The sequence below is a fragment of the Thermaurantimonas aggregans genome, assembly GCF_003851885.1.
Taxonomy (GTDB): Bacteria; Bacteroidota; Bacteroidia; order Flavobacteriales; family Schleiferiaceae; genus Thermaurantimonas; species Thermaurantimonas aggregans.
Genome location: NZ_BHZE01000014.1, coordinates 1 through 57,671, shown reverse-complemented (window position 1 = coordinate 57,671; position 57,671 = coordinate 1). Strand labels below are relative to the sequence as shown.

Annotated in this window: 53 protein-coding genes and 1 pseudogene (1 of these 54 running past the window's edge); 40 read left to right on the top strand and 14 right to left on the bottom strand. The window is 40.8% G+C overall.

Going from position 1 to position 57,671, the window contains the following annotated elements:
• Positions 1-637 carry the 5' end (the start) of a sodium:proton antiporter NhaD gene (nhaD, locus tag EIP89_RS07660; protein WP_245966122.1) on the bottom strand. The gene continues 749 nt to the left of window position 1, outside the view, so 637 of the gene's 1,386 nt are visible here — the first part of the coding sequence; its start codon is at positions 635-637; its stop codon lies beyond the left edge, outside the window.
• Positions 634-1,872, bottom strand: a complete 1,239-nt coding sequence (locus EIP89_RS07655; RefSeq protein WP_124398086.1) for a Glu/Leu/Phe/Val dehydrogenase dimerization domain-containing protein — start codon at positions 1,870-1,872, stop codon at positions 634-636. The genes nhaD and EIP89_RS07655 overlap by 4 nt, the downstream gene beginning before the upstream one ends.
• Before the next feature lie 176 nt (positions 1,873-2,048).
• Here EIP89_RS07655 and EIP89_RS07650 point away from each other — a divergent pair, with 176 nt between their 5' ends.
• From EIP89_RS07650 to EIP89_RS07595, 12 genes are all read left to right on the top strand, one after another.
• Entirely contained in the window at positions 2,049-3,215 is a 1,167-nt protein-coding gene (locus EIP89_RS07650) for a PSP1 domain-containing protein (RefSeq protein ID WP_124398085.1), read from the top strand.
• Positions 3,212-3,766 carry a gliding motility lipoprotein GldH gene (locus EIP89_RS07645; protein WP_124398084.1) on the top strand — a complete coding sequence of 185 codons (555 nt, stop codon included), beginning with the start codon at positions 3,212-3,214 and terminating at the stop codon, positions 3,764-3,766. The genes EIP89_RS07650 and EIP89_RS07645 overlap by 4 nt, the downstream gene beginning before the upstream one ends.
• Positions 3,767-3,777: 11 nt before the next feature.
• Positions 3,778-6,048 carry a penicillin-binding protein 1A gene (locus tag EIP89_RS07640; protein WP_124398083.1) on the top strand — a complete coding sequence of 757 codons (2,271 nt, stop codon included), beginning with the start codon at positions 3,778-3,780 and terminating at the stop codon, positions 6,046-6,048.
• Between the two features lie 7 nt (positions 6,049-6,055).
• Complete coding sequence (locus tag EIP89_RS07635; RefSeq protein ID WP_124398082.1) at positions 6,056-6,925, top strand: cell division protein FtsX; 870 nt, start codon at positions 6,056-6,058, stop codon at positions 6,923-6,925.
• On the top strand, positions 6,922-7,170 hold the full coding sequence (locus EIP89_RS07630) for a DUF3098 domain-containing protein (RefSeq protein ID WP_124398081.1): 249 nt from the start codon (positions 6,922-6,924) through the stop codon (positions 7,168-7,170). Before EIP89_RS07635 ends, EIP89_RS07630 begins: the two co-directional genes overlap by 4 nt.
• Positions 7,167-7,979, top strand: coding sequence for an undecaprenyl-diphosphate phosphatase (locus EIP89_RS07625; RefSeq protein ID WP_124398080.1), 813 nt, complete (start codon positions 7,167-7,169; stop codon positions 7,977-7,979). Before EIP89_RS07630 ends, EIP89_RS07625 begins: the two co-directional genes overlap by 4 nt.
• 10 nt (positions 7,980-7,989) lie before the next feature.
• Positions 7,990-8,676: a tRNA pseudouridine(55) synthase TruB gene (gene truB / locus EIP89_RS07620; protein ID WP_124398079.1), complete on the top strand. Its 687-nt coding sequence runs from the start codon at positions 7,990-7,992 to the stop codon at positions 8,674-8,676.
• Positions 8,677-8,743: 67 nt separating this feature from the next.
• Positions 8,744-10,048, top strand: a complete 1,305-nt coding sequence (locus tag EIP89_RS07615) for a cryptochrome/photolyase family protein (RefSeq protein ID WP_124398078.1) — start codon at positions 8,744-8,746, stop codon at positions 10,046-10,048.
• A gap of 750 nt (positions 10,049-10,798) precedes the next feature.
• Positions 10,799-11,833 carry a Card1-like endonuclease domain-containing protein gene (locus EIP89_RS07610; RefSeq protein ID WP_124398077.1) on the top strand — a complete coding sequence of 345 codons (1,035 nt, stop codon included), beginning with the start codon at positions 10,799-10,801 and terminating at the stop codon, positions 11,831-11,833.
• A 3-nt stretch (positions 11,834-11,836) separates the two neighbouring features.
• Positions 11,837-13,204, top strand: a complete 1,368-nt coding sequence (locus EIP89_RS07605) for a CRISPR-associated DxTHG motif protein (protein WP_124398076.1) — start codon at positions 11,837-11,839, stop codon at positions 13,202-13,204.
• The gene (locus EIP89_RS07600; protein ID WP_124398075.1) at positions 13,191-13,571 is read left to right on the top strand and encodes a hypothetical protein; all 381 of its coding nucleotides are present in this window, start codon (positions 13,191-13,193) and stop codon (positions 13,569-13,571) included. The genes EIP89_RS07605 and EIP89_RS07600 overlap by 14 nt, the downstream gene beginning before the upstream one ends.
• Positions 13,572-13,587: 16 nt before the next feature.
• Positions 13,588-16,059 (top strand): ATP-dependent DNA helicase, encoded by a 2,472-nt coding sequence (locus EIP89_RS07595; RefSeq protein ID WP_124398074.1) that lies wholly within the window; start codon positions 13,588-13,590, stop codon positions 16,057-16,059.
• Positions 16,060-16,102: 43 nt separating this feature from the next.
• Here EIP89_RS07595 and EIP89_RS07590 read toward each other — a convergent pair whose 3' ends face one another.
• From EIP89_RS07590 to EIP89_RS07580, 3 genes are read right to left on the bottom strand one after another with little or no spacing between them, the layout of a single operon-like run.
• Positions 16,103-17,110 carry a DUF4407 domain-containing protein gene (locus tag EIP89_RS07590; protein ID WP_124398073.1) on the bottom strand — a complete coding sequence of 336 codons (1,008 nt, stop codon included), beginning with the start codon at positions 17,108-17,110 and terminating at the stop codon, positions 16,103-16,105.
• Between the two features lie 32 nt (positions 17,111-17,142).
• A complete protein-coding gene (locus tag EIP89_RS07585) occupies positions 17,143-17,775 on the bottom strand; it encodes a hypothetical protein (protein WP_124398072.1) in 633 nt (210 codons plus the stop codon).
• 30 nt (positions 17,776-17,805) lie between these two features.
• Complete coding sequence (locus EIP89_RS07580; protein ID WP_218019349.1) at positions 17,806-18,180, bottom strand: HNH endonuclease; 375 nt, start codon at positions 18,178-18,180, stop codon at positions 17,806-17,808.
• A 213-nt stretch (positions 18,181-18,393) separates the two neighbouring features.
• Here EIP89_RS07580 and EIP89_RS07575 point away from each other — a divergent pair, with 213 nt between their 5' ends.
• The 16 genes and pseudogenes from EIP89_RS07575 (at position 18,394) to EIP89_RS07495 (ending at position 35,715) form a co-directional block, all read left to right on the top strand.
• A complete protein-coding gene (locus tag EIP89_RS07575) occupies positions 18,394-19,434 on the top strand; it encodes a helix-turn-helix transcriptional regulator (RefSeq protein WP_124398071.1) in 1,041 nt (346 codons plus the stop codon).
• Between the two features lie 93 nt (positions 19,435-19,527).
• Entirely contained in the window at positions 19,528-19,740 is a 213-nt protein-coding gene (cmr1, locus tag EIP89_RS07570) for a type III-B CRISPR module RAMP protein Cmr1 (protein WP_124398070.1), read from the top strand.
• Positions 19,737-20,552, top strand: a complete 816-nt coding sequence (locus tag EIP89_RS07565) for a hypothetical protein (protein WP_124398069.1) — start codon at positions 19,737-19,739, stop codon at positions 20,550-20,552. Before cmr1 ends, EIP89_RS07565 begins: the two co-directional genes overlap by 4 nt.
• A complete protein-coding gene (gene cas10, locus EIP89_RS07560) occupies positions 20,549-22,336 on the top strand; it encodes a type III-B CRISPR-associated protein Cas10/Cmr2 (protein WP_124398068.1) in 1,788 nt (595 codons plus the stop codon). Before EIP89_RS07565 ends, cas10 (EIP89_RS07560) begins: the two co-directional genes overlap by 4 nt.
• A complete protein-coding gene (cmr3, locus tag EIP89_RS07555; protein WP_124398067.1) occupies positions 22,329-23,405 on the top strand; it encodes a type III-B CRISPR module-associated protein Cmr3 in 1,077 nt (358 codons plus the stop codon). The genes cas10 (EIP89_RS07560) and cmr3 overlap by 8 nt, the downstream gene beginning before the upstream one ends.
• A gap of 5 nt (positions 23,406-23,410) precedes the next feature.
• Positions 23,411-24,775, top strand: coding sequence for a hypothetical protein (locus EIP89_RS07550; RefSeq protein ID WP_124398066.1), 1,365 nt, complete (start codon positions 23,411-23,413; stop codon positions 24,773-24,775).
• Between the two features lie 49 nt (positions 24,776-24,824).
• The gene (gene cmr4, locus EIP89_RS07545) at positions 24,825-25,853 is read left to right on the top strand and encodes a type III-B CRISPR module RAMP protein Cmr4 (RefSeq protein WP_124398065.1); all 1,029 of its coding nucleotides are present in this window, start codon (positions 24,825-24,827) and stop codon (positions 25,851-25,853) included.
• Positions 25,846-26,274, top strand: a pseudogene (gene cmr5 / locus EIP89_RS11665) (type III-B CRISPR module-associated protein Cmr5). The gene cmr4 and the pseudogene cmr5 overlap by 8 nt, the downstream one beginning before the upstream one ends.
• A 2-nt stretch (positions 26,275-26,276) precedes the next feature.
• Complete coding sequence (gene cmr6, locus EIP89_RS07530; protein WP_124398062.1) at positions 26,277-27,416, top strand: type III-B CRISPR module RAMP protein Cmr6; 1,140 nt, start codon at positions 26,277-26,279, stop codon at positions 27,414-27,416.
• Between the two features lie 91 nt (positions 27,417-27,507).
• The gene (locus EIP89_RS07525) at positions 27,508-28,212 is read left to right on the top strand and encodes a CRISPR-associated endonuclease Cas6 (protein ID WP_124398061.1); all 705 of its coding nucleotides are present in this window, start codon (positions 27,508-27,510) and stop codon (positions 28,210-28,212) included.
• On the top strand, positions 28,209-30,794 hold the full coding sequence (cas10, locus tag EIP89_RS07520) for a type III-A CRISPR-associated protein Cas10/Csm1 (protein ID WP_124398060.1): 2,586 nt from the start codon (positions 28,209-28,211) through the stop codon (positions 30,792-30,794). Before EIP89_RS07525 ends, cas10 (EIP89_RS07520) begins: the two co-directional genes overlap by 4 nt.
• 14 nt (positions 30,795-30,808) lie before the next feature.
• Positions 30,809-31,273, top strand: coding sequence for a type III-A CRISPR-associated protein Csm2 (gene csm2 / locus EIP89_RS07515; protein WP_124398059.1), 465 nt, complete (start codon positions 30,809-30,811; stop codon positions 31,271-31,273).
• Between the two features lie 14 nt (positions 31,274-31,287).
• Positions 31,288-32,031: a type III-A CRISPR-associated RAMP protein Csm3 gene (gene csm3 / locus EIP89_RS07510; protein ID WP_124398058.1), complete on the top strand. Its 744-nt coding sequence runs from the start codon at positions 31,288-31,290 to the stop codon at positions 32,029-32,031.
• A 39-nt stretch (positions 32,032-32,070) separates the two neighbouring features.
• The gene (csm4, locus tag EIP89_RS07505) at positions 32,071-33,153 is read left to right on the top strand and encodes a type III-A CRISPR-associated RAMP protein Csm4 (RefSeq protein ID WP_124398057.1); all 1,083 of its coding nucleotides are present in this window, start codon (positions 32,071-32,073) and stop codon (positions 33,151-33,153) included.
• Positions 33,150-34,640, top strand: coding sequence for a type III-A CRISPR-associated RAMP protein Csm5 (csm5, locus tag EIP89_RS07500; RefSeq protein WP_124398056.1), 1,491 nt, complete (start codon positions 33,150-33,152; stop codon positions 34,638-34,640). Before csm4 ends, csm5 begins: the two co-directional genes overlap by 4 nt.
• Before the next feature lie 76 nt (positions 34,641-34,716).
• A complete protein-coding gene (locus EIP89_RS07495) occupies positions 34,717-35,715 on the top strand; it encodes an SRPBCC family protein (protein ID WP_160160559.1) in 999 nt (332 codons plus the stop codon).
• 10 nt (positions 35,716-35,725) lie between these two features.
• Here EIP89_RS07495 and EIP89_RS07490 read toward each other — a convergent pair whose 3' ends face one another.
• The 3 genes from EIP89_RS07490 to fsa form a co-directional block, all read right to left on the bottom strand.
• Entirely contained in the window at positions 35,726-36,268 is a 543-nt protein-coding gene (locus EIP89_RS07490) for a 3'-5' exonuclease (protein WP_218019347.1), read from the bottom strand.
• Between the two features lie 89 nt (positions 36,269-36,357).
• Positions 36,358-38,262 carry a DUF294 nucleotidyltransferase-like domain-containing protein gene (locus EIP89_RS07485; protein ID WP_124398053.1) on the bottom strand — a complete coding sequence of 635 codons (1,905 nt, stop codon included), beginning with the start codon at positions 38,260-38,262 and terminating at the stop codon, positions 36,358-36,360.
• Between the two features lie 394 nt (positions 38,263-38,656).
• Positions 38,657-39,313, bottom strand: coding sequence for a fructose-6-phosphate aldolase (gene fsa, locus EIP89_RS07480; protein WP_124398052.1), 657 nt, complete (start codon positions 39,311-39,313; stop codon positions 38,657-38,659).
• A 126-nt stretch (positions 39,314-39,439) separates the two neighbouring features.
• On the opposite strand from fsa, the gene EIP89_RS07475 reads away from it, so the two are divergent.
• Complete coding sequence (locus tag EIP89_RS07475) at positions 39,440-39,742, top strand: rhodanese-like domain-containing protein (RefSeq protein WP_124398051.1); 303 nt, start codon at positions 39,440-39,442, stop codon at positions 39,740-39,742.
• A 109-nt stretch (positions 39,743-39,851) separates the two neighbouring features.
• Here the strand turns inward: EIP89_RS07475 and EIP89_RS07470 are convergent, their stop codons facing one another.
• On the bottom strand, positions 39,852-40,292 hold the full coding sequence (locus EIP89_RS07470) for a GNAT family N-acetyltransferase (protein ID WP_160160557.1): 441 nt from the start codon (positions 40,290-40,292) through the stop codon (positions 39,852-39,854).
• Between the two features lie 4 nt (positions 40,293-40,296).
• Here EIP89_RS07470 and dtd point away from each other — a divergent pair, with 4 nt between their 5' ends.
• Complete coding sequence (gene dtd / locus EIP89_RS07465) at positions 40,297-40,749, top strand: D-aminoacyl-tRNA deacylase (RefSeq protein ID WP_124398049.1); 453 nt, start codon at positions 40,297-40,299, stop codon at positions 40,747-40,749.
• Here the strand turns inward: dtd and cdaA are convergent, their stop codons facing one another.
• The 4 genes from cdaA to dgt all read right to left on the bottom strand — a co-directional run bounded on the left by cdaA (position 40,750) and on the right by dgt (position 44,113).
• Complete coding sequence (gene cdaA, locus EIP89_RS07460; protein WP_124398048.1) at positions 40,750-41,523, bottom strand: diadenylate cyclase CdaA; 774 nt, start codon at positions 41,521-41,523, stop codon at positions 40,750-40,752.
• A gap of 2 nt (positions 41,524-41,525) precedes the next feature.
• Positions 41,526-42,392 (bottom strand): dihydropteroate synthase, encoded by an 867-nt coding sequence (folP, locus tag EIP89_RS07455; protein WP_124398047.1) that lies wholly within the window; start codon positions 42,390-42,392, stop codon positions 41,526-41,528.
• 94 nt (positions 42,393-42,486) lie between these two features.
• The gene (locus EIP89_RS07450; protein ID WP_124398046.1) at positions 42,487-42,687 is read right to left on the bottom strand and encodes a zinc ribbon domain-containing protein; all 201 of its coding nucleotides are present in this window, start codon (positions 42,685-42,687) and stop codon (positions 42,487-42,489) included.
• Between the two features lie 49 nt (positions 42,688-42,736).
• Positions 42,737-44,113 (bottom strand): dGTP triphosphohydrolase, encoded by a 1,377-nt coding sequence (gene dgt, locus EIP89_RS07445; protein ID WP_124398045.1) that lies wholly within the window; start codon positions 44,111-44,113, stop codon positions 42,737-42,739.
• A gap of 106 nt (positions 44,114-44,219) precedes the next feature.
• On the opposite strand from dgt, the gene EIP89_RS07440 reads away from it, so the two are divergent.
• Together EIP89_RS07440 and radC are read left to right on the top strand one after the other, a co-directional pair.
• Positions 44,220-45,278 (top strand): NADH:flavin oxidoreductase, encoded by a 1,059-nt coding sequence (locus EIP89_RS07440; protein ID WP_124398044.1) that lies wholly within the window; start codon positions 44,220-44,222, stop codon positions 45,276-45,278.
• Positions 45,268-45,960 (top strand): RadC family protein, encoded by a 693-nt coding sequence (radC, locus tag EIP89_RS07435; protein ID WP_124398043.1) that lies wholly within the window; start codon positions 45,268-45,270, stop codon positions 45,958-45,960. The genes EIP89_RS07440 and radC overlap by 11 nt, the downstream gene beginning before the upstream one ends.
• Positions 45,961-46,262: 302 nt before the next feature.
• On the opposite strand, the gene EIP89_RS07430 is transcribed toward radC, so the two are convergent.
• Positions 46,263-48,044, bottom strand: a complete 1,782-nt coding sequence (locus EIP89_RS07430; protein WP_124398042.1) for an ABC transporter ATP-binding protein — start codon at positions 48,042-48,044, stop codon at positions 46,263-46,265.
• 122 nt (positions 48,045-48,166) lie between these two features.
• On the opposite strand from EIP89_RS07430, the gene EIP89_RS07425 reads away from it, so the two are divergent.
• The 8 genes from EIP89_RS07425 (at position 48,167) to EIP89_RS11555 (ending at position 57,525) form a co-directional block, all read left to right on the top strand.
• A complete protein-coding gene (locus EIP89_RS07425; RefSeq protein WP_124398041.1) occupies positions 48,167-49,246 on the top strand; it encodes a Glu/Leu/Phe/Val dehydrogenase dimerization domain-containing protein in 1,080 nt (359 codons plus the stop codon).
• 2 nt (positions 49,247-49,248) lie between these two features.
• A complete protein-coding gene (locus EIP89_RS07420) occupies positions 49,249-50,181 on the top strand; it encodes a transcription antitermination protein NusB (RefSeq protein ID WP_124398040.1) in 933 nt (310 codons plus the stop codon).
• A 30-nt stretch (positions 50,182-50,211) separates the two neighbouring features.
• On the top strand, positions 50,212-50,667 hold the full coding sequence (locus EIP89_RS07415) for a DUF1573 domain-containing protein (protein WP_124398039.1): 456 nt from the start codon (positions 50,212-50,214) through the stop codon (positions 50,665-50,667).
• A 12-nt stretch (positions 50,668-50,679) separates the two neighbouring features.
• Positions 50,680-51,048 carry a preprotein translocase subunit YajC gene (gene yajC / locus EIP89_RS07410; RefSeq protein ID WP_124398038.1) on the top strand — a complete coding sequence of 123 codons (369 nt, stop codon included), beginning with the start codon at positions 50,680-50,682 and terminating at the stop codon, positions 51,046-51,048.
• Positions 51,049-51,263: 215 nt separating this feature from the next.
• Positions 51,264-53,060 (top strand): translation elongation factor 4, encoded by a 1,797-nt coding sequence (lepA, locus tag EIP89_RS07405; RefSeq protein ID WP_124398092.1) that lies wholly within the window; start codon positions 51,264-51,266, stop codon positions 53,058-53,060.
• Between the two features lie 484 nt (positions 53,061-53,544).
• The gene (locus EIP89_RS07400) at positions 53,545-53,955 is read left to right on the top strand and encodes a CBS domain-containing protein (RefSeq protein ID WP_124398037.1); all 411 of its coding nucleotides are present in this window, start codon (positions 53,545-53,547) and stop codon (positions 53,953-53,955) included.
• Positions 53,956-54,073: 118 nt separating this feature from the next.
• Entirely contained in the window at positions 54,074-57,364 is a 3,291-nt protein-coding gene (locus EIP89_RS07395; RefSeq protein WP_124398036.1) for a T9SS type A sorting domain-containing protein, read from the top strand.
• Positions 57,365-57,366: 2 nt separating this feature from the next.
• Entirely contained in the window at positions 57,367-57,525 is a 159-nt protein-coding gene (locus EIP89_RS11555; RefSeq protein WP_170157622.1) for a PID-CTERM protein-sorting domain-containing protein, read from the top strand.
• Positions 57,526-57,671: the final 146 nt, after the last annotated feature.

Below are 57,671 nucleotides of genomic sequence, written 5' to 3'. Positions count from 1 at the left end.
AAAAAAGACTAGGTAAAAATACCATAGTAATAATGCGTACTGTAGTAATCTGCTTTCCAATCCACAGCATAGTAGTAGTCACATCGCCGATAGGCGACCATGCCCCGCCCGCATTAGCTGCTATAACTATCATTCCAGCAAAAAGCCAACGATCTTTGTAATTAGCCACAATTTTTCGCACGAGCGAGGCCATTACAATAGTCGTTGTTAGGTTGTCAAGTACCGCACTCATAAAGAAAGTAAGTGCACTTACTAGCCACATAAGCGATAGTCGGCTGGTGGTGTGAATGCGATTTGTAATGATCGAGAAACCTCCGTGAGCATCTATGGTCTCCACAATGGTCATTGCCCCGATCAGGAAAAAAAGTATGCTTGCAATCTCAGAAAGGTGCTCAAGCAGCTGATGATCCGAAATGTATTCCAGAATTTTTTCCTTGTCGGGTTTTGATAGGGGAATCCCCAGATGGTGAGCTACATCGTTCCAATCTACTAATTGGGATGACGATAGTGCATACAATGCCCAGCAGATCACACCAGTAACTAAAGCAGAAGCAGCCTTATTTACATGAATTTTATGCTCAAGTGCGATTGCTACATAGCCAATTACAAAAACAATCACAATGATATACTCCATCATGATAAGAAAGATTTTTGAGAGGCTAATGCCAATTGATAGGCAGATCTCGTTATACCATAAACTGAATGATTTATTTCAAAGCACTTTTGAATTGCCCATAAAATTCTGTTGGAGACATCGGAAAATATGGCTCGATCACTAACCACGGCCGAATCGCTCATCAGATAGGCAAAGGTGCGCGCCATACCACAATTAGCTATAAAATCAGGAATCACACTTACAAGCGAATCTGCTTTGGTAGCTATGGGCCCCATAAAAATTTCATTATCCGCAAAGGGCACATTGGCACCGGAAGAAATAACCTCCAATCCAGCTTTTAACATATGATCTAAGTGATGCTCAGCGACCAATCTGGAGGCTGCTGCCGGCACAAATATTTCAGCACCGATGCTCCAAATTTTTTCATTTACCTGTACGTAATCCATCATATCGTCAGCTACTAACGAATTTTGAGATTTATTTTCAAAAAATTCTTTTATGGTGAGAAAATCGAATCCATCAGGGTTAATTACACCGCCCTTTCGGTCGATGATTCCCACAATTTTCACACCGTAAGAGGCAAGGTAATACGCAGCCGATGCCCCTACATTTCCCCATCCTTGTATGATAGCCCTTTTGCCCTCTAAATCTGAGCCTCTAAAAACCGAATAATAGTGCTTAACAGCCTCAGCAACGCCATAACCTGTGATTAAATCCGATACAGTAAGCACACTCTTAATTTTAGGTGCAATGCCCTCAGAAGTGACTGGCAGTACAACGCCCTTCTGAAGGTTGCTTATTTTCTGAGCTTTAGTTGCCTCATCAGGCGCATAGTGACCAACTAAGACTCCTTCTTGTGGATGCTCAATACCAAGGCCATATGTAATTGGGATTACCTCTTCTTTCTCATCCACGTTTAAGTCGCCCCCAGTACCATAATAATTTTTCAACAAAGGCTTGATAGCCTTATACCAACGGGTTAAAACCTCGTGTTTACGTGGATCGGTAGGGTCAAAATCAATACCCGACTTTGCTCCGCCAATAGGAGGACCAGCTATGGCGAATTTTATTTCCATCGTCTTAGCCAGTGACAGAACCTCTTCTTTGGTAAGTCCTTTACGCATGCGAGTACCACCACCTGCAGCACCACCTTTAAGCGAATTGATCACTACCCAACCGCGGGCTTCGGTCTCTTGATCGTTCCATTCGAAAACTATTTCCGGTGCCTGTGCTTCAAATTTTTTAATCAGTTCCATTCAGTGCTGTAAAAGTTCGACCGGCAAAATTATTTAGAGACTTAAGCCATTTTCTCATATTTGTTTTGTTTTCAGATTTTTAGATATCCTTAACGCTGACTTAAACAACACTCAGCGCTTCACTCGGCCTTTGGATATTGAAATGTTTACCTTTGCAGTCATAATTTTCTTCAAAAATGGGATGTGCATCATGCAGTAAGTCGGACAAAGGATTGCCCAAAGGGTGCAGAAACAATGGAAGTTGCTCCACCGGTGGATGCGATAAACTGCCCATTTTTGATTGGCTGGCAAATATGACAGAGCTAAATGCTCTGAATCCATGTCCATACGTAGAAGTTCGCTTTAAAGGCACGCGGAAAGAGTTTTATCACAATCCTGATAAACTGAGCTTACACATTGGCGATATTGTGGTAGTCGAGGCCGCCCAAGGCTGGGATGTGGGAGTTGTATCCCTCGCCGGTGAACTCGTGAGGCTTCAAATGCGCAAAAAGCAAAAAGGCGATGTTGCAGAAATAAAACAACGCATCCTGCGCAAGGCAACCCAAAAAGACATATCCATCTGGACAAAAAACCAGCAGCGAGAAGAAGAATTGAAATTAAAAACCCGTGAACTGGCGAAAAAACACAATCTTCGCATGAAGGTCTCTGATGTGGAATTTCAGGCAGACGGCACAAAAGCCACCTTTTATTACACAGCCGACGAGCGGGTTGATTTCAGAAACCTCATAAAAGACATGGCTGCCTCTTTTGGTATCCGCATCGAAATGCGTCAGATTGGCTTTCGCCAGGAGGCCGCTCGTCTGGGAGGCATCGGTTCGTGCGGCAGAGAGTTGTGCTGCTCTACCTGGCTTACCGATTTTAGAGCTGTGAATACTGCTGCAGCCCGCTATCAACAGCTCTCGCTCAATCCCCAAAAACTTGCTGGCCAATGTGGCAAACTCAAGTGTTGCCTCAATTACGAACTAGACTCTTATATGGAGGCCATTAAAGAATTCCCTGACTTCAATCAGGTACTGAAAACAAAAGCAGGAGAAGGTGTTCTGCAAAAAGTTGATATCTTCAGACGCATATTGTGGTATGCCTACGCTGATAATACAACGAATTGGCATGGAATACCACTTAATAATGTTCTTAAAACCCTCGAAGACAACAAGAAAAACATCCTGCCCGAAAGCCTCGAATCGCTGGTAGAACAACCTCCTCAAAACGCTGAAATGCCAGTAACTCCTTTGCTCACTTCTACTATCGACACAATTGAAAACTCAGAAAAGGAAGCACAAAAGAAGAAAAGAAACAAAAAGAAAAAGGCAAAAAACAGCCAAAATAAAACCAACAAAAAATGATGTTTTTTAAAAAATACTGGTCATTGATCTATATAGAAAATTTTCGCAAAAATTCCACATCATTTAATTCAAAAAACGGTAAATTTTTACTCCTAATATCTCTTTCCTTTTTTGCACTTTTGTCATTTCAATCATGTAAAGATGACACCATTTACCACATTGAAATTACAGAAATAGAAAATCCATGGCACAAGGATACAACTCTTTCCTTCCAATTTTTTATTGAAGACACGACTAAAGTATATCTAATCAAATCCATTTTGCACTACACGAGCGAATATCCCTTTGCCAACTTATACGTAAAAAGAGAAATTTTTTACGAAGACAATCGTGAGTACGGCGATACTGCTAACTACGTGCTCTTCGACGATATGGGAAAGATGACAGGTAAGGGATTTTCACATACAAAAGTATTAGAAAACACCATTGGTAAAGGACCTCTCCGATTTGGAAATATTGGATATTATTACATCGATTTCAATCATTTAATGCGCATAGATTCCTTACCCGGAATAGAGAAAGTAGGTATCGTAATTCAGGAAGTCAAGTAAAATCTTTTCAGATGGTAAAAAGCACAAAAAATCTACTAAATTATGTAAAACTTTTTTGGTATTCAGTAGGTGCTGCAGCAGCATTGTTTTTGCTATTTATCACAAGTATCGCTCTTGGAGCTTTTGGCCCATTGCCAGGATTTGAAGAAATTGAAAACCCCAAGAGCAATCTGGCTACTCAAATCATATCGCAAGATGGGGTAGTACTTGGTAAATTTTACAAAGAAAACAGAACACATGCCGAGTTTGAAGATCTCAGTCCGCATCTGGTAAATGCCCTAGTAGCTACAGAAGATGAGCGATTTTACAGTCATTCGGGCATCGATGTCAAAGCCCTAATGCGCGCTGTGTTCTTGCTTGGTCAGGCAGGTGGCGGTAGCACCATCACTCAGCAGCTCGCCAAAATGCTCTTTCACGAGCCACCGAGCAACATTTTTACTCGAATTATTCAAAAAGTTAAAGAATGGATAATCGCCCTTCGCCTCGAACGCCAGTACTCGAAACAAGAGATCCTGGCGATGTATTTGAATCAGTTTGACTTTCTATATCAAGCCGTAGGCATCGAGTCAGCAGCACAGATTTATTTTAACAAAAGTCCCAAAGACTTAGACATTCACGAAGCAGCTCTACTAGTGGGAATGGCCAAAAACCCTTCATTATTCAACCCAATTCGCTTTCCTGAAAGAGCCTTGCAGAGAAGAAATGTGGTTCTGAATCAGATGCTTCGAAACAAATTCATAACAGCCGAACAGTACGAAGAACTCAAAAACAAGCCATTAAGCCTAAATTTCAGAAAGCAAAGCCACAACGAAGGCCCTGCCTCATATCTTAGAGAACACATCAGGCTGTTTCTAAGCGAATGGGTAAAAGAACATCGCAAACCCGACGGCTCGATGTACAACATTTACACCGATGGATTAAAAGTCTATACTACCATCGATTCGCGAATGCAGCAATATGCCGAAGAAGCTGTGGCAGAACATTTATCAAATTACCAAAGAGTATTTTTTGCTAAAGAAAAGGGTCGAAAAGACTTTCCTTTTGTAAAACTAACTGAAGCTGAAATCGAAGACCTCTTAATGCGTGCTGTAAAGCGTAGCGAACGCTATAAAGAACTGAAATCCAGTGGTGTGAGTGAAGATTCTATCCTGAAAAATTTCAAAACACCTACGCCCATGCAAATCTTCTCGTGGAGCGGGGAGATCGACACACTCATGACACCTCTCGATTCTATAAGGTACTACAAATCGTTTTACCAAACCGGATTTATGGCCGTAGAGCCACAAACCGGCTTTGTGAAAGCATGGGTAGGTGGCATCAACTTCAAGCATTTTAAGTATGACAACGTGTTTCAGTCCAAGCGGCAAGTGGGCTCTACTTTTAAACCGTTTTTGTATGCTACGGCAATTAAAGAAAAAAAGTACAGCCCATGCTTTGAGGTACCTGACGCTCGAATATGCATCGAAGCCGGTATGTACGGCCTTCTTAAAGATTGGTGCCCCTCTAATTCCGACGATAAATACGAAGGAATGATGACCCTGAAGAGAGCACTAGCCGAAAGTAAAAATACGGTGAGCACCTTTTTAATGAAACAAATCGGACCAGCCAGTGTCGTTCAGCTTTGCAGAGATTTAGGCATCAGAAGCGAAGTGCCTGAAGCACCCTCTATAGCCCTTGGCACTATGGACTTAAGCGTATACGAATTGGTTGGCGCTTACACGACATTTGCTAATAAAGGTACCTATACCGAGCCTATTGTGATACTGCGCATTGAAGACAAAAATGGATTGGTATTAGCTGAATTTGAACCCGAAACACGGGAAGTGATGAGCGAAGAGGTGGCCTACGTAATGCTCGATATTCTGAAGGCCGTAACTCAGTATGGTACAGGCGCCCGCCTACGCAGCAAAGGCGGCTCTTATCTCGAAAATGTAGTTACAGGATTTCCCTGGGGATTTGATAACCCCATCGCCGGTAAAACAGGTACTACTCAAAACAACAGCGACGGTTGGTTTGTGGGCATGGTTCCTAATCTGGTTGCCGGAGCTTGGGTTGGTTGCGAAGACCGATCGGCACACTTCCGCTCTACGTACTTCGGACAAGGTGCCACTGCCGCTATGCCTGTTTGGGCTCTTTTTATGAAAAAGTGTTACGCTGATCCCAATTTGAAGGTCAGTCGCTCCGACTTTGAGCCGCCTCAAGAGCCTATTTCCATCATTACTGACTGCAATCTGTACCGACAAAAGCAAAGTGCCGACGATTTACCCGATTGGATAAGATAACAAGGCTATGGCCCGCACCTATTTGAAAAACAGGCTTAGAGCAAATTTTGTAAGTGTAATCATCTCTCAAACACTCGTCCTTTTTGTACTGGGTGTTTTTGGATTGATCGTTTTTAACGCTCGTATAATAGCCAAAAACCTAAAAGAAAACCTCACCGTATTAGTCGTTCTAAAACCTGAAGTTAATCCTGCTGATGCCCGAAGACTTCAAAAGGTATTAGAAACCGACGAACGCATTCGACGCACCGAGCTCATCACGCGGGAAGAGGCTGCTGAAATGCTCAAAAAAGACCTCAATGAAGACTTCATTGATTTTTTAGGTTATAATCCTCTTTCGGATGTAATCGAACTCAATGTGTATGAACAGTTTGCTGACGAGCAGGTAATCGCTTCCATTGAAAAGCTTTTGAAGTCAGAGCCAAGTGTTGATGAGGTTGTTATCGATAAAGATTTGATTTACTTGATGAATTCTAATCTCAAAAAGCTCACTTATGTGGCTTTGGGCATGGTAGTTATCTTGTTATTGGTCTCCATCGCGTTGATCAACTCATCCATTCGGCTGTCGATCTACTCTTCACGATTTATCATCCGCACCATGCAACTGGTAGGCGCTACTCATTGGTTTATCATCCGCCCATTTATGTTAAATGCTGCCCTTCAAGGATTTGTCTCAGGTTTATTCGCTTCAGGCCTCCTTTTGGCATTATACAAATATTCACTGCGCTGGACGTCTGAAATGTTTCTTCAGCTCGATGAAACCATTCTCTACATAAATATTCCCCTGTTGAGCACTTTGGGCGTGGTTGTTTCAACTGTCTGCACTTTATTTGCCCTCAATAAATATCTTCGGTTAGACATTGAACAATTATACGCATGAAACATAATTCGTCTCAAAAACCCTTTATTTTCGGAAAAACCAACTATCTGATTATGATAAGTGGCATCTTGCTTATGGCTATCGGGTATCTTCTGATGAAAGGAGGGGGTAGCGATGATCCTAATGTATTTAATGAAGAGATATTCAGTCCAAGAAGAATTCGAGTGGCCCCAGCCCTGATCATTCTCGGCTTCATTACGCAGATCTTCGCCATCATGTACCAGCCTAAAGAGCAAGGAAAATGAACTTATTAGATGCCATAATTCTGGGTATACTTCAGGGGCTTACAGAGTTTTTACCGGTAAGCTCCAGCGGCCACCTAGAAATTGGCAAAGCTCTCTTAGGGCTGCACATGGGTGGCGAAGAAAGCCTTCTCTTTACAGTAGTAGTACACTTTGCCACAGCTGCCGCCACCCTGGTGGTATATCGCCGAGAAGTTGGCAAGATTATCAGTGGTTTATTTCAGTTCAAAAACAACGAAGAAACTCAATTTGTCGGTCTTATTGTATTATCTATGATTCCTGCTGGAGTCGTAGGCCTTCTATTTGAAAAACAAATCGAAGCGCTTTTCGAAGGTAAAATTGCCTTTGTGGGAGCTATGCTCATCGTCACCGGTTTGCTTCTTTTTGTAGCAGATAAGTCTAAAGCATCCAAAAAATCAATTACTTCGCTCAACGCTTTTCTCATCGGTATAGCTCAGGCCATTGCGATTTTACCTGGTATTTCACGTTCAGGAGCTACCATAAGTACATCAGTGATACTTGGAGTAGATCGCGAGCAGGCAGCGCGCTTTTCTTTTCTTATGGTTATCCCCGTGATTTTTGGCAAAATCCTTCTTGATGCAGGCGATATGATTCAGGAAGTCTCAGCCGTTGAAAATCCAACCCAAGTATCCTTCCCCGTACTTCTAGCAGGTTTTGCAAGTGCGTTTTTGGTGGGCATTTTCGCTTGCAATCTGATGATTGCAATGGTTAAGCGCGCTCAGCTTAAATATTTCTCCTTTTATTGCTTTGTAGTCGGATTCGTATCCATCGTATCTTACTATTACTATTAAACCATCGTGCGTGAAATCCGCCGATTTTTATCTAAATGGCGCCATTTTGCTCATTGATAAGCCCATTGGTGTTACATCATTTGATGTAGTCAGACGAATAAGGGGCATTATCAAAAAAAAATATCAGCTAAAAGGAATCAAAGTAGGTCATACCGGTACACTCGACCCATTGGCCAGCGGTCTGCTTGTTATCTGCACTGGAAAAGCCACCAAAAATATTGATGCCCTAATCAACGATTCTAAAGTATACACCGGACAAGGTAAACTGGGCTATACCACACCCAGCTACGACCGCGAAACCCTCGAAATAGCCACCAACCGCCCTTTACCGACTGACATCACAGAGCTTCAAACGGCTGCAAGTACGTTTGAAGGTGAAATACTTCAAACTCCCCCACTCTACTCCGCCATCAAAATTGACGGTCTGCGGGCATATGAATTGGCTCGCTCAGGTCAGCAAAAGGAACTCAAAGCCCGTCCGGTTCAGATTTTCAAATTCGAAATTTCCAACTTCTCTCCCCCGTTTTTTGACTTTATGGTGCACTGCTCTAAGGGTACCTATATACGCAGCCTCATTCACGACTTCGGTCAAAGGCTCGATTGCGGGGCTTACCTTACCGAACTGAGAAGGATACAATCCGGAGAATTTCGCATTGAAGATTCCATAAAATTAGAATCCTTAGAAGAGGTACTTTAATTCTCCATGTATCCGAACAGCAGCTTTTCTTAGCTGTTTTAAAAATGTTTTTAACGCAAAAAAAATTATGGAAAAAATTGCTATACACTGGTTCAGAAGAGACTTAAGACTCGAAGATAACGCAGCCCTCTATCACGCTTTGAAATCCGGCTTGCCTGTACTGGGACTCTTTATTTTCGACAGACATATACTCGATAAACTTCAGGACAAAACCGATCGCAGAGTAAATTTCATCTATCAAGAGGTTAAAAGACTCAAGGCTGAGTTAGAAAAGTTGGGTTCAACCCTTTTGGTAAAATATGGATTTCCTGAGGAAGTGTGGCCTCAACTCACCGAAGAGCTCCCAATCAGTCAGGTATTTGCCAACCGCGATTACGAACCCTATGCTCAAAAGCGCGATAAACAGATTTACGACATCCTTCAATCAAAAGGCATCAAATTCACTGGGGCAAAGGACCATGTAATTTTTGAAAAAAACGAGGTTTTAAAAGACAATGGTCAGCCCTATACCGTGTACACGCCTTACAGCCGAAAATGGAAAGAAAAACTCAACGATTTTTACCTAAAATCCTATCCTACTCAAGCCTATTTTTCAAATTTTTACAAATCAAATCCAAAGCCCATACCCACCCTCGAGGAAATGGGATTTGTGACAACCTCATACGAATATCCATCGCGAGAGATTCCGATGGGCATCCTCCAAAATTATCATCTCAAAAGAGACTTTCCGGCCACACAGGGCACTTCGCGTTTAAGCGTTCACCTGCGATTTGGCACTATCAGCATCCGTACCCTAGCCCGCTTAGCTGCCTCCACCAATGAAAAATATCTTAACGAACTGATTTGGAGAGACTTTTATCAAATGATTTTGTACCACTTTCCATACATTCCCGACAAAGCTTTTAAACCCGAATACGACCGCATTCAGTGGGAAAACAACGAAGATCACTTCAAAGCCTGGTGCGAAGGGCGAACCGGTTACCCTATAGTGGATGCCGGCATGAGCGAATTAAACGCCACCGGCTTCATGCACAACCGCGTACGTATGATTGTCTCAAGCTTTTTAACCAAACACTTGCTGATCGACTGGCGCTGGGGTGAGCAGTATTTCGCAGCCAAATTGCTCGACTACGAAATGGCCTCTAATGTAGGAGGCTGGCAATGGGCAGCTGGAAGCGGCAACGATGCAGCCCCTTACTTCCGAATTTTTAACCCCGCCCTCCAAACCGAAAAATTCGACAAACACCTAGATTACGTAAAAAAATGGGTGCCCGAGCTTAACACATCTGCCTATCCCAAGCCTATAGTCGATCACACATTTGCACGTAATCGAGCCATCGAGCGCTATAAAAAGGCTTTGGAACAAAAATGAGCTTTTGAAATCTGTTTGACAATACGAAATTTTTTAAATAAACTGTCTTACAAATTCACGCATAGCAAAGGTGACCATAATGTTCTGATCTCTCGAAGGAATGGGAATCACTTCATTGTAGTGAATGGCGGTATTTCTGCTTCTTGAAAAAATGTTTGCTACATTACTTAAAGCAGGGTCTAAATGAATTTTTGGTAAATTTAGTTTGATAGTACATAAAAGATTTCTTATTTGTCCATTTTGTAGCAAAGAAAAAGTATGAAAATATAAAAATTTCAGTGAGACATATTTCTGAGATTTTTACGCATAATGTAATGGAAGCTATGCAACAATTGCTTTCAAAAACATATTGCAATTTCCTCTGACGTTTAGAAGAATTCCTTTTGGTAAATTTCGAATAGTTTTTTTTTTTTTTTTTTTTGCAGAGTATTATAGAACAACTTCTTGAAAAATCTCACAATTGTTGTTTGAAGTATTGTAAAAAGAAAAATTTTGAAGGAAGTCCGAAATATTCATGATTTCTTAAAATAATTTCATCGTTCACATTTGGGGAATCTTTTTACCGAGATTCATTTTTTTATTATGCTATGAAAAATCATTTAATATGATAGCAAATTGATTTAGATGTTTCTGTAGCACTTAATTTTGCACTTACTTAATACAGCATTTGGATTTTCTTGTTAAGAAATAAATTACATGTTGTTGCATACTCGGTAATTAATGGTTTGCTAAAGGTTTAAAATACAATAAATGCGTATCCTCATATCGACCATCTCCGACCAACCCATGCCTAACTATTTGCTTATTAAGGAACTGAAAGACATAGACCACTATGTTTTTATCACGACTCAAAAAATGGAAGCCAAAGGCAAGTGTGAAACCTTAGCTACCACTGCTGGAATTACATCTGAGCGATACACAAAAGTGATCGTTTCAGAAAATGATTTGCACCAGAATCTTTCAAAATATACCGAAGTTGATGTTTTAAATAGAGAAGAAGCTACCTATTTAGTAAACGTAACTGGTGGAACTAAGCTCATGTCGATAGGCATGTGGTATTATTTCTCCAACCGAAAAAATACTGAATTTTACTATGTCCCTTTCAGCGCAAAAGGCTATGAAAAAGTGTATTCAAATAAATCCGCTGAGTTTATAGAATTCACTTACTTTATGGGTGCTGAAGAGTATCTGAATTTACATGGAATGAATTGCGAATGTAAAACTGAAATTAAAAGCGACAAATGGTGCAACAATGTATGGCAATATCTTTTGAAAAGCGAGTTTAATACTCAAAAATTGCCATTAGAATTTAAAAATCAAGACGGAAGTATTAACGGAAATTTGTACGGTGATTGGTTTGAACAATATATTTATCTAAGCATAAAAAGAAAATTAAATTTAGAAGATAAATACATAAAACTGGGTATTAAACTCAAAGAAATAAATCCTACTCACACCGTTGAAAGTGCCATGAACGACAATGAGATCGACGTGTTAGTTCTCTACAAAAATCAACCATTTGTAATTGAATGTAAAACAGTACATGATCCTATTAAAATTAAATCTACAACGCTTTTAAACCAAATGTATAAAGTAGCAAGTCTAAACAAAAGATTTGGTCTATCAGCGCGCTCTATTTTAATCACGCTAGCCAAACTCGAAACACTGAGCGAAGAAACGAGAAATAATTTGCGTTTAAAAGCCAGCCTAATGGGCAATATTGAGCTTTTTGGAAACACAGATTTACAAAGAAATAAAATAATTCAATTGATCAAAAATACATAAAATATGTCAAGGAAATTTTTCTCATTTCTCGGTACGAGCGACTATGTACCCTGCAAATACGGAAATGAAACTTACACAGACAGCGAACCTGAAAAATACGTGCAAATTTCCACCTTGCGAATGCTTAATGCCCAAGAGTGGAATGAAGCCGATTCCATCGTCATCTTTATGACGGAAGATTCTAAAATTCGAAACTGGCTTGACAATGGACACAAGGATAGAAATACAGGACAAATCATCCTTAATAACGGCCTTGAAAAGAGATTAAACAACTTCGGAACCAGAGCCCGAATCGAACCTGTTATCTTCCCCATCGATGGCCGCAACGAACAGGAAATATGGCAATTATTTGCCATTATGATCCATCAGCTACACGAAAACGACGAAGTGTACATCGACGTAACACATGCCTTTCGATCGATTCCAATCCTGTTCACTGTCTTAAGTCAGTATGCGCGCCATCGATTGAACATTAACATAAAATCCATTACATACGGAAATTTTGAAGGTCGCGACCAGAATACACAGATTGCTCCTCTCATCGATTTAACCATATACAGCTTCTTCATGGAGTTGAGCGACTTCGCATATCAACTCCGAAAATTTGGATATGCCGTCGATGCAAAAGATTTCACACAAGAAATTACCCGCGAACTTGGAAAACTTTTTAAAGGCAATAATGAAGCACTGAACAATCTTAACCAGTTAATAATAAATCTTCAAAATTTTTCTGAAAACATTTTTATCTGCAACGGACCAGATATAAATAAAGGTAAACATTTAAACAAAATACTTCAATTTTCTTTTAACGAAACAGCATCAGACAATAGCATCATTCAAGTAATAACCGATCTTTTTAAACCTATTGTTACGGAAATTCAAAACGTTTTTCCCTCAGGCACATACAATGCTCAAGATAATACCTTGAATTGCCTTTATACTGCCCGCTTTTGCCTTCAAAAAAACCTTATCCAACAAGCCGCTACTCTACTAAACGAAGGTCTTATTGCCCATATGGAGCATACCAAAATAACAGATAAAAACCAGTTTAATTATTCAATAAATGCAACTTCTGAATATAAAAAATACATAGAGCGATATAGTTTTATTTCATCACTGCTAAATGTTGGGGAGTATCCAGCTGAAAATTGGCAAAAGGAAGAACTTAAAAACAACAAAGAACTGGGAGTAACTATTAAAAATAATACACCTAATTTTACACAACTTCATTCCATAGTTTTAGAGTTGAGTGAAATCAGAAATACTCTGAATCATGGTCATTTTGGCAGAAACCAACCGGGTGAGTATAATAAAAGACTTAAAAATATTTACATGCAACTTTTAGAAATTCTGAAAGATGACATTAATTAACATATCAAACCACCCCTCTGCTCAGTGGTCAGCCCGACAGAGACAAACAGCCAAAAATTCCTTTGGAGAAATTGTCGATGAGCCCTTTCCGGTTGTGGATCCATCATGGACATCGGAACAAATAATCGATGAAGTCGAACGTTTCATCGACATGTTAAAGACTAAATACGATCCGCTGTATGCCCTAGCTTTTCATGTAATGGGTGAATTTACCTTTTGCCTAGCCCTTGTGGCACGTCTGATTGACCTTGGAGCTGAAGTGTATGCCTCTACAACCCAAAGGCGCGTGGTAGAAGAAGCTTTTGGCGATGTAACGCGTAAAGTAACTCTGTTCGAATTTGTTCAATTTAGAAAATATTCCTTATAGAAAAAAACTAAAAAAAATGAAGAAACTTTTTATCTACGAAGTAGTCGAAAAAGAAAAGCAATCACTTAATGCTGCATTTTACGAAGGTGTGCAAAATGCAGGATTATTTCTGAGTGATCAATTAGGTGAGAATATGGTCGCCACTTTGCTCACTAGCCTTATACCAAAAGCAGAGGTAATTTATTATGCATGTGACGGCTCAGAAAATCCAGAGACCGAACAACTCTTGAGTGGTCGCTTTGTCATACGTTTAAAAGACAGAAGAATCTTTTCTTACTTCAAAATAGCTTACCAACCCGAAACTACACCCACAAGCAGACTATTAAAAATATTATATCAAAAGCTCAATAAAAGCTCAGAGGAACCAACAATAAATAACGACAGTGATTTACTTGCCTTGATGGCTCAAATAGCTACCGTATTTAACTTCAAAGTACTTTTAGAAACAGAAAAAAAACAAATAAACGACGAAGAATTTAAAAAATTTTTTTCTTCAATAGAAGATCAGCTTAGTGAAGAGCAAAAAGAAGCTTTGGAGATGCTTTTTACGTTCATGAAATCTCCAGAATATCGGATATTTATCTTAAGAGGAGCTGCTGGCACTGGTAAAACATCACTTGTAAAGTATGTCATAAAAATGCTTAATGAACTTTTCAAGGAAGAATCAGCAGCATTAATGGCTCCTACCGGCAAAGCCAGTAGAAATATAGAGGAAAGAACCGGGTATAAATCTACCACATTGCACAAAAAGATTTATAAAATGAATTTAGGAATTTCTATAAACAAAGAATTACAGAGTTCCAATTCATCAATCATTGATTCGGACGAAGCAGAATTTTCATTAATCACTATGACAAAACTGAAAAGTGATTTTGGAAATCATTTAGGTATCGTTGATGAGTCAAGTATGCTTAGTGATTTATTAGATGATGATGAAATTAAAAAGAAAGTAGATGAATATAAGAAAAAGGGAAGAGTATATGTAAATTGTACAGGATTTACATTAAATGACCTATTGAAAATATGCAAGGAAAAAGCCTTAAAATTAATTTTTATAGGAGATATTTACCAATTGCCTCCCATCGAATCAACTCAACCCTATGCGCTAATTCCAAATTTTATAGAAGATAAATATAAACTAAATACGATGATGTATGAATTATATACACCACATCGTTTTAAAGGAGAAAACAGCATTTTAGAATTTTCACTTTTCTTACGTAATAAAATTCAAGAAATTAATGAAGGCACTTCTCAAAAAATAACATTACCATCATTGATTTCGGAATATAGAAAATACAACTCCGTTCGGTTTGAAAAAAATATAACTTTGGATTACAGTGATTTGGACACTTTAATTAACATATTTAAAAGTATTTACTCCAAAAATAACAGTGTAGCTGTTGTAACATTAAGCAATAATGCTGCTGATTTTTGTAATCATAATATAAGGGTTTCCTTTAATTACAAAGATATTTTCAATAGTAATGAACGGTTGATTTCTGTACAAAACAATTACAAATATGAAATTTACAATGGTGATATACTTTATGTAAATAATTTTAAAAAGAGCGAATTAGTGTATGTGTACTATTTTCGTTTTCAAATTGGTGTAATTCTGCCCTTTTTCGACTTAGATGTTCATCTATCAAATTCAAAAGAAATTATTAACGTAAAATGTATACTTGACAATACAGAGGATTTTGACCTGATTAGTCTTTTTGACAAAGGACATCAATCTAGAAGTAATCGATTTATCATAAATCAACGCCTGATCAATTATAAATATTTTATAGACAGAGCAAAATTTAAATTTTGTGCAGAAATAAAAGGAGAAAAAGTTCTAAACTTGAAAGAGCAAAGAGAAATCATCCATAATCATTATGAGGAATTTATTGACTATGTTAACAATTTAATAAATACTGATCAATACATAAATTCTTTATATGTAAAATATGCCTATGCTTTTACATGCCATAAAGCACAAGGCAGTGAATGGGAGAATGTATTACTTACAAATCTGAGAGTTGATGATCTTAGATGGTTGTACACAGCCATTACGCGAGCTAAAGAACATGTGTTTCTATTTCCAAATGCACTGAAAAGAAGCACGGGAATAAAACATCCTCTATTTTTTACATTGGGAAAGATTTTTAGTGGCACTATTTACAATATTAGTTATTACTATGAAGAAACTTTAGAAAATTTACTACGAAACTTTATAAAATTACCTGATGAAATAAATATTGAATTTTTGTTTCCAGAAAATATAAAATCAAAATTGGGTGAAAAATATTTTGCATTTAAAATCAGCGATCAGATGGTCTTAGTAGAGGTGAATCGTTTCAGTCAAGATTCAATCCTGCGATTTAAAAATATAGTGGATAGAGGTCAGGTAGCCGCTATTCAGTTCGGACAGTCAAATAAAGATGGATATACAGTAGCTTACAATGTTTTTCGTCAAAATATAGATAGTATTTGGGAGTAATAAATGGGCCGGGATCGCTATCGATCACCGGCCATTAGCTTTTTTAATTCAACACTTTATTTAAAGTATCTCTCGTTCGGTTCATTCGATTGATATTCAATATTTCACGCACAATTTCGTGATATTCATCCTCAACACCATTTCTATTATTTTCGGACTTCATTAATACAATTAAAAGTTCAACTATTACAAAGAAAAAAGCAAAAACAAAATATACTATGACTGATGACCAAGAACTAAAAACCATATTCCATAAAAGTTTTAAATCATCTATCAATCCAAAAGATTTTTCTACTTCTTTCGTCACATTTTCTCTTAATTGTTGCATATTCATTTGTCTTTCTTGAATTTGTGAATTGATCAAGGCGGTTTTTTCTTTTATTTCCTTGAGAATTTCAATACCAGGATTAGGTACCAAAATAATTTGTACTTTCTTCGTATTTCCAGTTTGTTTTTGATCCTTTATTTCACTGCCATTATTTTCAGTTGATTCTTCCTTAAATATAACTTCTCGTGTGTAGGGTTTTTTCATCACCTCCTTCTGAATTGAATCTGACTTTAACAGCAATGCATTTTTTTCCTCTTCTAACTTGATCAATTGATCCTTTAAATCTTTTGAGCGAGATGCTACTAAATGATCTATTCTTTCTCCTTTTACTTTATTCCTTTCGATTTCAATATCACCTCTAAATAGAAATTGATCTATAACTAAGGAACCTATAAAAGCTATTAAAATTCCAAGTATGAATCTAATAATAATTATCCATTTATTAATCTTATCTATTGATAAAATTATCCGCTCAATGACAAACACCATAAATGCCGCAAAAGCTCCTACATAGTAAGAAATATTTTCCTGCTCAGGAGTCTCATGTGGATTTACATACATCGTGTAAAAAAATTTGCCCAGGAAAAACCAGATTCCAACTATTAATATAAGGCCAATTGTATATGTATTAACAATCCTGGACAATGCAGGTGAACACACTTTTACAACATCGTAGTTGTAGCCTGTAAGGAAGGAAGAAATTCTTAATAAAATGTTTCTCATGGCTGTTGAAATTTAGAAGTAAAACAATTTTTTTATTTGAAAATATAACTATTGTTGGTGTTATTTTTATGTAAATGAACAATTCCCTTCATAAAACCTCTTTCATAGGAAAGTAGGCATTTACGCGTCCAATTCCCTTCTTCTTGAAGGTCATTTTGATACTCTTTAATGTGCTCCAATTCTTTTTTTACATTGTTCAATTTACCCAGTAATATGTTCGCATGATCATATAAATTAAAATCATTAAATTGTTGAATTTGACTTTCCAATGAAATTATTTCTTTAGTCACATCTAGTAGAGACTGTTCAATTACTGAATGTAGCTTAAGCTTGAGGAGTTCAATGCCTTTGTTCATGTAATTTCTATCTTGAATCACTAAACCATCGTCGAATCCTTTTTGATCAAAGTCTTCTCTAAATTGAGCGATAACTGCTCTTATGCCTTTTAGCATGGTGTAACTTTGGCTCATTTCGCTTTGTTTTTGCTGTTCATTACCATTGAAATTCTGGGCACCTTTTGGCGGATTTTCATCGATAAACAAATCGCGGGGCACATCGTAGGAATTAGACCCATAATTATTGGAGTCAGCAGCTCCATTAGATCTTAAATTTTGATCGGTGGATGCATTTGTTTTTTTACCAAATAATCTTGAAAAAAATGACATACTTGTTAGATTTTAAGGTTAAACAATTAATTATTCTACGTAAAAAGTTGGTACCTGAAACAGCTGATGCCCACGAGCATGGCAGCGCTTGCAGAGCGTAATCATCAGATGATCAGGATAGTTCCAAGGTTCGGCATACTTATTTTGGCTGAGGTAGAAGTGATACTGACGGTGATGAACTTCTAATTCATCGGGCGAACCACAGTTTCTACACTTGCGAAAGTCGCGAGCCAGTATGCGTTCACGGCACTTTTTCCACTCTGGGTGCAGCAGCAGTGCTCCATAACTACCGTGAGTAGCCTCTTCTGCGTACATCGGCCTACCTTGTTCAGCAAAAGCATTGTTAGCTCCGTACGCTCCATTTTTGAATGTTTCACTTGTGTTATTCATATTCTTAGTATTCATATTCTTAGCTTTTTTTGGTGGATAAACAACTATTTGCCGTAGGTCTTAAAAACCCTTCGCAAAAGTATAGGTTATGTATGAAATTACATTTCGTATATGTGAAGAATTTAATTCATTTTATCTCTTTATCAGTGAATTATATTCTTTACGTCATGAATATCTCAAAAGTACTTTTGTTTCATTAATGAAAACAAAAACATAAAATCAACCAGTATGGCAGAAACTTATCCAGCGTTTAAGCGTCAGCAGAAGATTGTCGAAATACTTCAGCACCCTTTTCACGAATACTGCGTAGAGGATGTGGTCGAACAAATCAATACCTGGCTCATGCGAAATGGCTATCAACCCATCACCCGCCGGACTTTCTACAACGACATCGAAGAAATCGAGAAAGGCGGTGAAATCGTGGTCGATAAAGTGCGAAAAGGCCGAAGAATCATCTACAAAATTGCTAGTCCAGACATTCAAGAAAATGCTTCTTGGACCCGACAGCTCAGCGAACGCGACAAAGAGCTCTATCGACTCTACTTCAGTACTTTGGGCGACTTCAAAGCCATAATAGATGCTGACATCTTTGAAAAACTTACTGCCCTAACCGAATTGCGCGAAGAACGCGTCGCTAAACAGTACAATAAAATCACCTACGACTTAAATGTAGATTACCACAATGTAAAACTCGTTCCTAAAATCGTGTACTCGGTGCTGAAAGGTCTAAAAGCAGATGTACTCTATGCACCCTTCACCGACGAAAAGCAGCAATTTGAATTTCATCCCTGGCATATGCGCCATTATAACGGCCGCTGGTTCGTATTTGGCAAAGCCATGCACCGGCCGGAGCTCAGAATTATGAATCTGGCTGTGGATCGAATAGAATCATATGAACTGAGCACAAAGGAAGCCATGCCAAATACGGAAATCGATTTCACGGAGTATTTTGAAGACATAGTAGGCGTGACGCGCCCTGAAGGTGCAACTCCGGAGAAAATACGAATATGGGTTGATAAAAATGTATTGCCTTACATTCGAACCAAGCCCATCCATCAAAGCCAAAAAATTATTCAGAAATCAGAAAGTGAAAACGGTGCCGAGATACAACTACAAGTCATCATCAATCAAGAGTTGAAAAATCAATTATTGTCTTTTGGCGGCCAGATTGAGATCTTAAGCCCTGATCATTTTCGAAAACAAATCATGCTCGAAAGCATGAAAATGCTACACCGCTACACGCGAATCATAGAAAATACCGAAAAATAAATATTGCAAAATTTGATTTTTAAAATAATTTTTGTGATGAGTTATGTAAATATTAAATCAAAATAAAGAATATACGCTCAATCATTGCAGAGAATGAAAACAATCACCTTCACTTGCGAAACCATCACACCAATGTTCCTTTCGGGAGCAGACCAAAGGGTACCTGAATTGAGACCACCATCCATCAAGGGAGCATTGAGATTTTGGTGGCGAGCGATGAACGGGCATTTGAGCCTTGAAGAATTGAAGCAAAAGAAAGCGAGATTTTTGGGGGGACTGAACCTGCTCAGAGGAGTAAGGTGGTGATTACTTGCCCAAAAGATAAAAATTTTTTAAAGCCAAGCACTAAAGACAAATTCCCTGAACATAGGGGAAACTATCCACTTTCAAGAAATACGCCTGTTAATATCTTGAATTATCTTGCTTACGGTGTTTATGATTATCGTGACAGATTTACACATGCTTTTTTTGATGAAAGACAAAGGTTTGACATCTGTCTAAGATTTACAAATGAAACAAAAGTGGATGAAGTAATTAAAGCTTTTGTAGTAATGTGTTATGTAGGCGGATTGGGGGCTAAGAGTAGAAATGGTTTTGGAAAAATAAAAATTATTAAAGCGGTAGAAAACAAAGAAAATAATGAGATAGATATAACTCAAAGTTTACCAAAATGGAAAAATTTGCTAAAAACGAATAATTCAAAATCTAATTATACAAGCCTTTCAGATTCAGTAAAGCTTTTTAGTGCAAAAGAAGTTAGCAGTCGTTCTTACGATAATGCGCTAAAAATCATTGGCGATGCTTATATTCATGCAAGGAAAAATATGGGTGACGGGCATACTTATAATACAAGGAGATACATAGCCGCACCTATCGTACAAGATAGTAATTCTTTCTTAGAAAGACACTCAAAATCATATTTTTTATTTTTAGATGAAGAAAATGGAGGATACAGGGGGTACATCTTATTTGTTCCCTATAAGTATGTGTCAGGTATAGGCAATGAAAATTTGAAAAAAGGCAAGTCTATTCCTACAGATGTATTAGAAAAATTTGATGCCGCAACTCAAAAGTTCAATGAAAAACTTCAAGAAAAATTAAATCTTGAGCGACTATGACCCACCTGTTCCTTTTCACTCTTACGCCCGTGCAGAGTTTTATCTCGCAGGCACGCAAAACACAAGATTTGTGGGCGGGGAGTCGTATGCTTTCGGCTTTTGTAGGCAAAGTATATGAGGCTATTACGCGAGAAGGCGGAACTATTATCTTCCCTTCCAAAATATCCAAGTCAATGCCTAACCGCCTATTGGCTTTTTTCAGTTTTAGCAAAACAGACCAAGAACTAAAAGACTTGGGTAAAAAAATAGCCAAATCCGTTGCGGATGAGTTAGAAGTTTTGAGGCTAAAAGCCGAAACCAAAATCGGCACAACCGAATACGCCAAAATCAAAACAGCCTTTGAAGCCCAACTCAAAGACTATTTTTCTACTTTTTGGGTGTTCGTACCGGTTGAAAACAACAACTATGCAGCCGCCTACGACAATGCAGACCGATTGCTCGGGGCGGTCAAAAACGCACGTACCTTCACCCAATACCCCGAACAAGGACGTAAATGCTCTCTGAGTGGTGAGCAAAATGCGTTGGTGTTTAACGGAGCCCCCTTACCTTCTTTTGCTACCAATGTCGCACAAATCAAAAGCGATATGATAGATGATAAGGAGGGCTTGTCCGCCATTTCTTTTATCAAAAGATTTTATCCGTTTGACAGTAAAAAAAAGTCGTTTGATTCTACCACAGATATTGCCTTACTCAAAAGCATTCAAGAAGCCCCGAAAGCATTTCAAGATTTTGAAGACATCTTTGATATTTTGAAAGCAGCAGAACAAGAAAAATGCTTGAAGTTAGAAGGAAAAGATTGGACACAATTCAATGAACAGTTCTTTTATGATGAAAATCTCACTTCAAAAAATATTCCCTGCAAGCAACAATTAGAAATTGCCCAAAAAGCCCATAAAAAACTGCGTGATGCACTCAGAAAAAAAGGCTTAAAATTCACCAAATACTACGCTATCCTGCTTTTTGATGCCGACAGTATGGGGGCTTGGCTTTCGGGCGAATACCTCTCTGACCGGGAAAATAAATTACGCGATTTTCACAAACACCTCTCTGGCTTGCTTTCGAGCTTTGCCGACTACGCTAAAAATTATGTAGATGGCTTAGGTGCTGATACAACTAAAAAAGGTCGCACTGTGTATGCAGGTGGCGATGATTATCTGGGCTTTGTGAATTTGCACTACCTCTTTGAAGTAATGAAGCATCTGCGAGAACAGTTTAAAGCACAAGTCAGTGATAAAATTTCTGATGGCAGGTTTCAAATTACAGACAACAAAGAAATGACCTTTTCGGCAGGCATTGCCATTGCTCACTACAAAACACCCCTCACGGAAGTTCTAAACTGGGCAAGAAGAATGGAAAAAGAAGCTAAAGATACCGATACTAAAGACAGTTTCGGTATCGCTGTACTCAAAAAATCGGGCGAGATACATAAAGCGGTTTTACCGTTTAGAGCAATGAAAGACGGCAAAGACATTTGGTACTCAGAACTGATGAGAGAAGTAAGAGAGGGTTTGGAAACACATTTCAGCAGCAATTACATTACGGTTTTGCAAAGTGAAATGGAACTATTGGCAGAGAACGAAGATACCAGAATTATTCAAATTATGAATTTTGAAATTGAGCGACTTGTGTTGCGAGCCAAAAACAAAGCCACCAAAGAGGAAGCAAAAGAAATGGCTAAAAAAGTAATGCAAGTCTATGAACCGAACAAACGCAATATCAAAAACTTCAATGCTTCACTAAGTATTTGCGATTTTATCAACCGGAAACTGCAAGGCAATGACTAAAAAAACGATACATATTGAGGCAATAGATACACTGTTTTTCAGAGACGGCAAGCCTTTTTCTATGGGGGAAGATGTATGGGCTGACGGTATTTTTCCGCCATTGCCTTCGGTAATTTATGGGGCTTTGCGTAGTGCGTATATGTTTCAACAAGGCATTACAGACCCAACACAGGTTATAGAAAATACAAAAAATTTTATACTTCACAACATTTACCTGTTAATTGATAATACACCCTATTTTACAATGCCTTTGGATTTAGTAAAATTCAAAGACAAAGACGAAAACGAGGCAAAAAAAATCTATTTCTTAAAACGTGAACCTTTCAATACAGGCTCTAATGAATGTCCAGAAATTTTATACACACCGCTACGCAAAAAGGTAGACGAACTGAACAAGGGAATTTTATCGAAAAATCGTTTTGTGCATTACTTAAACTATAACGAAAGTGAAATTTTTGCCGATTCGCTTTCAAAATACATCACTTCTGAGCCTAAAATCGGCATAGGACGGGATAATAACAGCCGTACAACATCAGGTGAAGCCGAAGGCAAAATGTATAGGGTGAATATGCAAAGGCTTGATAATGCTGAAAAAAATAAATTGAAAATAGCCGTTGAATACGAAAACTTAACTCTCGATGATACAGGTATAGTTCGTTTTGGAGGTGAAAACAAATCTGTCTTTTATAAACATATTGACCAAAGTCAAGTACCTAATCTTCATTTAAAAACTGAGAATTTAAAGTCTGATATTTTAAGGGTTTATCTAAATACACCTGCAATTTTAGAAAATGGCTACTGCCCAAAGGCTTTTCTCAATTCCAATGATTTTGAACTACTCACTTATGCAATAGGAAAACCCCTGTTTGCAGGTGGGTTTGATATGGCAAAGCAAGCACCCAAACCGATGTACAAAGCAGTTCCTGCGGGAAGTGTGTACTACCTTAAAGCAAAAAATCCTCAGCAAGTATTTGAGCACTTGTACCAAAATAATCCTTTCAACGAAATTGAAGGCTTTGAAAAACAAGGTTTCGGAAAATTTTACATTGGTACAACCCCAAACAACTGAGCACGATGAATAAAACTATCCTTACTACTGTTGGCACTTCTTTAATTTCTAATTGGAAAGAAACCAATAATTATGGACTTACAGATGAAATTAGAGAACAACTGAGAGAACTTGAAAAATGCTCTTTTTTTGAAAATTCAGGCACAACCGCAGATAGTTATATCAATTATGTAAAGGGCGAATATGGCGAAAGAGGGATTCTTCAATTACTGATAGAATATTTAAATGCAAAATCCAACTGCGCCGAAATCAGCAGCATTACCGCCATTGAAAAGGAATTAAGAAAATCGTTGAAAGAAGGCGAAGAATTAACCTTAACCATTCACCTACTTTGCACCGATACCATTTTGTCGCCTTTGTGTGCAGAGGTGATAGCGGGGTATTTGAGAAGGAAAGGTTATACGGTAGCCTTTGAAGAAGTTGCTGAAAATGCTACCATCATTGAAAAAATAAAAGACCATAACTTTTCGTCAGCCCATATTATAAAAAATCTTAACCTAAAAAAATATTCAGAACAAGGTCTGCTAAACCTTATTGAAAAAATTAAAATTATTACTTCTACCGCGGGTTCAGAAAACACTTTACTTAATATTACAGGTGGCTATAAAGCCTTAATACCACCCATTACAATTTTAGCACAGTTATATCACTTGTCAATTTACTATTTATATGAAGACAGTTCAGAGATTATTCATTTGCCCCCAATGCCCGTTGGTTTTGATTGGGAAATAATTGAAAAATATACAATTTTGTTGTTTAATGAAAATAAAAGAAATAATATAAAATATCTAAAAGATGTTGAAGAAATGCGTGAACTTAATTTGGTGTTTAAGGATAATACCAAACTAACGCCTTTAGGAATAATTTTAAGTGAGTATCTTAAAGATAAAGCAAGTCCGTTAACAGGTACTATTATGGGTTATTTTGTAGAATATAAACTGTACAAATATTACCAAACAAAATTTGATTGTAATAAGGTAAAGCATAGTGTAAAAACTAAAGATGGTGGCGATATCGATTTGGTCATAAAGCCAAATGAAACTTCTAAAATTGGTATTGAAGTAAAACCTGCTTCCGTATTGGAAAATACTTATGATAGTTGGACACATTTGTTAGCGCATTTTCCTAGTAGGGTTAAATCCTTAGAAAACATTAACGAAATATGGTTAATTCTTTATGGTGAAAGTGAAAATAGTGTCAATGTGGAAACAGTAATGCAATTGAAAGAAAGATTTGATATGAATATTGACTTCAAATGTAAATTTCTAAAAATACAAAAAAGTAAGCAAAGTCAAGAAAGACATATTTATCAAGACTTTTTCAAATCAGATATTAAAGATTCTCAATTGATAGATATTATCTTAACATAATCCATAAACCCTGAAATCCTGTCCTAAAACACTAAAACCATAAAACACTATGTACAAAAATGCCAGACCTTTATTTCTTATCTGCGAAACACCCCTGCACGTAGGCAGCGGCTCAGATCTGGGTATCGTAGATTTGCCTATCCAACGCGAAAGGCACACCAATTTCCCAAAAATAGAAGCCTCATCGCTCAAAGGTGCTTTACGAGAGGCTTTTGAAAGTAAATTAGTATTGTCTGAAAAAGACGATAGCAAAGCAAAAAGTAACCTAATCACCATCAACAAAGCTTTTGGTTATGATGATGGAGAATTGGGATTTGATGTGAAAAAACGCTTTTCAGCAAAAGAATTTTTAAAAGAAACTTTCAAAGAAAATTCACAATTTTCTGGTTGTATTTCGATAACCGATGCCCGTTTGTTGTTGTTTCCCGTCAAGTCCTTGTACGGCGTATTTGCGTGGATTACCTGCCCAAGGGTAATTAAGAAGTTTATTGCGGATTTGGAGTTGGCGAGGATTACAACCAGTTTTTCTGCGGATGATTTTAACACAGAGGAAGATAAAACCACTTCAAAAGCAGAAATTCTAAAAAATAACAACAGTAAGCAACAAGCCTATTTAGAAGAATTTGTTTTTACACTTACCAAAGATACAGCCAACGGTAATGTAGATAAGTTAGCTAAATGGTTGAAAGAAAATATCTTTTCTGCCACTGATACAAGTTATTGGGCTACGAAAATGGAAAAAGACATCATTATTCTTTCAGATGAAAATTTCCGCGACTTTGTAACCCTTGCTACCGAAGTCATTACCCGCACCAAAATCAACAACGAAACGGGTACGGTACAGCAAGGGGCATTGTTCAGCGAAGAATACCTGCCCGCCGAAAGCGTGATGTATTCGTTGGTGATGTTTTCAGATGAATTTTCATCAAGAGAAGATCGCATGACAGCAGCAGACGTAAAAACGTTTTTTGAAGAAATACCCAACATTGTCCAAATCGGCGGCAACGCTACCCTAGGCAAAGGAATTGTGAGAACTAAATTTTTAACTGAAAAAGAGAAGGAGGTAGAAAATGCCTAACAATCTATCAACCATGAAAAGCATCGCCCAGGCAAGAGCAAAATTTGCGTGGGAGTGTGCGAGTAAATACAATTCGCTTGAAACTGACAGCGAAGAAGATAAAAAACGTAAAAAGAAGGCAAAAGACGAGTATAGTGCCATTGTTGATAAAGTACCCACTTATATCAAAACCAATGGATTATTAAACACTTTGGCTTTTTTGTACTCTAAGAAAGGTAGCGGAAAAAATGGCGAGGTTTTAAAAAATATCCGCGAATGGCTTACACATTCATAATATGGCTTGCTTTCACTCAATCCAAATACTGACGAGCAACTGATGACACATCTAACAACTTCAGCAACGGCAAAGGACTTAATCCAATGCACCACTGAAGTATTAGCCTTGTTCAATTGGTTACGTAGGTTCGCTAAATCAGAATAACTATGGCAAAGCAAGACAAGAGGCAACAAACGGCCAACTCTTTACAGGATTTAGGTAAACTTATGGGCATAGAAAGAGAAGTTAAAAATGTTTCGTCACAGGAAACCGCCCAAAACTTCTATTCTTTTTTGCATAAAAGGAAGAGGTTTTGGACGGAAACTCAGAGGGTAAACAACGAAGATGACAAAGACAGAAAGAAATTTGTTATCAAGAAGATTAATGTTGAAAAAGTAGTTGAAAAGACTGCGGGTAAAAAGAATAGACTTGAAGATGTTTCTATAATTGATATTTTTGAAAAAGAAGAAAAAGGTTGGCAAAAAACACCTTTTTACCAACGTTTCATCGCTCGCCATCATCACAACGCTTTGCAACTCACAGGCGGTAATTTATTGCCCAAAGTGTATGACAACAAGCAGAAGAATGAACTGCAATTCCAACCCGACTGGCGATTAACCGTAGGTTTGGGTAGCGGCTCTGTGTTTGAAACGTCTATTTCGTTACATCACGTGTATGGATTTCCTTATATCCCTGCAAGCGCAATTAAAGGCGTATTGAGAAGTTATATGATTACAACTTTGCAAGGTAATAAGGCAAATAGTGAAGCCTTATTATTTCACAACTCAAAAGAAATGTGTGACATTTTTGGATGTGGAGAAGAAACAATATATGAGGAAAACGGTCAAAAAAGACGGATGACTACTTTTTACAAACGTTGTTTTGATGAAGATAAGCGCGAATTTGGGAAAGATTTATCAAAATATCGCTTTCCTGAAATTACTGAAAAGGAAGGAGATATTATATTCTTTGATGCCTACCCCACCCACAGCCCGCAAGGTTGCATCAAAGCGGATATAATGAATCCTCACTATCCGAATTATTATGAATATGATGTAAATAGCCCGAAATTTCAACCGCCTGCGGATTATCAAAGCCCCGTGCCTATCATTTTCCTTACCGTTGAAAACCTCACTTTTCAATTTATGGTAGGCTTGCGCAAAGGCGTGGAGAATGAAAATATCAAGTTAGGGGCAAAAAGGGGGGATATGCTTTCGGTAACTTCAGGCTTTCTCAAAGAAGCTCTACAAGAACGCGGCATCGGTGCAAAAACTGCTGTAGGATATGGATACATGAAACAACTGTGAAAAAACCTACCAGTAGGTATTGAATATGTGAAAGGAAATTTTTTACTTTTACTATAGATTTGCAATTAATTAAGATATCTTTACAATACCCATGAAAAAAGTACGCACCCTACTGGTAGTATTTCAGAATCAAATAGCTGCGCATGAAATACCTGCCTTCAGAGGGGCGGTTATTAAAAAAGTAGGTCTCGAGCACATAGGTTTTCACAATCATCGACCTGAAGGTGGTTTTTATTACGAATATCCTGGAATTCAATATAAAACCGTACGAGGCAATGCTGCCATTTTCTGCATCGACGACGGAACTGACGAAATCACACATCTCTTTCAACAACCCTCCTGGAAAATTTCCATCAGTGATCGAGAATTACACTTGAAAATACACGACCTGATTCTCAGACAAATTACTTTTAACGTTTGGGATTATTCTTTTGAATACTATATAAATCGCTGGCTTGCCCTCAATGAAGAGAATTATGAAAAATACAATGCCATTGAAGGCGCAGGAGAGCGCATAGAATTTTTAGAAAAAATTCTGATCGGAAATATATTGTCAATGGCCAAAGGTATCGATTGGAAAATCGATAAACCCCTAAAAGTCAAATTCATCAATTTACCTGAGGAAGTATCGGTCAAATACAAAGGCGTAGGAATGAAGGCATTCAACGTGCGCTTTACCACCAACGTCTTTATGCCCGACTACTTAGGACTGGGAAAGGGAGTAAGCCACGGCTTTGGAAGCTTACGGATGTTAAAAAAGAAGAAAGAAACAGAAGATAAAGTAATATCTGCATGAAAAACGCTACAGATAGAGACATCGTTTATTTAGCAGCGTTATTACACGATATCGGAAAATTCTTCCAACGGGCTGACCCAGATGGAATGAAAACTACGCGTTTGTTAGAGCCTGAAATTCGTAAGCTTGAGAGCGTTTACTGCCCAAATCAAGGGAATTACTATTCACATCTTCACGTATTATGGACTGCACAGTTTATAAAAAATAATAATCTTGAATTTACAGTTGACGACCTAAATCTGATGCGCCTTGCCTGCGCTCACCATAAGCCAGGAAAAATCGACGAACAACTCATTGCTTTGGCAGATAAGCTTAGCAGCGGCATGGATCGGATAAAGTCAAATTCCATAAACGAAAACGACGATAATACACAAAAAAGCTTCAAAAAAGTCCGGCTGCACAATGTAATGGAATATGTAAGTCGACCCGACGATTACTCGGGAATCCACAGATTTGATATACAACCATTTGAATACAACTCTGCCCTCGATGCCTCTGCAGTTAAAGAATTGAGTTTTTCCAATGACAAGGACTCTTTCACAAACGATCCAAAATACAGTGAAGTATGGCAGGCGTTCAGCAGAGATATTAAGTCTATCGACACCAAATCAGATCTAAAAACATGGATTGAATCTTTCACCTACGTGCTGGAAAAACATGCCCGCTTTATTCCCTCCAGCACAGTTGACCTGCCCGATGTGTCGCTTTACGACCATTTGAGAACCAGTGCCGGACTAGCCATTAGTCTGTACGATTATTTAATAGAAAACTATAAAAGCATTAATGAGCCCAATGTAAAACTGCCTGATATAGATACACCGTTTGCTCTTTTGATTGGAGCTGACCTCAGTGGCATTCAGTCCTTTATTTACAACATATCTTCAAAAAATGCTGCCAAATCGCTTAAAGGTCGCTCGTTTTATCTACAATGGCTCATAGACAATGTACTCTACTGCTTTTTGAAAAAAACCGGATTGTATCGAGGTAATGTAATCATCGATAGCGGAGGAGGATTTCATGTTCTTGCCCCAAACACCGCACAGGTACGACAAACAGTAGATGAACTGCGCACCACAATAAACGAATGGTTATTTAACAATTTTGGAACAAGACTTTTCATATCAATTGATTACATAGAAATTACCTCAAAAAATCTACTACAACAAGAAGATATTTCCATACCATCGCTTGCCGACAAGTGGACCGAACTGCATAAAAAATTAGAGCGCCACAAAGTGCAGCGATACGACAAAATGTTTATTTCTGAGGATGCTTATCCAAAATTCTTTGAACCGGGTATCGCACCAAAATTTGATGATATTGACGATATATCTGGCGATATAATTGAACCAGAAAATAAGATTGGAAAGAACAGAAGCCGACAGTCACAACTGCAAATTGAATTGGGAAGACAACTGAAAAATAGTGCTGGATTAATAGTAGCTGAAGATATAGGTATAAACAGTCAGGAGAAATTTTTTGAATTCGATTTTCAATGTGCTTATACCAAAAAAGGTGTTTTGATCGAAAAGCGAAATGAAAAATATTATTATAAAGGAAATCACGTAGAAAACGGCAGATCTTTATTGTTTAATGCTACTGATTTTTTAGTGCCTTTATTTAGTGAACGAAATGTAATAAAAGGATTTACATTTTATGGTGGAAATACATATCCAGCTGATGAAGATGGGGAACCCAAAACATTTGATGAATTAGCAGGGGAGGGAGACTTTAAGAGATTGGGAATTTTGAGGATGGACGTTGACAATCTCGGAGCTCTTTTTAAAAATGGATTCTCACGAAAAAAACATAGCATTAGTAGATTGGCAACCCTGAGTAGATCTTTGGACTTTTTCTTTAAAGGATATTTAAATAATTTAGTAGGAACGCACAAAAGTGATTGTTACATTTTGTATTCTGGTGGCGATGATTTGTTCTTACTTGGGAAATGGGACGTTATTCTTGAAATTGCAGAAATAATTCGAAATGATTTCAGAGAATATACAGCCTACAATCCCAATTTATCAATATCTGGTGGAATTGTATTCGTGAAAGGTAAATTTCCAGCCAAAAGATTTGCTAAATTGGCAGAAAATGAAGAGAAAAATGCAAAATCACACAAAGTATCTAATGGCGAAATATCGTTAGAAAAAAATTCGCTTTCCGTGTTTGGATTTGCACTGAATTGGGATACCGAATGGCCAATGGTAAAACACCTTTATAAAACCATTTATTCTAAACTGATGAATGGTGAATTAAACAAATCCTTTATTTCCAGAGTGTTGACATTTTACGAATACAGAAAATTGACACCCGATAATGTTAGCTGGCGATGGTTGCTGGCATACACTTTCGGTCGTATGATAGAACGTGATAAGAATCAAAGAGAATTTCTGCAAGCTTTTCACACGAGTGCATTTACAGATAGCTATATAAAATTTGGAGATTATTCAATATTTTTAAACGGAATTTCTACAAACCAAGCTGGAGAAAAATTGATTTCCGGAAGCGGAAACTCCTTCCTCGACTTAGCCGCTGTGGCTTGTCGATTGGCTGAATTTAAGTGGAGAAGTTTAACCTAAAATTTTTTAATATCATGGCACCAAATAACACTTCAAACAGTCCTAACCCAAAAAGAGATCAATCGAATAATAAAAAAGAAGTAAATCAACAGACTGAGAAATGGAATGTTAAAACTGAATGGATTACCAATGGAATGGACAAAGAAGCAGACAAATTCTGTGAAAAATTTGGAGAGCACCTCGCGACAAGAGAAAAGTTATCTACTTCTCAACTAAGAAATTTTTACGGTGAATTAAAAAGAATTCAATTAAACGGAGTAGAAAAGAATAAACAAAATATCCAACTCTTAAGGCCAAAACTTGCTTATAACGCAGCTCGAAAAACTAATGAAGGTAATAGCAACGCGGGAAAGACATTCTATAATGCTTTAAAAAATATATTTAGACAAGTGAATCTAACCGAAGAAAAAAACTTTATAAATTTCGTAAGTCTCATTGAGGCCATCTTGGCTTATCACAAATATTATGGTGGAAAATAATAAAATTTAAGAATATGTTAAAGTTACGTTCAAAAATCATCATCACCGGTAAAATTAAAACCTTAAGTGGTTTAACAATAGGTGGCACATTTTCACCACTTTCCATTGGTGCACCGGATAATATTGTGATACGAAATCCCATCAGTGGAAAACCCTATATTCCAGGGTCATCTCTAAAAGGAAAAATAAGAAGTCTTATTGACGTAAGAGATGGGTCGATTGTTAGAGCAGATATGAATAATGTAAAATGGATTTCATCGTCAGATGTAAATAATATTTCTGCTCGACTTTTTGGAAAAGCTGAAGCAAATAATCCACGCCCCTCAAGAGTAATTTTTAGAGACGCTGAGATTTTGGATGATCCGGAAAAGTTCCAAAATACAGATATGCCCTACACAGAAACAAAAATGGAAGTGGTGATTGACCGAATCACATCTGCTGCTATGCCACGCCAAATCGAACGCGTTCCTGCAGGTGCTGAGTTTCCCCTTGAAATTGTAATTAATGTTTTTGAAGGAGAAGCTAATGGTGTAAAAGACGACGAAAAAGAATATGTAAATACCATCTTCAGTGGACTGATGCTCTTAGAAGACGATTATTTGGGTGGTAAAGGTTCGCGCGGTAGCGGTCGGGTGAAAATTACCATTGACTCCATTAAAGAGCGCAGTGCTGAATATTATAAGAATCCCATAAAACATCTCGAGAAAAATTTTGATATCGAAATTCCTGAATCGCTCAGGGCACAGGCAGTTTCTTAATTCATCTCAGGCCAAAAAATCCTTTGATTATAGCAACGTATGACCGAAAATAGAACATACAAGGCTATTCACTTGCACATTCACGGACCGCTACACATTGGCGTGATCAACGACGTGCAAGACGAAATGCAAGAATTCTGGGGCAGCGATGCCATTAAGAGCGCTTTAGCAGCTTGTGCCTTGTCGCTTGACCTTGTAAGCGATGTAAAGGAATTTCTGGATGCCTTTAAAGTATCCTCAGCATTCTACTTCCTACAGCATCAAAATTCATACGTTCAGTTTTTTCCACGGCCTATCTTTCCGGGTGTGATTCATCTGGGCAAGTCAGACGACATCACACATCGAAAAAAAGCCAAAAAAATCCAGTGGATAGATAAAGGTTACTACGAAAAATTGCTCTCCGAGGGTAAGCTGCAATTGTCAGATTCAGACAAAATCTTGTTTGAAAAATTTCTAACTACCAAGGATATCGAACTGAATCCCAAACCCTATGAGGGTGAGCCTGTGTATGAGACAGATGACGAGCGCGTTTCTATTGGCCCCATTTATACCGAACAAGGAGACCCTTATTATTTCAGACGCAGGTATTTTCATTCGCAAATAGGATTGTATTTTCTGTATGAAGGAAACGATAAAACCCTCGATGAGACGATAGTACCAGCCTTGCGTTTGCTCGCTGATGAAGGCATTGGCAGCGATCGCTCTGTGGGGGGTGGATGGTTTGAGTTTGACCCTAGCAAAGACATTGTGGATTTAGAGATACAGCTTCCCAAGAGTGCAATAGGATATGTAGCTTTAGGAAAATACTGCCCAACAAGAGAAGAATTGACACTTGCTGATTTGGAACAATCTGCTTACCAAATCACTCGCCGTGGGGGCTACATCAGCAGCCCGGGCACAGAAGAGCTCAGAAACAAACTAAAGCGAACCATCTACATGATGGAAGAGGGCAGTTTTTTAGCGACAAATGATAAGCCAATCGGTAAATGCGTGGACTTAAAGCCCGATACCGAAGACCTGCGAAAGGCACTACCCGGTGATGCATTCGAACGCATGCATCCGGTATGGAGAGATGGACGACCAATATTCTTCCCAGCCAATTTCAAATTTGAAATTCTATGATTCAATATTTTAAGGTTACCACTCTTAGCCCAATTTTTATTGGCAGTGGAATTTCCTTAACGCCTGGCGCTGATTATGTGCACTTTCCGGAAAGAAAAATTGTAGCCATACTTGAGCCGGAGATCTTGTTTAAGAAATTTGATTTAGACGAGCGATTTATTGAGCAATGGTCGAATGCATTGATGAATTTAGAATCAAGACAAGAAAAAGCAATAACTCTGCGAAATTTACTCAAACAAAAAAAGTCCAATTTTAAACCAGAAGACATAAGTGAAACAATAATACCCACCGAGGAAATTAGATTGGATGAAGAAATCAAAAAACACCTTCGATCAGGTAATGGTCTTTTAATGATTCCAGGTAGCTCTATTAAAGGAGCTATACGCACCGCTTTTTTTTCTGAAAGTTTAATATCAATCTACAATTCAACAGGTGGATTAAATCTGAATTCTTTTAATATCTTAAAAAATAATAATAAACCAAAGTATTCTGACAGAAATTTCAATAAAAAAATATTTAAAAATAATAACGACTATGCTACTCATGATTTTTTCCGTTTCTTATTGATTTCTGATGGTTACGCTGAGAGATCTATCATTGTGAAAACTCTATCTGTTGAAGTAAAGGATGATAACCTCAGTAAACGAGATGACCTAAGAACCTTTTTGGAATGCATACCGGAGGAAACAGAGTTCTACATTCAAATGAAGTGGAATGAGAATCTGTTTGAAAGAAATAAAGTTGAAAACAATATCGATCGGAATAAAAATGAGGAATTACTATCGTTACTAAATATATCTAAGGACCGTACTAAGAAACTTTTTGAGAAGGATAAGGAGTTGTTTTTTGACAAAACTGATCATTATAACCAAGAAAGCATTGAAAAAATCGAAGAATCTTTTTATGATAAAAATTCATTTGTTTTAAGAATTTCTGGTCAAACAGGTTATTTAAACATGACCGGAGGTTGGCAAGAAGATTTACTATCTATCTCAGACCAGGAAGAGCTAGCGCTTTACGTGAGAAGGATTACTGATCGAAATACTAATAATAACTCGCTTCCTTTTCCAAAGTCTAGAAGAATTACTGCAGATGGTAAGCCTCTGGGATACATAAAATTAACGCCCATTGAAAAATCAGAATACTACCACGCATTAGACCATCAACTAAAAAAAGCTTTTGAGAAAAAAGAAATCATTACTATTCCTCAAGACGAAACACAACCTAGAAACGAACCCGAAAAACCCTCTTTAAATCCATTCTTTACGGGTAATGAGATTAAGCTAAATACTGAATTAATAGCAGAGTGTATTAGCTCCCCAATTGGCAGAAAATCGCGTGTAAAAGTATTTTTGAAGGAACCAAATACTGTAGAAGCTGATATGAATGGCTATGCCAGCGCTGTTCTGGGAAAACTGTATAAAGTAAAAGTTACGAGGATGCAGTACGGCAAAGTAACTGAAGTGTCCTTTGTAAGAGAAGTTTAATTTAAACTTACTTTGCCGCTTAGACTTTGTTTACTACATCCTTAATAATTTTGGCGGGCTAGAAAAATTACTTACAGTGAAAATCGCACGCTTTGTTCTTTATTTCATCATACTGACAATTGTAGTGATTTATGGCGTTTCCTTCGCCGTAAAGTCTGAATATACCGTAGAACGCGCGGTAGAGATCAATGCCGATTATGAAACTGTATTTCCGCTCATATCGAATTTGAAAGAAATGCGCAAATGGTCGCCCTGGCACAAGCGCGACCCAAAGCTGGTAGAATCGTTTGAAGGTACAGATGGTGCACCGGGTAGCTTGCACCGTTGGAAGGGCAATGACCAGGTAGGCGAAGGCGAACAAGAAATCCTTAGCATTCGCCCTGATCGGGTGGACATTGAAGTGCGATTTAAACAACCTTTTGAAACAAAAAATCGCTCGTGGCTGGCTATTGATACCCGATTTGAAAATGTAGTGGCTGTAACCTGGGGCTTCTCCGGAAAAATTCCCCGTCCCTTTAACCTGATGCTGCTCTTTTCAAATTTTGAAGAAGCCATTGGTAAAGATTACGATGAGGGATTAGTTCAGCTAAAACAACTTGCCGAACAGCATTTTGCCGAAAAAAATCCCTACAGAAACATATATCTGCAAGACGTCAGTTTTCAACCCCGATATTTTGTTTATAAACCGATCAATACATCCTTTGAAAACATTTTAGAAGATGCCTTGAAAATTAGTGGAGATATTGAAAAAAAACTCAACGATAAAGGCATACAACCTTTTGGAAATTTGGTGATTTACATAGCTTCACAATCTGAAAATTCCCTCGAGGCTCACGTTGGTTTTCCGTTGGAACAAAAAGCTTCTTTTCAGGGATTGAATAATTCCGTTTTACCGGAGGGCGATTACCACTTTTTGCCTGTCCAGATAGGAGAATACACCACGGCAGATATTCAAAAAATCATGGCCAATAAGCTTGGCAAGCAAGAAGCAAGCAGAGCCATCATCGACCTGCTCGAATATGCCCAAATTCGTGAAACTGGCAAAGGACTTATCGGAGTTTTTGTCTTGAAATAACCCTATTTCATCACGGTATCATCACAGGCATAAGCATTTTTTTGCTCTGATACAATTTTAAAAGCTTAAGAAAGAGAATAGCTGTGGCCAGTGCGTCGCCAGCTGCTGTATGAGCATCTTCAAGTTGCACGTCAAAACGCTTGCAGAGCGCATCAAGTGAATACTTTTTCGCAATCAATTCGCTAAGGTGTGTTGAGCCCGTATCTGCCTTGATGGCAAGGAGTTGTGTATCAATCAATCCTTTAGGTAAAAAATCGATGGCGTAGGCCTGGCAGCGCGCATGTAGCATTTCGTAATCAAAAGAAATGTGATGCCCCACCAGCCATTGATTTCTGATTAGGTCTGAAATTTCTCTAAGAGCATCGGGCTCTGAGAGATTCCCTTCAGATCGCAATACGCCGTGTACTTGAGCAGCTTCCTTACTGTAGGCAGGTGTGTGTATTTTATAATTTTTCGCTTCGCTAATGCTGATTTTATTACTGTTTATCGAAATGAGTGCTGCCTCTACAATGTAATCTCTGCGCGCGTTTAAGCCGGTTGTTTCTAAATCCAAACACCAAAAAAATTCCGCCTGAAACTCAGCAGGATCAATAGTCAACCTCTTGAGATGTAGGTTAAAAAGTTTTGAGAGTACTTTCAATATCACTGTACAAAGTGGGTTTGAAATCTGGTTTCAGCGATCGATTTGAGCTCTTGCAAAGGCATCAAGGCTTTTTTAAGAATTTGCCGTTCGAGAGGCGATAGGAAATCTTTGGGAAGCCAGCGCCCTCCCCTGCCATTAGCAAGGGCATTTTTCACGCGTATTTTCGTTAGCCATTGATACGCTTTGGCGGCATCTCGCAATAAATCGGTGTAGTGAGGCTCAAGGGTTGCAACGGATTGATAGCGCGATACTGTATCGGTCACTCCCCAAATTTTGTGATAAATGGCAAAGAGTCTTGCACAATCGGCATAAGGTGCTAAAGCTTTGGCTTTTAAGTCAAACATTCCTTTATGCTCTCCTGAGTCTTCTACTGCGAGCGACTTAAAAAAATTAAATGCCGGCGGAGATGCCAATGCATTGGCTGCCAAATATGTCAGAAATTTTTTATTTGTATCAATTTCAGATGAAATGTACCGGGCAAGGTCGCTGGCTAAGGTATCGTTGCCAAACACAGGTCTAAAGTCAAAGAAGATGGTGGTGTGCATCACAGCTTTGGGATCGGGCTCATGGATCCAGTGTGAAAAGGTTTTTTTCCATTCTTCTACTGTAAGACACCATTTCGGATTTGAAGCCATTACCTCGGCCGGGCATTTTTCATAGCCGCATTCGGCCAGGTAGGTATTCACCTGGTTAGCTAGTTTCAAGAAGAGCTTTCTAAAGTGATCACTTCCTGTAAAAATAAGGGCGTTGTCTTGATCGGTGCGAATAATTTGCTCCTGTCGTCCATAGCTGCCAAGCGCAAGCCAGCACCAGTTGTCGGAGAGCGGATATTCCAAATCTTCGCGCAAATCGTTTATAGCCAAAGAAATAGCTCGTTGTACTGTAAGATCATTGACGCGGTTGGCTAGGATGGTAATTTTCTCGATGGGCAAATCGTTGTTGAGCAAATTGCTGATGCGCTTTTCAGCTTCTTGGCGAGTAGCGGCTAAAGCAGCGATTTCTTGAGCCGTTTTGAGTTTTTTAAGCACTGAAAGCATTTGTGCACTGTTGCGTCGCAAGAGGTCGTGTTCTGAAAGCACAGCCATCACTGAGGTCTGGTCAGTACCGTCGGCAGTCAGCACTAAATGTCGAATGCCGTGTTCTGCCATTTTTATATAAGCATCAGACCAAAGGAGTTTGTTTGAGATGGTGATGACCGGACTCGACATTACATCAGAAGCCTTAAGCGCAGTGGGATCAAACTTTTTAGCCACTATCCTCCGGATGTCTTTATCCGTTACAATGCCTTTGGGGCGTTGATTCTCATCGATGATTACCACACTGCCCACATTGTTATCGATCATGAGCTGAGCTATGGACGGCAGCAAGTCGTCTGAACGGCTCACTACCGGAGTGCGATGATTCTTGAGTATTTCATCCAAGGTGCTGCCTTCGTCAGCAGCGTCGGTATTGCCTTTGTGCAGATTATCCCAATGATGATTTTGAGGGATGGTTCCGCTTGCCAAACCTGAAGCAAAAAAAGAGGAGAATCTCGCATTGGAATTCAATAAATGGCGAAAAAATATCAAATCTAGCGTCAGTACGAGGCTTTCTTTCGCCGTTTCGGCAGTGAGCACGTAGGGATTCCCACTAAAAGCCGCCCGTATGCCAAAGGTATCGCCTGGCTCAGCCGAGTCAAAGACCTCCTGACTGTTTGGCCATTTTAGGTGCACCAAGCCTTTAAATACCACAAATACATGTGGCTGTATGGGGTCACCTGCTTTAAAAATAACATCTCCATCAGAATAATGAATCAGGGAAGAGGATTTACAAAGTTTTTCTAAATCTTCTTCAGTAAGCTTGTCGTATGGAGGATGTTTTTTGAGAAACTGAAAAATGCGCTCAGCAATGGGGTTTGTGCTCATGTGTTTATTCGGGGGGTTACTTCAATCAAAAAAAGTATAGTCTCTCAAAAATATGAATGAAAGAGGTCAATTTGAACAGGTATTTGTGGGTAAAAAGTCAATTCTTATTGTTGGTCAAATAGCTGCATTTCTCAAATCAATTATGTAAAAAACTTCCATCCAATTTTCGATCTTCAATTATAACCTCCAGAAGAAGTTTTTACTAGTTTAGTGTATGTATTTTAAATTCTATAAAACTTTGTCAATCAACTCTTTAAAAGCCAATTTTTTTAAAATAAAAAAACCGGATGTTCTTTTAGGCATCTGTGCTCGCAAACATCCGGTTTTAAGAAATTTAATCTTACTAAATAGGGTTGTAAAAAAAAGAAAAAAAGAAGGTATGCCTTACCTTCGTTTATTGTTGTGATTTTTGAAAGTCTTCTAAAAACTTTTTTAATCCAATATCTGTCAGCGGATGATTGAAAAGACCCATGATGGAGCTAAGCGGACCCGTCATCACATCGGCACCTGCTTCAGCACACTTGATGATGTGCAGCGTATGCCGAACAGATGCTGCCAGAATGAGTGTCTCATACCCGTAGTTGTCGTAAATCATTCGTATCTGATGGATGAGTTCCATTCCATCGTAAGACACATCGTCGAGACGGCCTATGAACGGCGATACGTAAGTGGCACCAGCTTTGGCTGCAAGCAAGGCCTGTCCGGCAGAGAATACAAGGGTACAGTTGGTTTTTAATCCCTTTTCTGAAAAATACTTGATGGCGCGAACCCCGTCGGGAATCATCGGAACCTTAATTACGATGTTAGGGTCAATTTCAGCCAAAGACTCTCCTTCGCGCACAATGCCTTCGAAATCGGTAGAAATGACCTCAGCACTTACCGGGCCATTCACAATTTCGCAAATCTTTTTGTAGTGATTGCGAATGTTTGCTTCACCTTTTATACCTTCTTTGGCCATCAGGCTGGGATTGGTAGTTACTCCATCGAGAATGCCAAGGGATTGAGCTTGTTTGATTTGATCAATGTTAGCAGTGTCTATAAAAAATTTCATATGCCTATTTTAGAAGCCAAAGGTATTGAAAAGGTGGTATTTTTACGGTAGCGAATTGCAAGGTAGTAACTTCTGTCACGTATTGGCCTGCAGCGCTGCATGGAATTTTGCTAAAAATTTTTGCTCATGGGATTTTTTGATTTAATTTTCAGAAAAAAGGTTGATTTTAAAGCTCTTAAAGAAAAAGGCGCCATCATCATCGACGTTCGCACCCCGGCTGAATACGCCTCTGGCCACATTAAGGGCTCTCGCAATATACCCCTCGACCAAATCTCAAAATACGTAAACGAACTGAAAATAGCCCGCAAGCCCGTAATTACCTGCTGCCGCAGTGGTGCGCGCAGTGGTGCAGCTGCTAACATCTTAAAAGCCAATGGCATTGAAGCATACAACGGCGGCCCCTGGGATTCATTGAAGGCTAAGATTTAATCTTTGCTCCCTCCAATTCGGCACAAGGTTTTGTTTTTTAGTTGTTTTTAAAAAAAGCCGGAACTGATACAATGAGTTCCAGCTTTTTCATTTGATGATGAAACACTACTCAATCTTTCACCATATCGACGTGTAAAATTCCGCAATCGTCGTAGGCGTCAGTAATGCTTCTGAAGCCAAAGCTCTCGTAAAAAGTCTTCAGGTAGAGTTGGGCTTGGATTTTAATAGGCTGCTTCCCAAAGGTGCTTTCTAAAATTTCTAAGGATTCGGAAAATAACGTACGGCCAAAGCCCTGGCCGCGATGAGGCTTCCGCACGCACACCCGACCGATGCTGGCAAGTGGATAGACCGTATAACGCGGTAAAATGCGGCTGTAAGCAATTAATTCGCCCTCTTGCCAATAGGTGTAATGCAGTGCCTTCAGGTCGTGGCCGTCGGTATCGTTGTATACCGATTGTTGTTCGACCACAAAAATTTCGTTTCGTATCCTGAGTATTTCGTACAATTTTGCGGCTGATAGTTCTGAAAATCGATACACTTCTTTAATCATCAACATGCGAATTGTGATTCAACGCGTAAGCCGCGCGAAAGTAACGGTAAACGGACAAGTTACGGGACAGATCGAAAGGGGTGTTTTGGTATTGCTTGGCGTTACGCACGACGATGGGCCTACTGATGCCGACTGGCTAGCCTCGAAGCTCGTTCAGCTGCGGATATTCAACGATAGCCAGGGGAAGATGAACCTATCGCTGGCCGATGTAGAAGGTGATGTACTAGTAGTGAGTCAATTTACCTTACATGCCTCTACCAAAAAAGGCAACCGACCGAGCTACACAGCCGCGGCTCCACCCGCACTGGCCAACGAACTGTATGAATACTTTGTAAAAAAGGTAGAAGAATTACACGGTAAAAAAGTGCATACGGGCATATTTGGAGCCATGATGGAAGTAGAACTGGTAAACGATGGCCCGGTGACGATTTTGATGGATTCAAAAAACCGGGAATAATCAAAAGAGGAAATATTTATGTAACTCTTTGCTAAGCTCTGGCTTAGAGAGGTCGCAGCGGTACTGTCCATCGTGGCAGACCATGATTTGGCCAGTTTCTTCAGACAGGGCAATAACGATGGCGTCAGTACGCTCCGATATTCCGATAGCGGCTCTATGGCGAAGGCCAAAGTTTGCAGGCAATCGCGGATTTTCACTCACGGGCAAGATGACTCGCGCAGCGGTGATTTTGTTTTTTTCGATGATCACCGCCCCGTCGTGCAGGGGCGAAGTTTTTTGGAAAATGCATTCGATGAGCAAGGCGCTGAGATGCGCATCGATACTGATACCCGTTTGGATGTAAGGCGACAACACGTTTTTTCGACCAATTACAATCAAAGCACCGTTGCGCTGGCGCTGAAGGCGCTCACATGCCAGTAAGATTTGATCGTAATCCATCATTTCGTGAATATCTTCAGACTTCTTAGCCAATATCTTTCGAAGCCAGCGAAAATTGATGCGACTGCCCGGGGTGCCAAGTACAAGGAGAAATCGACGTATTTCCGTCTGAAAGATGATAACCAATGCTAAAAAACCAATATCGATGAAGCGGCTCATGATTTCGGTGAGGAGGGTGAGATTGAGCCAGTGCACCACCTTCCATATCAGATAGATGACAAATATGCCTATGAGTATGCTCTGAGAGGAGGTACCTCGTATCAATCGATAAATCTGATAAATCAGCAGCGATACGAGCAGTATGTCGAGAATCTGAACCCAGGTGATTGCCCCCATATTCAGGCTTCGGTGTATTTGATGAGTTCGTAAAGCTTAATCGTCTGCACGGCTTCTTTCACATCGTGTACACGTAGCAAATGCGCCCCACCCATCAATGCCGCCATGTGAAGAGCTGTAGTGCCATTGAGAGCATCGTCAGGAGAAATTCCCAAAGCTTTATGAATCATTGATTTGCGACTTATGCCCACCATTACAGGCATAGCAAAGTCTTGGAAAATGTGTAAATTTTTGAGAATTAAGAAATTGTGTTCAAGTTTTTTACCGAAACCAAAGCCCGGATCGAGTATGATATCGTTGATGCCGGTATCGCGCACTTTTTTGATCCGTTCGCTAAAGTAGTGGTAGATTTCGCCAATAAGGTCTTGATATTGAGGATCGTCTTGCATGGTTTTGGGCACGCCCTTGAGGTGCGAGAGCACATAGGGAACCTGATATTCAGCCACTATTTTGAAAATCTGCGGATCGAGCGTACCGCCACTGATATCGTTGATCATTTGGGCGCCAGCATCTAGAGCTCTTCGGGCGATTTCTGAGCGATAAGTGTCAACACTGATCACTGTATCTGGAAAAGCCTTGCGCAAAGCTGGTATGATAGCATGGATGCGCTCCCATTCGGTTTCGATGGTCGGAGGTTCACTGCCCGGACGAGTACTGCAGCCGCCGAGGTCGAGAAACTCTGCACCTTCAGCCACCATCTTCTCAGCCAATGCGAGGGCCTCATCGACGCCGGCCACGCGACTTACGGAGTGAAAACTGTCGGGGGTGGCATTGAGTATGCCCATCACTTTCGGCCGATCGAAGACGATGAGTTTACCTTCAACATTGATGCTCGGAGGAATTTCGTTGATGATGTTGTACCTTTTCATTTGGGCAGGTTTTGCGTATGCGCAAATTACATCCATTTAAAAATTATGGTGAAATGATAAAAATTTATTTTGAGGTTGAAAATTTCGCATCTTCTCAAAGATCGTCAATCGTTGTGGCCGAAAAAGTCCTAACCCTTACATGGCCGGTTGCAGTGTACACTATCCTAAAACGCAGGCGAATGGGTCGGCAGCACACTTCGCAATCTTCTTCGTAATCGTACCAACCCTGAACCGGCTCGATTAACGTCGAAATAGGCGCATCGCAATACGGGCAGTGATAAAAATATTCTTCCATGTAGTGGACGTTTGAAAGGTAACAAAAGCGTCACAGCTGCTGTTTGAACTCAATGCAAGCCATATCCGGGCATAGAAATACCGCGAAGGTTCCGATACAACTCAAGAGCGTACAAATCAGTCATGCCCGAGACGAAGTCGAGCACTTTCATTACCTTTTGATAGGCGGTGTCAGCGTATTCGGGTTTGTATTGAATGGGCAAAAGCTGAAGCAATTTTTCCTCTGCTGCGTTGGGCTCTGACGCGAGCACGGCAGGAACGAAATCTTCGAGCAATCCGCGAAGTACGCGGTAGCCAGCGAGTTCAATTTTCACTACAGAATCGTGGTTGTAAATATTTTGTATGGACAATTCGCTAATCTCTTTTAAAATGTCTGATACCTCTGTCGGCACTTTTTTGGCCAAAGGCCTAGGATTATTAAAAATTTCGCCTGATCGAACATAGTGGGTAAATACTTCGGCACAGTGCTTTACAAGGGCATTAATGCTTTTTGCGCGCAAGTAAGCCAACTGTTCGTTAGGGTCAGAGCGGAGGGTTTGAAGAATTTTTTCCGTTTTACTCGCGTTGTAATCTGGATCGGTTTTAACCAGGGCCAAGAGGTACTCAGCAGCATAGTCGTGTGGCAAAATTTTTAATCGAGCTGCATCTTCCCAATCCATTATGGCATAGCAGATGTCGTCGGCAGCCTCTACCAGATACACAAAGGGATGCCGAGCATACACCAAAGGTTCCCTTGATTCGAACCTCATGTGAGTCGCATTCGCGACTTCTTCAAACAAGTTAACTTCGCTCTGAAAGAAGTTGTATTTCTTTCGATAGGCAGTGGTTTTGTCTATTGCTACAGATTCACAAGGATATTTGATCATAGCGGCCAAGGTGGTCATGGTAATGCCAAGGCCCTGTTGTATTCGGTAAGGCTTGCGCTGAGCCACGATGCGGAAAGCATTGGCATTGCCCTCGAAGTTGATCAAGTCAGCCCACTCTTTATCAGAAAAATGGTTTTTTAAATCCTGATTCTGAAGAAAATACTGGCTAATGGCCTTTTCACCGGAATGGCCAAAGGCAGGGTTGCCGATGTCGTGCGCCAGACAAGCAGAGGCAATGACGGAAGGCAAGCTGAAGCGGTAGAATTCTTGTGAGGAGTGATCAGATGCATCTATGCAATGTTGGGCGATGTAATGGCCCGCATAGCGCGCCAAGCTGCGACCAACACTGGCCACCTCGAGCGAATGGGTGAGGCGATTGTGCACAAAAATGTGGCCGGGCAGCGGAAATACCTGTGTTTTGTTTTGCAGCCTTCGAAAAGCCGATGAAAATATAATGCGATCGTAATCGCGCTCGTATTCGGTGCGAAGGGTTGAGGTATTTTCTTCGTCGCCCAGCCTGCGGCCGGTGAAGATTTTAGACCAATCCGGTGAAGTGGACATAGAAATAAAACGCTATTTTGCAGCAAATAAACGCAATACTGCCTTGAAACCACTTTTTACGGAACCTATTCTTTACCCTGCTTCGAAAAAAAAAGCTCCAAACCGAATGGTGTTAGCACCAATGACCAATCAACAAAGCCATGCCGACGGCACAGCTTCAGAAGAAGAAATTCGATTCCTTAGCATGCGCGCACAGGGAGGATTTGGCACAGTAGTGACCTGTGCGATGTACGTACAGCAAGACGGCAAGGCATGGCAGGGTCAAATGGGCATCTCTGAAGATGCGCACATTGCGGGCTTGCGAAAGCTGACCGAAGCCATCAGAGCGCATGGTTCTCTTTCGATTGCTCAACTGTTTCACGCTGGTTCGCGTGCCGATGCTTCCTTAAACGGCGGGCGTGTTTGGAGCGCCTCAGACATATTCCATCCAGCTAAAGGGCATCAGATAGCTGTAGAGGGCTGTGAAGAAGACATTCAAGGGGTCATTCAAGCCTTCGAGCGTGCTGCGATACGAGCAGCAGAGGCCGGATTTGACGGCGTGGAAATTCACGCTGCACATGGCTACTTAATTCACCAATTTCTCAGCGCTACCACCAATCGACGCACTGACCAATGGGGTGGAGATGCAGAAAAGAGAAGGCGCTTTTTAAAAGAGATTTTAAACGCTGTTCAGAAACATCTGAAAGGGCAACTGGTGGTAGGTGTGCGCATCTCGCCTGAAGATTTTTCCTTTTTCTCGGGTATAGACTTCGACGAAAGTCTGGAAACAGCTCAACAACTCTTCACCTTGGAGGTTGACTATGTCGATATCTCGCTATGGGATGCTCTGAAACGACCCAACAAATACCCCGAGGGCCCGCCGGCCATTAGCTACTTCAGCCAATTGAGAGGCTCCTCGCCCACCCTACTGCGCACCGCTGGCAACATTTGGACGCATGAACAGGGCGATCAACTCTTTTCGCTTGGCACTGACTTGCTTGCTGTTGGACGAGCAGCCATAGCACATCACGACCTGCCTAAGCGATGGGCAAGTAATTTGGCTCTCCACTACCCGCCTTATTCAGCTGAGCATTTAATGAGAGAAGGACTGAGTATGCCCTTTGTGCGCTACATGAAGCGCTGGCCTAACTTTGTAAAAGAGGAAATCGCACTCAATGAGCAATAGAAGCATAAAACAACTAGCTAAAGACGACCGACCGCGTGAAAAACTCGAACTGAAAGGTCGGGAAGCCCTCTCAGATGCAGAGCTGCTCGCAATACTTCTCGGCTCGGGTACCAGAGAGCTCAATGCCGTGGAGCTGGCACGCCAAGTGCTGGACAAGTGCGACAAAAACTTGCTTCGACTGGCGCGCATGAGCCTCGATGAGCTCAAATCGATCAAAGGCATAGGCAAGGCAAAAGCTATCACCATACTTGCCGCTCTGGAACTAGGCCGACGGACGCGCGACACACGCAGCAGTAATGAAGAAATCATCGATCGAATTGACAAAGCGTATGTATATCTGAACCGCTACTTGGCCGACTTGGAAGTGGAGCGATTTTACGCGCTCTATTTGTCAAACAGGCTGGCTGTTTTGCGTTGTGAACTCATTGGATCAGGAGGTGTAACCGCCACAATGGTAGATCCGATTGTGGTGTTTAAAAAAGCTTTGGAGTGCAGCGCAACGCGCGTGATTGTGGCTCATAATCACCCATCAGGCAACTTGAAACCTTCGGAAGCCGATCGAGCGCTTACTAAGCGCCTGGAAGAAGGCGGAAAGCTTCTGGGCATTCAGCTGATAGATCATTACATTTTTGGGCACAACGAGTGTTACAGCATCCTGAGGGATGAATTTTTCAGACCCTGATAGACAAAAGTGCCGACATATTTAAAATTCTGAGTATTGCAGTAGGCGATTCAAAGCTTTTTTTTAAATAACTTGTTTAGCTTTAGAGGTAAACCGAAAGCCCACAAAGAGTTTTTACATGTGGCCCTAGTCCACAGCTTCGTGAGGGATAAAAGCGGATGGCACCTTACGAAAACAACCATTGCTGCCTTATCTGGGTTAACCTGACCCAGACGAAGATGCTTTTAGAATCATGTCTTGACAAACCCAAACGACTGAACACAACAAAAGGAGTAAAGGGCACGCCGGAAGAGAAAAAAGAATTATTCCAAATCGACAGGCTGGGCAGCTGACTGTACCTGCTGCTGATACATATGAGCATAATAACCACCTGCATCAATGAGCTGCTGATGGGTGCCCTGCTCAACGACACGACCGTGATCGAGTACAATGATCTTGTCTGCATCTTTTATAGAAGAGATTCGGTGAGAGATGATGAGTGTAGTAGCCTGAGCAGTGAGCTGGCGAATGTTGCGCAATATGCGGTCTTCGGTTTCAGTATCTACAGCTGACAAGCAGTCGTCGAGTATGTACATCATTGGCCTTCGAGCTATGGCTCGGGCAAGAGCTGTCCGCTGTTTTTGACCGCCGGAAAGGGTGATGCCCCGCTCACCCACGCGCGTCTGATAGCCCTGTGGGAAGTCGCGAATGTTGGCGTCGAGATCGGCTATTTCAGCAGATGAATAAATAACTTGATCTTTGGGATGGTCAAGCCCAAAGGCAATGTTGTTGTAAATGGTGTCCGAAAACAGATAGCCGTCTTGGGGCACAACGCCGAGGTTTTTTCGATAGTCTTCAAGGTTAATGGTGCGCAGGTCGTGGCCATCGATAAGGATTCGGCCATTGGTGGGGTCATACTGTCTGAGCATAAGGGCGGCAACGGTCGATTTACCCGAGCCTGTTTTACCTACAAGACCCACCGTAGTGCCGGGCTCAATGGTAAAGCTTACGTTGTCGAGTGCTTTAACCCCACTGTCAGGATAGACCATTGTGACGTTTTGAAATTCGATTTTTCCCTTGAATTCGAAGGGTTTTTCAGTGGGGTTTACTATTTCGGGCTCGGTGTGTAAAAATTCGTTAATGCGCATCTGTGAAGCTTCAGCGCGCTGTATTATGGAGGTGACCCAACCGATCGAGGTAACTGGCCAAGTAAGCATATTGAGGTAAAGGATAAACTCGGCAATATTTCCCGTAGTAAGGCGGCCGGCTAATGTTTCCATACCGCCTACATACACTGTAAGGAGTGTGCTCAGGCCGATGAGAAACATCACCAACGGCATAAACATCGCATTGACCTTGTAGAGCTTTTCGTTTACACGGCTGTACTCATCAGATGCCTCAGCAAACAAGTGGGCGAAGAAATTTTCCTTAGAAAATGCCTTGATGACGCGAATGCCTGAAAAAGTTTCTTGAGCCAACGTGCTTAAGTCTGAGAGTTTGCGCTGCACCACCTCGCTTCGTACATTGATGAGCTGGCTTACATGGTAAATTACATACGAGAGTACAGGAAGGGGCAGAAGCACGTAGAGCGTGAGCTTGGCGCTGATGCTGAACATGATGGGAATCACAATAGCCAAAGTCACCAGCACGTTAATGCCATACATCACCGCTGGACCGATATACATACGCACACGACTGACGTCTTCAGAGATGCGGTTCATAAGGTCGCCAGTCGAATTCTTGCGATAAAACGCCAGATGCAACTTCTGATAGTGTTGGTAGATTTCATTCTTAAGGTCGTATTCGATCCGGCGGCTGGCCACGATGATGGTTTGACGCATAAAGAAGGTAAAAGCCCCTTTTAAAATAGATGAGCCAATGATGACTATCGCATACCAAAGCAGCGTGTTTGATAGCAAATGGTAGTCGACCGCAGCTCCAGAGCGATATAAGTGGATTACTTTTTCCACTTCGTTGAAGCTCAGTCGAATGTACTGTGCCGGATAAATGCCAAAGACTACTGAGATGGCAACAAACAGAGTGCCTGTAAGGAAGTGCCATTTATAGCGAAGGATGTATTTATTGAGGTATGAAAGGTTTTTCATGAATTGCTAAGACCAAGAAATTTGATGAACTGCTCACAAACATTGTACTTTAGCCGCCGATATGCCTTGGCTATATGCAAAGGTATCACAAGGGTTCTTAAACGATTATTATTAAAGTCAAGATGCAAGAAAAAGTTCATCACCTTGTTTTCAATCATCCCTCCTTTGACAACCACGAGCAAGTAGTTTTTTGCCATGATCCGGATACTGGATTAAAAGCCATCATCGGAATTCACTCAACTGTACTGGGGCCGGCGCTCGGCGGTACGCGTATGTGGCCTTATGAAGATGAATCCATAGCTCTTTGGGACGTACTTCGCCTGTCGAGAGGTATGTCGTTTAAGGCTTCGCTGGCAGGCCTCAATTTGGGCGGTGGCAAGGCTGTAATCATTGCCGACAGCCGCACAGACAAGACGCCTGAGATGATGCGCGCCTTCGGCCGGTATGTAAACAGCCTGTCAGGCCGATACATCACTGCTGAAGATGTGGGTATCAAGGAAGCTGACATTCGCTACGTGAAAGAGGTAACCGACTACGTAACCGGCATTCCGCTAGAAATGGGTGGCAGTGGCGACCCCAGTCCGGTAACAGCTTACGGGGTGTTTGTCGGTATTAAGGCCGCTGCAAAACACCGTTGGGGAAGCGAAAATCTTGCCGGCCGAAAGGTGCTGGTGCAGGGCGTTGGCAACGTGGGTATCACGCTGGTAGAACACCTAACGAATGCTGGAGCGGAAGTATGGGTACAAGACGTGTATGCCGATCGCGTAGAGGAAGCCGTAGCTAAATACAGAGCAAAGCCCTTCAACGGTCACTTTGCTGAAGCTGAGGTAGATATCTATGCACCCTGTGCCCTTGGAGCTACCCTCAACGACGAAACAATTCCAGCCCTCCGTTGTGCCATTGTAGCAGGTGCAGCCAACAATCAGCTGGCTGATGAAAACCGCCATGCCAAGATGATCGAAGAACGCGGCATACTCTACTGCCCTGATTTTCTGATCAACGCTGGAGGTCTGATCAATGTGTACTCCGAAATAGCCAAATACGATCGCCAGGAGGCGCTGCGCCGTACGGAAAACATTTACAACACTTTGCTCGAAGTAATCTCCATCGCTGAGCAGCAACATATCACCACTCATCAAGCTGCGTACGTGAAAGCTCAAGAACGCATTCAAAACCATAAGAAGTCACTCGTTCACTCCTAACTATGCTCACACGTCGTCAGATACGGATTAAAACTTTCCAAGCCCTTTTTGCACACCATCACGCCCCGATCGATATTCAGGTAGGATTATCGAACTTGTTTAAAAGTTTCGAGGCCATTTATGACCTTTTTCTATTCGAAGTAAAAGGACTATTGGAACTTCGAAATACCAACCTCGAAATCATTGAACGTCGGAAGCAAAAGGTAAAACCTACCTACGAAGACCTGCATCCTAACCTTCGCTTTGTAAACAATAAAATTTTCTTACATTTAGTAGAAAATAAAGCATTACAGCTGCTCTTTGAAAAACGCAAAATTCAATGGGGCGACGATCGCGAATTGATTCAACGAATTTATCAAAACTTGATCAAAGCTGAGGAATTTCAGCAGTACATGAATGGCACCTCTTCCATGAACGATTTTGAATTCATTGTTTGGGTATACAGTACGGCCTTCGCAAACAACGAATTGGTTCATCAGCTCTACGAAGACAAAAACATTCACTGGTCTGAAGAGCTTGAACCTGCCCAAATGCTCGTTTATCAAACTCTACAAAACATTTGGGACGACAAACAAAACATTCTTCCAGAGCTCTTCAAGGACGAATCAGACCGTGAAATGGCAAAAAATCTTTATCAGAAAACCATTGAAAATGACGCCTATTTCGAGAGTCTGATCATAAAGAAAATAGCCAATTGGGAGCCTGAAAGAGTAAATGTTTCTGACATGATTTTGATGAAAATGGCTCTGTGTGAGTTTATGTATTTTGAAGAAATTCCTGTGAAAGTCACCATCAACGAATATCTCGACTTGGCAAAGCTTTATTCCACCCCAAAGAGCCGCATTTTCATCAACGGAATCATTGACAAAATTGCCCAAGAATTGGCAGAACAAAACCTTTTAATTAAAACCGGCAGAGGTTTGTTACAAGAATGAAAAATTTCCCAAACTAAATACCAGAAAGCTATGAAGTATATCCGCATTTTCTTTCTCTTGTCATTGGCTATCAGCACAGCCATCTCTTGCGATAGCGCTAGCAGCAAAATCAAGAAATCGGGCACTGTAACGACAGATGTCGTCACTGCTGACGATCAGCCGGTTTTCCAGTTTGAGTCAGAAGAGCACGACTTTGGCATCATCGAAGAAGGAACCGTCGTGACTCATGAATTTGTCTTTACCAACGCAGGCAAAGCACCCCTTGTAATCACAAGCGCGCAAGGCAGCTGCGGATGCACCGTGCCTGAATACCCACGCGACCCTGTAATGCCCGGAAAAAAAGGCGTAATCAAAGTCTCTTTTGATAGCAGCAATCGCGCAGGCCGTCAAGACAAAACGGTAACACTCATTGCCAACACAGTGCCCAACACCAAAATTCTCAAAATCACTTCTGAAGTAGTAAGCAAAAAACCACAAAATCAGTAAACCACCAACACAATGAACCACTTGCTTTTAACACTCTTTTTACAGGCTCAACCCTCACCTCTTGGCTCTTTTCTGCCTTTTCTGCTGCTCATAGTTGTGCTTTACTTTTTCATGATACGTCCGCAGGTGAAGCGCCAGAAAGAAGAAGCCAAATTTGCAGAATCGGTCGTAAAAGGCATGCGCATCGTAACAGCCGCTGGCATTCATGGTAAGGTGCAAGAGGTAGGTGACAACTACGTGATCATTGAAAGTGAAAACAGCCGCTTGAAAATTAACAAAAATGCCATTTCTAAAGAGCTAAGCCAGATTTACAACGACGTAAATGCATCAGTGCTTGGCTCTAAAAAAGAAGAGGCAGAAGACTCATCCAAAAAAAAGTAGCACCTCTTATACTTTACCAAAGCCCGAATGGTCTTCACAGAATCCATTCGGGCTTTTTTCATTCGTCTAAAAAGTCTTTACTTAAGCATAACTTCCATCGCACAGAACCAGGATAAACCTACTCTGTAAAATTTTGAACGAACCAGCAACTCCCAAATCAAGTTATACCTGCATAGCATCGTACTTTTGCCAAACTTTTATTGCACAGTAGGATAATGGAGCACATTCGAAACTTTTGCATCATCGCACACATCGACCACGGCAAGAGCACTCTGGCCGATCGGCTGCTCGATATGACCAATGCCATCAGTGAGCGCGAAAAAATGGATCAGGTACTCGACAACATGGACCTCGAGCGCGAACGCGGTATCACCATTAAAAGCCATGCCGTGCAGATGTACTACAAATTCGAAGGCAAAGAATACACCCTAAACCTCATCGATACCCCAGGCCATGTGGACTTCAGCTACGAAGTTTCTCGTGCTATTGCTGCCTGCGAAGGAGCTCTGCTCATCGTAGATGCCTCCCAGGGCATACAGGCTCAAACCATTAGTAATCTATACCTAGCCCTCGAGCACGATCTCGAAATCATTCCCGTGCTGAACAAAATTGATTTGCCCTCCGCCAATCCCGAAGAAGTAAGCGACCAGATCATCGATCTTATAGGCTGCAAAAGAGAAGACATCATCCCCGCCAGCGGCAAGACGGGGCAAGGCGTCGATAAAATCCTCGAAGCCATCGTCAAGCGCATCCCTGCGCCCAAAGGCGATCCCAATGCGCCTCTCCAAGCCTTGATCTTCGACTCCGTTTATAATCCCTATCGCGGTATAGAGGCGTACTTTAAGGTAGTAAATGGCACCATACGAAAAGGGCAGCGCGTCAAATTCATGGCCACCGACAAGGTGTATAATGCAGATGAAATCGGCATCTTACAACTCAAGCAATACCCCAAAGACGAAATATCAGCCGGCGACGTAGGGTACATCGTTTCCGGCATTAAAGATGCCCGCGAAGTCAAAGTCGGCGACACCATCACTTCGGCCGACAATCCCGCGGATGCCCCCATTGAAGGCTTTGAAGAAGTAAAGCCTATGGTCTTTGCGGGCGTTTATCCTGTAGAAATCGACCAGTACGAAGAGCTCCGTTCATCGCTCGAAAAGCTACGGCTCAACGACGCCTCCCTCACCTTCGAGCCCGAATCATCGGCAGCCCTCGGCTTTGGCTTCCGATGCGGCTTTCTCGGCATGCTCCACATGGAAATCGTCCAAGAGCGGCTCGACCGCGAGTTTAACATGGACGTAATCACCACCGTGCCAAACGTATCGTACATCGCCTACATGAAGAAGGACCCCACCGTACCGGTGAAGGTAAACAATCCCGCCGACTTCCCCGATCCGGTGAAACTCGACCGCATTGAAGAGCCCTACATCAAGGCTCAGATCATTTCCAAAAGCGAATACGTCGGTTCTATCATGAAGCTCTGTATCGACAAGCGTGGCATTCTAAAGAACCAGGTATACCTTACCTCTGATCGCGTCGAGCTCACCTTCGAAATGCCCCTAGCCGAGATCGTTTTCGACTTCTACGATCGGCTTAAGTCTATCTCGCGCGGTTACGCTTCATTCGACTACTACCCGATTGGCTATCGCGAGAGCGACCTCGTTAAAGTCGATATCCTCATCAACGGCGACCCTGTCGACGCCCTATCTGCCCTTGTTCACCGCTCCAATGCATACGACATTGGCCGAAAGATGTGTGAAAAACTCAAAGAACTCATTCCTCGCCAACAGTTTGTTATCGCCATACAAGCAGCTATAGGCTCCAAAATCATAGCCCGCGAAACCATCAGCGCCCTTCGCAAGGACGTTACCGCTAAGTGTTATGGCGGTGACATCACCCGAAAACGCAAACTGTTGGAAAAGCAGAAAGAAGGTAAAAAGCGCATGAAACAAATCGGCAGCGTCGAAATACCTCAAAAAGCTTTCTTGGCTGTTCTTAAGCTCAACGATTAACAAACAGGCCCGTTCTGCGGGCCATTTTTTATTTTTCTTTGTTTTTTTATTGGCGTACCCCCCAATTCCCTAGTTGCGCTCAGTCGTTCGGGTTTACCCACACTGATTCTAAAAGCATCTTCCTCTGGGTCGGGTTAATTCAGGCAAGCTAGTGATAGCTGACTTCGCTTGCAACTATCCGCTCATATTTGCCCCTATCCCACACGCAATTTTTTGCGCTGCTACACTCAATTACTCATAACCTCCGTTTAAGGAAAAATTGAATCGTGATTTTTCATAAAAAAATCACACTTCCCGAATAGAATTCAACACTGAAAGCTGAATTGTTATTCCTTTTAAAATCAAAAGTTTACCTCAAAGTTTTAGTTGAAGTGGTAGTCAGAGATTTAGTTTACTTTTAATTCAGAATTCCGAAACATTGACTCAAATCATAGTTCATACATCCCTTTTAAAAGAACATTTACTCTGTAAAATCTCCTCACGAATGAACCTAGACATCCCCATCACCGAAATAATGACTAAGCAGGTGCTCACCATCGATGTAAAAAAACACCCTGCCGACGCTGAAAAGCTGATGAAAAAGCACAAAATCAGACACGTGCCCGTGGTAAAAGCCGGTAAAATTGTCGGAATGCTCAGCCTTACTGACCTTCTGCGCATCAGCTTTGCCGATGCCGTTACCGAAGATGACTTCAGCCCCGAGGTGTACGACATGTTTACCATCGATCAACTGATGAACCGACACGTCAAAGCTTTGAGTCCTGCCGACACCGTGCGCACAGCCGCCGAACTTTTCGTAAACAATCCCATCCACGCCTTACCCGTGGTAAACGACGCCGGTGAACCCATTGGCATAGTCACCACTACCGACCTGATTAAATTGATGTTAGCCTGATTTATTACCCTATTTTCGCTAATTAATTAGAAAGTTTCAAAAAGTTTTTCAGGCACACACCACAAAAAAAATTTTCCTACGAGCCTATAGTGTACTTTTGACACTATAAATTTTTCTTATGAAAAAACTTTACTTATTTTTCTTATTTTGTATAAGCATTCTTTCGTATGGGCAAATTTTTGCCCCCGAAGGTTTAAATATGCCTGGAAACTGGAACTCCTGGAGTAATCCACCTACCAACCCTGCCATAGGCGGAGTTCAGGTAAGTGGCGGACGCATTCAAATCAAAACCGGCTTAGGAACAAACATTTACCAAACCATTTTTAGCGTAGCCTCTTCCGGTGGAGACCTTGTAGGAGGTAATTACACATGGTTGTTTACCAGCGGCCCCTTAGCAACACCTTATGCCAATAAATGGGCTAACGTAGCTGTGTCTATGAATACTGTACAGACCTATTCTTACAACTCTGGACCCGATAATACGGTAACTCTCACCAACGGAAAGTGGTACACCGTCAATTTCAGAAACATTGGATACGATAGCACACAAGCCATCTTTATGGAAACCAGCGGTGAGCCGCGTACCATCACTGCCGTTACCACCTCTCAACCGCTAACCAGCGTTTATCCCGGTGAACTTACCGTAACCATTACCCTCAGCGGCACTCCGGCATCCGACGAATACTTTTACCTGCGCTGGACGACTAACAACTTTGCATCCAGTAACATTACTCCCTTCACCATTACAGGTACTACTGGAACAGCTACCTTCAATGTGTTGCCCAATCAAAGCATTGCGTTCTACGTATTCAGTTCTTCCATTGGAACGATCACAGGCGGTGAGTCAAGCCTCTTTTACGACTTGCGCACAATACATTTCAATAACAACTCCGGCCCCAACTACACCTTTACCGTTCAACCGGCTTATCGCACCATTGCTACTGCAGGTATTCTACCCTACACCAATGCTTCTACATGGCGAGGAAATGTAATACCTCCCTCTGGTGCACGCATCCAGGTGGAAGACAGTGTAGAGCTTAATGCAAGTAGCCTACCTTCTCCATTGAATCTTGATTCCATTGAATTAATTGGTAATGGGAAAATTGATTTTTCCTTTTCTTCAGTAGAATTTGTAAATGATGCCGCCCTAGTTGGTATAGCTTCTAATTTTATAACCAATGGAACCAATTTTACTTTTACAGGAACAGGCAGACTTCCCGCTAACTTTTATATGAATGGAGAAATAACCATTAATGGAAATCTCATCTTGGATACCAACGTGACCATTGGTAATAGTCTGAAAATAAAATCAGGTGGTTTTGTGAGCGGATATGCACCCATCTACGCGTATGGTTCTTGGCTGCAATACCTCGCTCCAAGTTATTCTCCTGGTTTGGAATGGAGTCATTTAGGTACCGGTATCGTGGGTACTGACCCTGGATATCCATTTAACGTTATCGTTGGTAACGGAACAGACCCTACTACAGTCAATTTCACCAATCTCAATCGTGCTGTTGGCAATCAGCTGATTATAAACACTGCCTCTACATTCAATTTTACCAACACGACAGTGCCTTATGATTTTGTAATAAATGGTTCAGGCATTAATGTCCATGGAACCTTAAACATGAATAACAGTAATCGAAAAATAGTTTCAAAAGGTTTGCTCCAGATTTCTGGAGTTGTAAATCTATCGACAGTAATAGGTGGTGATATCGAATTTTTGGGAGTTGGAGGAGGAATTCATAAATCTGCGGGAGGGACGCTCAATACCAACAACCGCGCAATCTTTTTTACCAATAATACCTCCGGCACGCAGACTTTTCAAGGCAGTGATTTTACCCTTGACTACGTAATCATTGACAATGCCACCATAGGTGTACAATTCGGCACAGGAACAGAAAACATCACCATTCGAAAAAATGGATTTATCTCTACGGCCAACAATTCAAAAATAGTCGTACATGGCACCCTCACCTTAGAAGCAGACGCCACGGAATATGCCAAATTAGTAATATGCTCCAATTGTACACTAAGCGGCACAGGCACCATCACAAGACAAGCATTTTTCCCGGCCGGAGCAGCTAATACAAATCCTCTATCAAGCGACTTCAATGATGGTAAAAATGGCCGTTGGTTTAGCATTGGCTTTCCAATGCCTGGGGTTGCAATGAGTCAATTTGATGGAGGCAGTCCCGCGTTTTTCTCCGCAGCATCACCACTACCGATAGCACGCTGGAATCCCAATACCGGTGACTATGTATATCCGACAAGCATTACTACTGAGACATTTCTCCCTAATCAAGGTTATGTGATCTACATGGGCGAAAACCAACACGGTATCATCACTCGAAATTTGACTACCCAAAATCTGGTGAATATTAGCATGAGCCCGGCTAATCCATCGCCATCCATCAGTCTCGGTTATACCAATACCCCAACTTTTACCAATATAATCGGCTCTCATACTGATGGTTGGAATCTTATTGTAAATCCATATTTGGCTCCATTAAATCTTCAGACCACTTCAGTATCAAGTGCAGTCGGCACAGCCTACATCTACAATCCTACCACCGGAAATTTCACTACTTACAATTTTACAGACCCCACTCCCTTCACTATAGCGCCTATGCAGGCATTTTGGGTACGGGCGACTTCCACTGGTGGTAATGTGACTGTAGTACCAGCAAATCAGAGCACTAGTGTAAATCCGGCTCAGGCAAAGCCGCAGATCTCAATAGACCACGCATGGCTAAAGCTCAGCAGAGCAGATGGAAGCACTGATGAACTGCGCATCTACTTCCGCAGCGAGGCCACAGATGGATATGAAAATACCTATGACAGCGAAAAACTAAAAGGCGACCCTACACGCATTTCTTTCTACACCATCGCAGGTAATAAGCCCTTAGCTGTAGACAGCAGAAGTCTGATAACCGGCAGCAAGCAGATACCTCTGCACGTGTACTGCGGCAAGCCATCAGTGATGACCATAGAGCTTGAAGCCTTGGGATTACCAAATGGATATCATGCCTGGCTCGAAGACCACGTGACTAATCAATTTGTGAAAATCGAAGATGGTCCATACAGCTTCTATCAGCCTACTACGGGTAGTCATCACCGCTTTACACTACACCTTGCAGAAAACCTTATCGGAGTAGATGAAGGTGCTCTTAATAAAGCTTCGCAAATCTGGGCATCTGGAGAAACACTTCACATAGTAATGAGCCCAACTGCTGCTCGTGGAGAATTTTTCCTCGTCGATATGACAGGTAAACGGGTTTTCGAAAAGAAATTCACTGCTTCAGCCGGTCAGCACCTTACCTTTGACCTAAGTATGTTGCGCCAAGGAGTGTATGTGGTAAGAGCCAACATCGAAGGAACAGAAACAACCTTAAAATTTGTGCGATAGTCATGAAAAAAATACTTTTACTTGCAGTTTTATTGATTGGTATCGGTGTAATGGCTCAGCCAGGTATGCCCAACAATCCAACACCCATTGACGGGATAAGTGCCCTACTGATTGCTTCAGGTGCTGCTCTAGGAATATCAAAGTTCAGGAAAAATAAATAATCGAAATGTAAGTTATTCCAAAAAAAAAGAAGCTGTCCTAAAAGAGGGCAGCTTTTTTTTATCAGTTTTTAAATGGTATTTAATGTTACAAAAAATGAATTAGACTTAAAGCAGGTTTTTGGTAGTGATATTTCAAAAAATTGATT

Coding starts and splice junctions, on each gene's coding strand:
- EIP89_RS07655 (WP_124398086.1), bottom strand. CDS start 1,872: ATGGAACTGATTAAAAAATTTGAAGCACAGGCACCGGAAATAGTTTTC.
- EIP89_RS07650 (WP_124398085.1), top strand. CDS start 2,049: ATGGGATGTGCATCATGCAGTAAGTCGGACAAAGGATTGCCCAAAGGG.
- EIP89_RS07645 (WP_124398084.1), top strand. CDS start 3,212: ATGATGTTTTTTAAAAAATACTGGTCATTGATCTATATAGAAAATTTT.
- EIP89_RS07640 (WP_124398083.1), top strand. CDS start 3,778: ATGGTAAAAAGCACAAAAAATCTACTAAATTATGTAAAACTTTTTTGG.
- EIP89_RS07635 (WP_124398082.1), top strand. CDS start 6,056: ATGGCCCGCACCTATTTGAAAAACAGGCTTAGAGCAAATTTTGTAAGT.
- EIP89_RS07630 (WP_124398081.1), top strand. CDS start 6,922: ATGAAACATAATTCGTCTCAAAAACCCTTTATTTTCGGAAAAACCAAC.
- EIP89_RS07625 (WP_124398080.1), top strand. CDS start 7,167: ATGAACTTATTAGATGCCATAATTCTGGGTATACTTCAGGGGCTTACA.
- EIP89_RS07615 (WP_124398078.1), top strand. CDS start 8,744: ATGGAAAAAATTGCTATACACTGGTTCAGAAGAGACTTAAGACTCGAA.
- EIP89_RS07610 (WP_124398077.1), top strand. CDS start 10,799: ATGCGTATCCTCATATCGACCATCTCCGACCAACCCATGCCTAACTAT.
- EIP89_RS07605 (WP_124398076.1), top strand. CDS start 11,837: ATGTCAAGGAAATTTTTCTCATTTCTCGGTACGAGCGACTATGTACCC.
- EIP89_RS07600 (WP_124398075.1), top strand. CDS start 13,191: ATGACATTAATTAACATATCAAACCACCCCTCTGCTCAGTGGTCAGCC.
- EIP89_RS07595 (WP_124398074.1), top strand. CDS start 13,588: ATGAAGAAACTTTTTATCTACGAAGTAGTCGAAAAAGAAAAGCAATCA.
- EIP89_RS07590 (WP_124398073.1), bottom strand. CDS start 17,110: ATGAGAAACATTTTATTAAGAATTTCTTCCTTCCTTACAGGCTACAAC.
- EIP89_RS07585 (WP_124398072.1), bottom strand. CDS start 17,775: ATGTCATTTTTTTCAAGATTATTTGGTAAAAAAACAAATGCATCCACC.
- EIP89_RS07580 (WP_218019349.1), bottom strand. CDS start 18,180: ATGAATACTAAGAATATGAATAACACAAGTGAAACATTCAAAAATGGA.
- EIP89_RS07575 (WP_124398071.1), top strand. CDS start 18,394: ATGGCAGAAACTTATCCAGCGTTTAAGCGTCAGCAGAAGATTGTCGAA.
- cmr1 (WP_124398070.1), top strand. CDS start 19,528: ATGAAAACAATCACCTTCACTTGCGAAACCATCACACCAATGTTCCTT.
- cas10 (WP_124398068.1), top strand. CDS start 20,549: ATGACCCACCTGTTCCTTTTCACTCTTACGCCCGTGCAGAGTTTTATC.
- cmr3 (WP_124398067.1), top strand. CDS start 22,329: ATGACTAAAAAAACGATACATATTGAGGCAATAGATACACTGTTTTTC.
- EIP89_RS07550 (WP_124398066.1), top strand. CDS start 23,411: ATGAATAAAACTATCCTTACTACTGTTGGCACTTCTTTAATTTCTAAT.
- cmr4 (WP_124398065.1), top strand. CDS start 24,825: ATGTACAAAAATGCCAGACCTTTATTTCTTATCTGCGAAACACCCCTG.
- cmr6 (WP_124398062.1), top strand. CDS start 26,277: ATGGCAAAGCAAGACAAGAGGCAACAAACGGCCAACTCTTTACAGGAT.
- EIP89_RS07525 (WP_124398061.1), top strand. CDS start 27,508: ATGAAAAAAGTACGCACCCTACTGGTAGTATTTCAGAATCAAATAGCT.
- cas10 (WP_124398060.1), top strand. CDS start 28,209: ATGAAAAACGCTACAGATAGAGACATCGTTTATTTAGCAGCGTTATTA.
- csm2 (WP_124398059.1), top strand. CDS start 30,809: ATGGCACCAAATAACACTTCAAACAGTCCTAACCCAAAAAGAGATCAA.
- csm3 (WP_124398058.1), top strand. CDS start 31,288: ATGTTAAAGTTACGTTCAAAAATCATCATCACCGGTAAAATTAAAACC.
- csm4 (WP_124398057.1), top strand. CDS start 32,071: ATGACCGAAAATAGAACATACAAGGCTATTCACTTGCACATTCACGGA.
- csm5 (WP_124398056.1), top strand. CDS start 33,150: ATGATTCAATATTTTAAGGTTACCACTCTTAGCCCAATTTTTATTGGC.
- EIP89_RS07485 (WP_124398053.1), bottom strand. CDS start 38,262: ATGAGCACAAACCCCATTGCTGAGCGCATTTTTCAGTTTCTCAAAAAA.
- fsa (WP_124398052.1), bottom strand. CDS start 39,313: ATGAAATTTTTTATAGACACTGCTAACATTGATCAAATCAAACAAGCT.
- EIP89_RS07475 (WP_124398051.1), top strand. CDS start 39,440: ATGGGATTTTTTGATTTAATTTTCAGAAAAAAGGTTGATTTTAAAGCT.
- EIP89_RS07470 (WP_160160557.1), bottom strand. CDS start 40,292: ATGATTAAAGAAGTGTATCGATTTTCAGAACTATCAGCCGCAAAATTG.
- dtd (WP_124398049.1), top strand. CDS start 40,297: ATGCGAATTGTGATTCAACGCGTAAGCCGCGCGAAAGTAACGGTAAAC.
- cdaA (WP_124398048.1), bottom strand. CDS start 41,523: ATGGGGGCAATCACCTGGGTTCAGATTCTCGACATACTGCTCGTATCG.
- folP (WP_124398047.1), bottom strand. CDS start 42,392: ATGAAAAGGTACAACATCATCAACGAAATTCCTCCGAGCATCAATGTT.
- EIP89_RS07450 (WP_124398046.1), bottom strand. CDS start 42,687: ATGGAAGAATATTTTTATCACTGCCCGTATTGCGATGCGCCTATTTCG.
- dgt (WP_124398045.1), bottom strand. CDS start 44,113: ATGTCCACTTCACCGGATTGGTCTAAAATCTTCACCGGCCGCAGGCTG.
- EIP89_RS07440 (WP_124398044.1), top strand. CDS start 44,220: ATGGTGTTAGCACCAATGACCAATCAACAAAGCCATGCCGACGGCACA.
- radC (WP_124398043.1), top strand. CDS start 45,268: ATGAGCAATAGAAGCATAAAACAACTAGCTAAAGACGACCGACCGCGT.
- EIP89_RS07430 (WP_124398042.1), bottom strand. CDS start 48,044: ATGAAAAACCTTTCATACCTCAATAAATACATCCTTCGCTATAAATGG.
- EIP89_RS07425 (WP_124398041.1), top strand. CDS start 48,167: ATGCAAGAAAAAGTTCATCACCTTGTTTTCAATCATCCCTCCTTTGAC.
- EIP89_RS07420 (WP_124398040.1), top strand. CDS start 49,249: ATGCTCACACGTCGTCAGATACGGATTAAAACTTTCCAAGCCCTTTTT.
- EIP89_RS07415 (WP_124398039.1), top strand. CDS start 50,212: ATGAAGTATATCCGCATTTTCTTTCTCTTGTCATTGGCTATCAGCACA.
- yajC (WP_124398038.1), top strand. CDS start 50,680: ATGAACCACTTGCTTTTAACACTCTTTTTACAGGCTCAACCCTCACCT.
- lepA (WP_124398092.1), top strand. CDS start 51,264: ATGGAGCACATTCGAAACTTTTGCATCATCGCACACATCGACCACGGC.
- EIP89_RS07400 (WP_124398037.1), top strand. CDS start 53,545: ATGAACCTAGACATCCCCATCACCGAAATAATGACTAAGCAGGTGCTC.
- EIP89_RS07395 (WP_124398036.1), top strand. CDS start 54,074: ATGAAAAAACTTTACTTATTTTTCTTATTTTGTATAAGCATTCTTTCG.
- EIP89_RS11555 (WP_170157622.1), top strand. CDS start 57,367: ATGAAAAAAATACTTTTACTTGCAGTTTTATTGATTGGTATCGGTGTA.